The following is a 42,406-nucleotide window of genomic DNA, read 5'->3' as shown; positions in this document are numbered from 1 at the left end:
CGACCAGCCCGGCGGCCGAGGAGATGTTGACGATCGAGCCGCCGCCGGCCGCGCGCATCGGGGCGATGACGGCCTGGATGCCGTTGAAGACCCCGACCAGGTTGATCTCCAGCACGCTGCGGAAGTGGTCCACCGGCTCGTGTTCGAGCAGCTGCCCGGTGGACACTCCGGCGTTGTTGACCAGGCCGTCATCGCCCCGATGCGCGCGGCCGGCGGCGGCTCGATCGTCAACATCTCCTCGGCCGCCGGGCTGGTCGGGCTGGCGTTGACCGCCGGCTACGGCGCCTCGAAGTGGGGCGTGCGCGGGCTGTCCAAGATCGCCGCGGTGGAGCTGGCCGGTGAACGGATCCGGGTCAACTCGGTGCACCCGGGGATGACCTACACCCCGATGACCGCCGGCATCGGCATCGCGCCCGGGGAGGGCAACTACCCCAACATCCCGATGGGACGGGTCGGGGCGGCCGACGAGCTCGCCGGGGCGGTCAGCTATCTGCTCTCCGACGAGGCCGGCTATGTCACCGGCGCCGAGATCGCCGTCGACGGCGGCTGGACCGCCGGGCCCACCGTGAACCAGGTGCTGGGGCGGTAACCGCGGCCGGACGCGCCCGAACCGGCCACAATGGCCGGTATGAGGGCACCGGTATGACGGCCGGACAGTCGCCGGAGGCGACCTCGATGGTGGCGCGGGTGGCGCTGATCCTCGGGGTGTTCGACGAGCCGGGCCGGCGGCTGCGCCTCGACCAGGTGGCCGGCCGGACCGGGCTGCCCCGCTCCTCGGTGCACCGCATCCTGACCCAGCTGCTCGACGCCGGCCTGCTGCAGCACCGCAGCGACGGGTACGGCCTGGCCGGTGGGGCCGGATCGCCGCTGTCGGCGGCCGGGCTCGTCGACCACGCGCGGCTGCGGGCGGCGGCATCCCTGCTGCTGGACCGGCTGCACACCGACACCGGCCTGGTGGTGCAGCTGGGCGTGCTGGCCGGCGGCGACGTGGTCTACCTGGACAAGTTCTCCGGTGGGCGGGCGCTGGTGCCCACCGCCGTGGGTGGGCGCACCCCCGCGCATGCCAGCGCGCTGGGCAAGACGATGCTGGCGCAACTGCCCGCCGAAGAGGTCGACGCGGTGCTGCCGGTGCTGGCCAAGAAGACCAAGGCGACCATCGCCGACCCGGTCACCCTGCATCAGGAACTGGCCCGGATCCGGGCGCGGCACGGGCTGGCCTTCGACGTCGAGGAACTCGCGGTCGGGTTGTGCAGTGTGGCCGCGCCGATCCGCTCCGGTGCCGGTGAGATCGCCGGGCTCTCGCTGACCGGCGCGGTCTCCATCCACCGGCTGCACCGCACCGCGCCGTTCGTGATGCGGGCCGCCGCGCAGATCTCCCGGCAGCTCGGCGGGGCGGGACCGGCCGGCGACAGCGCCGACACCGAGAGCATGCTCTCCCGGGTGCTGCGCACCATCTCCTCCGACGCCTGGGTCTGAGCCGGTCACAGGATGTAGTCGTCGACCGGCAGGCCGACCATCGCCTCCCCGACCGTCGAGAGCACCCGGTCCACGTCGTTGGCGACGTGCAGTCGCGCGGTCAGGATGTCGCGCCAGACCCGGTGGGCGCGTTCGTCGTCGGGCCCGGTGAGCTCGTCACGCACCGCCGCGGTGGCGGTCATCGCCCGCTCGAACGCCAGCACCTGGTCGCGGCGGGTGCGCAGCATCAACTCGGGGGCCGGCGCGGGCTCGGCCCGGTCGGCCAGCGCGGCGATGTTGCGGCTCATCTGCCGCACCGCCAAGCGCAGCCCGGCTTCGGCCATGGCCAGCGGATGCAGCGGGTGCGGGCGGGCGGGGCCGCTGCCCAGCAGCCCCAGCGCCGCCCCGACCGCAGGCGCCGTCCCGGCATGGGTGTACAGCGTCGGCTGCGGAAGCCGGTACAGCCGGGCCAGGGTGGGCCGCTGGGCGCCGCTGACCCAGCCGAACGTCCGGTAGTCGGGGACGAACGCGCCGGTGACGACGACGTCCTCGGCGCCGATACCGCGCAATCCCAGCCCGTCCCAGGTTGTTTCGATGCGGTAGTCGGTGTGCGGCACCAGCGCCACGGTGAAGTCCTCCGCGGCGCCGTCGGCGCCCACCACCAGCGCCCCGGCCACCAGCCACCGGGCGTGGCGCACCCCGCTGCAGCGTGCCCAGCGCCCGGCGAGGATGAACCCGCCGGGCACGTGCTCGAGCCGGCCGGTGGGCGCATACGACGCGCACGCCAGCGCCCGCGGCGCATCACCCCACACGTCCTGCTGGGCCTGCGGGTCGAAGAGCGCGACGTGCCAGGCGTTGACCGCGAGCATCGCCGCCAGCCATCCGGTCGAGGTGCAAGCCGCCGCCACGTCGTAGACCGCGCCCAGGAAGTCGTCGGGGTCGGTCTGGGCGCCGCCGAACGCCGTCGGCTGCAAGGCGGTGAACATGCCCGCCTCGGCGAGCGCGGCGACCAGGTCGTCGGGCACCGCGGCGTCCCGGTCGATGTCGGCGGCGGCCGCGGCGATCGCCGGCAGCACCGGTTGCACCGCCGCGCGCACGCTCATCGGCCACCGCCCTTCCGGTTCATGGATACCATTCGGCCATGGCCCGAACCGGGGAACCGGACGCGGCGCGGCTGCCGCGACCGGCCCGTCACGGCGGTGCCGCCGACGCCGCGGAGTTCATCGCCGCCATCGGGGCCCTGGCCGCCACCGACGGCTCGGCGGGCTGGCGGGCGGCGTTGACCGGAGCGGGCGCCGCCGAGCTGCCCGAGCCCGCCGCTGAGATCGTCTGGGCCGCCGACCCGGACACGCTCGTCGCCGTCGGGCATCGCGGCCGCACCCGGTGGCGCGACGGCCGGCTCAGCGGTGAGTGGACCGCGGTGACCGGCGCGGACCGGGCGGCCTGGCTGCTGCTGTCGGTCGCCGACGACGCCGGTGCGGGCGGTCGGGTGCTGGTGGCGGCGGAGCGGGCCCGGATCGAGCCGATCGCCGGCGGCGGTGGGCTCGCCGGGGCGGGGATCGCCGACGTGCGCGTCGCGGAGCTCCCGGTCGGTGCGGACCACCGGTTCGCGGGCGCGCCGGTGCCGGCGCTGACCGGGGCCGCGGCCGCCGCCGCAGTCACCGGCGCGGCCCGCGGGGCGTGTCACGCCCACGTCGAGCAGGTGCGGCGGCGGCTGGCCGCGTCGTTCGGCAGTGCGGAGGCCCCCGGCGCCGCCTCGATCCGGCAGGTGGCGCGCGCCGCCGGTGACCTCGACGCCGCCGAGCTGCAGATCGCGGCGTCGCTGGAGGACCCGCAGCCGGCGACCGCCCAGCTGCAGGCCGCGCTGCGGGCGGGCCGGGCGGTCGACCGGCTGCTCGCGGTCACCCGCCGCCACGCCCTGGACGGCTCAGACCCGGTGACCGGCTGCTGGCTGGATGTTCAGCTCGGCTGCCGGTTGACCCGCGCGCTGCTCGGCCGCTGACTGGGCCGCGACCAGCCGGGCGAGTTCGGCGGGCAGCCCGTCGGCGATCTCCCACGGGTCGTCGATGTGGCGCCCGCAGGCCAGCACCCCGATCGTCAGCCGGTCGCCGTAGCTCCAGCCGGTGAAGTTCAACCCCATCGGGAAGACCAGCGGCCCGGTGGAGATCAGCCGTTCCACCGGGGCGCCGCCGAAGAACAGCGGGCGCGGGCCGCGCATGTTGGAGGCGATCAGGCTGAATGTGGGCCGGCGCGTGGTCTTCTCACCCAGCAGCGGCAGCGCGCGGGAGTAGAACCAGAACAGCGGCCAGTACTCCATCCAGTCGTGCTGCAGCCACAGGTCCCGTTCGGCCTGGACCTCCCGGGCGGTGCGGGTGGCCGCGGCGATGGCGCCCAGCCGCTGCACCGGGTCGGCGATCTCGGTGGCCAGCGCGACGTTCCAGCGGGCGACCTTGTTGCCCCACGGGTCGCCGTCGGCGGGCCGCATCGAGACCGGCACCACCGCGGTCAGCGGTTCGGCGGCCAGCTCCCCGCGCCGGTCGAGGTAATCGCGCAGTGCGCCGGCGCACACGGTCAGGAACACGTCGTTGACGGTGACCCCGAACCCCTTGGCCACCGCCTTGACCGTCGCCAGCTCGACACCGCGGAAGGCGAACCGGCGGTCGGGGGTCAGCGGGGCGTTGAACACCGCGCCCGGTGCGGCGAAGGCCTCGGCGTAGCCGGGTTTACCGGCCCGCCGGCGGGCCAGGATGGTGCGGGTGACCCGCCCGGTGCGCGCCAGCAGGCTCGGGAAGGCGGCGAGCGCGGCGCGCTGGTGGGCGGCCACCAGCGGCAGCCACTGCGGGGCGGGGGGCCGGGATCCGGCGGCGGGCGGCCGGGCCGGCGGACCGGGCAGCGGGGTACCGGCCGTGGTGTCGCAGAGGGTTTCCAGCAGCCGCACCGATGCGGTGCCGTCGGCCAGCGCGTGGTGGATCTTGAACACCAGCGCGACCCGGCCGTCGGCCAGCCCGTCGACGTAGCAGAGTTGCCAGGCCGGCCGGCGCCGGTCGAGGCGTTCGATGCAGAACGCGCTGATCGCGTCGCCCAGCGCCCGGTCGTCGCCGGGGGCGGCGGCGGTGGCGTGGTGCAGGTGGTAGTCCAGGTCGAGGTCCGGGCGACTCACCCACCACGGCCGGCCGAAACCCAGCCGCGGCAGCAGCAGCTGCCAGGTCAGCGGGGCGACCCGGTGGGCCAGGGCGGGCAGCGCGGCGCGGACCGCCGCGAAGGTGATCGGCTCGGTCCCGCGGCGTGGGTCGAGCACCAGCACCTTGATCGTGTGTTGCGGCTGGTCGATGCTCTCCCAGGCCAGGAAACTGTTGTCTTCGCCGGTCAATCGCCGCATGACGCCCACCCTTTCTGGTTGTGGTCTGCATCACTTGTAGCCGCCGGTTATGGCGGCAGCGACATCGTGTCTCGCCTAGCGAGACTTTCCGGCTGGGCGGCGGCGGCCGCGTCCTAGCGTGCTGGCCATGACACGGTTTATCGAGGCGGTGACGGTGACCGCGCGCAGCCTGCGGGTGCTGCGGCGGGCCGGGTTGTCGGCCGGACCCGTCGACAGCGTCCGGTCCCTCCGGGCCAGCCGCCGCTACGGCCCGTTCGCCGGGGTGATCGCCGCGGCCGCCGCCGCGACGGCGCCGCCATCGCGATCACCGACGACACCGGTGACCTCACCTTCACCGAACTGCACGACCGGGTGACCGCGCTGGCCCGGGCCTGGCGCCGCGACGGCATCGGCGCCGGCGACGTGATCGCGGTGCTCTGCCGCGACCACCGTGATCTGATCACCGTGCTGGCCGCGGCCGGGGCCAGCGGCGCGCAGTTGCTGCTGATGAACACCGGCTTCTCCGCGCCCCAACTCGCCGACGTGGCCCGCCCGGAACGGGTGACCGTGCTGGTCCACGACGCGGAGTTCACCGACCTGCTCGCCGGTCTCGACGCGGGGCTGCGCCGGTACGTCGCCCACGGCGGCAGTGGCGCCGGCTCCCTGGCGGCGCTGATCGCCGGCAGTGTCCCCGGACCGCTCGCCGTGCCGGCCCGCCCGGGCGGGCTGACCTTGCTGACCAGCGGCACCACCGGCACCCCGAAGGGGGCGCCGCGCACCAAGGCCTCCCCGCTGTTCTCCGCGCAGTTGCTGGACCGGGTGCCGCGGCGGCGGGGACACACCTGTGTGATGGCCGCGCCGATCTTCCACGGCACCGGTCTGGGGCAGGCGGTGCTGTCGCTGGCACTGGGCAACCGGCTGGTGTTGGCCCGCCGGTTCGACCCCGAGCAGACCCTGCGCGCGGTGCAGACCTACCGGGCGCAGGTGCTGGTGGTGGTGCCCACCATGCTGCAGCGGCTGCTGGCGTTGCCCGCCGAGACCCGCGCGCGCTACGACACCGCCTCGCTGGAGATCATCTTCGCCTCCGGTTCGGCGCTGCCGCCGTCGCTGGTGCAGCGCACTCTGGCCGAGTTCGGGCCGGTGCTCTACAACTTCTACGGCTCCACCGAACTGGCCGCGATGGCGGTGGCCACCCCGGCGGACCTGCAGCACGACCCGCGCACCGCCGGCCGCCCGCCGGTGGGCTGCACGGTGCGCCTCTACGACGCCGACGGCGCACCGGTGACCCAGCCCGGCCGGATCGGGCGGATCTTCGCCGGCAGCAACGTGAGCTTCGGCGGTTACACCGACGGCAGGCGCAAGGAGGCCATCGACGGGCTGCTGTCCAGCGGCGACGTCGGCCATTTCGACGAGACCGGGCGGCTCTACGTCGACGGCCGCGACGACGACATGGTGATCTCCGGCGGGGAGAACGTCTACCCGCTGGAGGTGGAGAACCTGATCTGCGGGCACCCGCAGGTCGCCGAGGCCGCGGTACTCGGCGTCGACGACGCGGAATTCGGCCAGCGGCTCAAGGCCTACGTGGTCACCGTCGGCGGGGCGGCGGTCACCACCGAGGAGATCCGCGACTACGTGCGGGCCAACCTGGCCCGCTACAAGGTGCCGCGCGACGTGGAATTCGTTGCGACGCTGCCCCGTAACGCCACCGGGAAGCTGGTTCGCACCGCGCTGGTCGGGGAGGCGGCACGTTGAGCGGCGTCGAGAACACCGTCGACTCCGCGGCGACCCGAGCGCACCAGCGCGAACTGGCCGAGCGGATGGGCGCCGCCTTCGCCGCCGTCCTGCGCGGTGACGGCGACGCCGCGGCGGTGCGCGCCAGCCTGACCGCCAGCCGCAGGCCCGCCAAACCCGTTGCGGTAGAGGAGATCATCGACCGGACCATCCCCGGCCCGGGCGGCGCGGCAGCTCTGCCGATACGTGTCTACCGGCCGCGGGGCGCCCAACCGGGCTCCGCCGGGCTGCCGGTGCTGGTCTACTACCACGGCGGCGGGTTCGTGCTGTGCGACCTCGACTCGCACGATTCGTGTTGCCGCAGGCTGGCCAACGGCGCCGGGGCGGTGGTGGTCTCGGTCGACTACCGGCTGGCGCCCGAAGCGCCGTTCCCGGCCGCGGTCGACGACGCCTGGGCCGCCCTGCAGTGGGTCGGCGGGCATCTCGACGAACTCGGCGGCGACCCGGAGCGGCTGGTGGTCGCCGGGGACAGCGCCGGCGGCAACCTGGCGGCGGTCACCGCTATGCTCGCCCGCGACCGGGGCGGGCCGCCGCTGGCCTTCCAGCTGTTGATCTATCCGGTCGTCGACCAGCGGCGCAAGACCTCGAAATCCAGCCCGCACACCGCCAGCGGCGTGCTCACCGGTGAACACATGGCCTGGTTCACCGAGCAGTACCTCGGCGTCGACGGCGACCGCTCCGACGTCCTGGTCTCACCGCTGCTCGGCGAGTTCGCCGGCCTGCCGCCGGCGCATGTGGTCACCGGGGCGCTGGACCCGCTCTGCGCCGAGGGGGAGGACTACGCCGAGCGGTTGCGCGCCGCCGGGGTGCCCGCCACCGTCACCCGCTACGCCGACGGTTTCCACGGCTTCTTCAACCTCGCCGATCACCTGCCGGTCGCCCGGGCGGCCAGCGACGACGTCTGCGCGGTGCTGCGCGCGGCACTGCGACCCGACCGGCCCCGTCCCGCGTCGCCGTCCCACCCGAATGCCTGAGGAGGCGTCATGCAACTGAGTCAGCGTCGAGCCCTGATCACCGGCGCGAGCCGCGGCCTGGGCCGAGCCATCGCCGAGGTGCTCGCCGAGCGCGGCTGCGACGTGGCGCTGGTGGCCCGCAACGCCGCCGACCTGGAGGTGCTGGCCAAGGAGCTCGACGGCAAGGCCTACCCGACCGATCTGGGCGATCCCGCGGCGGTGGAGGCGCTGATCGACCGGGTGGAGGCCGACGGCCCGATCGACCTGCTGGTCAACAACGCCGCACTCGACCGGGTGGGCCGTTTCACGGACACCAGCGCCCAGCACGTCCGGGACCTGTTGCAGGTCAACCTCGCCGCACCGATGGAGCTGTGCCGGCAGCTGATGCCGCGGCTGGTGCGGCGCGGCCGCGGGCACATCGTCAACGTGTCCTCGTTCGGGGCGATCTCGACCGGGCCCGGCGTCACCCTCTACGGCGCGTCCAAGGCGGGCCTGAGTCACTTCACCGCCGGGATCCGCTCGGAGCTGCGCGGAAAACCGGTGGGCACCACCCTCGTTCAACTCGGCGAGGTCAAAACCGACATGATCGACCAGATTCGGGCGTTCACCCCGGCCCGGCGCTCCATCGAGCGTGCCGAGCGGCTGCGGATGACCGCGCCCGCCCTGGAGCCGCGGGTGGTCGCCGAGGCCATCGCCGGCGCCGTCGAGCGCAACCGGCGCCATGTGGTGCTGCCGCGCAGCATCACCGTGATGGCCAAGTTCACCGAGTTCCCGCGCCGGGTGTCGGAGATCATGCTCACCGGCATCGACCAGGACGAGGACTAGCCGGCGATGCTGTGCGATCTGAGCGGCAAGGTCGCGATCATCACCGGAGCGGCCCGCGGGCAGGGCGCCGCCGAGGCCCGGCTGTTCGCCGCGCTGGGCGCGCAGGTGGTGCTGACCGACGTGCTGGCCGACGAGGGCAGGCGGGTGGCCGAGGAGATCGGCGCGGCGGCGCGGTTCGTCACCCACGACGTCGGCGTCGAAGCGGACTGGGCGGCGGTGGTGGACACCGCCCTGGTCGACTTCGGCCGCATCGACGTCCTGGTCAACAACGCGGCGATCTGCCGGTCGCAGCCGCTGACGGCGCAGGGCCGCGACGACTTCGACGCGATGCTGCGGGTCAACCTGATCGGGCCGTTCCTGGGCGTGCGGGCCGTCACCGGTCCGATGAGTTCGGTCGGCGGCGGCTCGATCGTCAACGTGTCCTCCCAGGCCGGGCTGCAGGGGCTGGCCGGCTACGGCGCCTACGGCGCCTCCAAGTGGGGGCTGCGTGGCATGTCCAAGGTCGCCGCGATCGAACTCGGCGCCCTCGGCATCCGGGTCAACACCGTCTACCCGGGCACCATCGACACCCCGATGGTGGCGCACCTCGACCTGGAGCGCGGCGCGGGCGGGCATCCCGGCGCACCGCTGACCCGCATCGGCACCCCGCAGGAGGTGGCCGACGTGGTCGCCTTCCTGGCCTCCGATGCCGCCTCCTACGTGACCGGCGCCGAGGTGGCCGTCGACGGCGGGGCCAGCGCCGGGCGGATGCCCACCCCGACCCGGTGAGCCGCTGCGGGTCGCCTTAGGGTCGATGCCGGAGACCAGGTGAGGAGACACATGGCGGCAGAACTGAGCTACCAGGACACCCAGCGCGAGGTCAGCACCGAGCAGGGGGTGCTGCGCTACCACGAGGCCGGGGACGGTCCGACGCTGCTGATGCTGCACGGCTCCGGGCCCGGGGTGAGCGGCTGGCGCAACTTCCGCGGCGTGCTGCCCGCCTTCGCCGAACACTTCCGCTGCCTGGTGCTGGAGTTCCCCGGCTTCGGGGTCAGCGACGACTTCGGCGGGCACCCGATGGTGACCGCGTTCGGCGCGGTCGGCCAGTTCGCCGACGCCCTGGACCTCGGCGAGGTCAGCATCGTCGGCAACTCGATGGGCGGCGGCGTCGGCATCAACTACGCGATCGGCAACCCGGACAAGGTGCGCCGGCTGGTGACCATCGGCGGGATCGGCACGAACCTGCTCAGCCCCGGCCCGGCCGAGGGCATCCGGCTGCTGCAGGAGTTCACCGACGACCCCAGCCGGGAGCGGCTGGTCCGCTGGCTGCACTCGATGGTCTACGACCCGGCGGTGGTGACCGAGGAACTCATCGAGGAACGCTGGCAGTTGGCGACCGACCCCGAGACGCTGGCCGGGGCGCGCCGGATGTACGGCAAAGAGGCCTTCGCCGCGATGACGAAGATGATGGCCCAGTCCAAGGGGCCGCTGCCGTGGGCGATGATGCACCGGGTCAAGGCGCCCACGCTGGTCACCTGGGGCCGCGACGACCGGGTCAGCCCGCTGGACATGGGGCTCATCCCGATGCGCACCATCCCCAACGCCGAGTTCCACGTGTTCCCCAACTGCGGGCACTGGACGATGATCGAGGCCAAGGACGCCTTCGAAGCGGTGGTGCTGGAGTTCCTGCGCCGGCCCTGACCGCTACCCGGAACCGACCATCAGTTCGCTGCGCGCCCAGGCGTTGTTGACGTAGCCGCCGGAATTCCACAGCGACACCGGCGATTCCGGCTGCGTCGCGCCGGTGTCATCCCAGGCGCGGGCCAGCACGCCCAGCGGGCCGGGCGCGGCGTCGACCGACAGCGACCAGTGCCGCCAGGCCCACCGGTGCTCGGCGGGCGCCAGCCGGGCGGGCTGCCAGCTCGCCGCACCGTCGGTGGAGACCTCCACCCGGGTGATGCGCCGGGTGTCCTCGGCGATCGCGTAGCCGCGCAACCGGACCGGCCCACCGTCGACCCGGGTGCCGTCGTCGGGGTCGAGGATGGCGCAGTTGAGCGGCAGGGCGGTCAGCGCGACGCCGTCGAGGCGGTAGTCGACCTGCTGAAAGTAGTTGTGGGAGGGGAAGGGCTGCACCACGATCCCGGTGACCCATTTGACGCTGCGCGCCCCGATGTAGCCGGGCACCACCACCCGCACCGGCCCGCCGTGCAGCCGCGGCAGCGCCGTCCCGTTCATCTCCCAGGCCAGCAGCACCTCCGCCGACAGCGCCTTGGCCAGCGGGATCGACGCGCCGAACGGCTGCGGGGGTGCGGCCTTGGGCGAGATGTCCGGGGCGGTGAACGCCACGTGCAGTTCGGCCTCGGGGTCGGGGTCGACGTCGGCGGCGCGCAGCACATCGGCGAGCCGGGCGCCGCGCCACACCGCGGTGGAGATCGCGCCCTGCTCCCACGGCTCCTTGTCGGGCAGGGGGCGCACCGCGGCCAGCTCGGCGCGCCGGTTGCCCGCGCACGCCAGCGTGGCCACCACCTCGTGGGCGGCGAACCGGGTGGTGAGCGCGGCGTGGTCCAGCGTGAGCGGTTCGGCGACCGCCCCGCCCACGCTCAGTTGCCACTGGTCGGCGCTGAAGTCGGGGATCGGGCCGTGGTTGCGGCAGTAGAACGCGCCGGTCGGGGTGAGCAGCGCGTCGGCGAGCACCGGGCCGGGCGGTTCGGCGTTGAACGGCGCGGTGTCGTGGACGATCAGGTCGTCGCGCTTGCCGTCCGGGATCCCCATGTCATGGGCCTACCACGGCCGTCGGGGCGGCAAACGCCGAATCGGCTCAGTTGACGCAGGGCACGCCGCTGTCCCCGCCGATCGGCTTGCCCTCGTCGGGGCTCGGTTCGCTGCTGTCGGCGTACCAGGAACTGCCGGTGGTGGTGGTCGTGGTCGTCGTGGTGGTGGTGGTGGTCATCGCCGGCGGGTAGTAGCCGGGGCCCAGGGCGACGCGGATGTGCCCGGGCGGCAGGTCGGGGTCGGGGTGGGCGGCGACGTCGATGTCGAGCAGGTCGGCCAGGGCGGCGGCGTCGGCGTCGGCGCCGGGACCGAAGTCGATCACGGTGTCGGTGGGCTCATCGTCCTCGCGGTCGCGCACCGCGGAGGTGGTGTAGCCGTGGTTGGCCAGGGCGGTGGCGACCCGGGAGGCCATGCCGGCGGTGTCCCCGGCGTTGATGACGTCGACGACGGTGTCGGGGTCGGGGCCGGTGCCGGTGGTCTCGGCGTCGTCGGTGGGCGGCGGGGCGGGGGGGATCGCGGCGGCGACCTCCGCCTTGATCGCCGCCGGGTCGACGATGTTGACGTCCTGGCCGTTGATGACGTCGTAGCGCACCACCGGCAGCGTGCGGTACTCGACGTTGCCGCCGGCGAGGGCCTCCATCCGGCGGAACTGTTCCTCACCCCACCCCGCCGACAGCACCACGTTCTTGCGGACCACCGCCATCAGCCGTTTGAGCTTGCCGAGGTCGCTGAACGTGCCGGTGTCGTTGAGCTGGTGCATCACCGAGACCAGGAAGGCCTGCTGGCGGTGGGTGCGGTCCAGGTCGCCGTTGTCCAGGCCGTGGCGTTGCCGGACGAACGCGAGCGCCTGCGCGGCGTCGAGCCGCTGGCGGCCGGCCGGGAAGTCGGCGCCGGAGTACTCGTCGTAGACGGCGTGGTTGAGACAGACCTCCACCCCGCCGAGGCTCTCGGTCAGGTCGTAGAAGCCGGCCAGGTTGACCTCGGCGAAGTAGTCGATCGGCACCCCGGTCAGGTTGCGCACCGCGCGCAGGGTGGCGGCGCGGCCGGCCTCGCGGCCCTGGGTCTCCAGCTCCTTCTGGTCGGTCACGCCCTCGTCGTAGAGCTTGTTGGCGGTGTAGGCCTTGGTCAGCCCGTAGGCCTCCTTGATCTTGATGTGGTCATAGCCCGGCACGCCGCTGAACGGGATGTAGTCGTCGCGCGGGATGGAGAACGCCACCACCCGGTCGTCGGCGCCGACGTGGACCAGGATCAAGGTGTTGGTGTTGTAGCCGCCGGCGTCGGAGTCCCCGGCGTGCAGCCGGTCGAGCACCTCGTCGGGCAGTTCGTTGCCGTCCTGGTCCTTGCGGGAGTCCAGCCCGATCAGCAGGATGTTCATCTCCCCGCCGGTCGAGTGCGGGTCGTCGGCGGTGAGCGCATCGGAGACGGTGATCCCGCTCAGCGTGCCGTGCGCCGCCCAGTACCCGGCCCCGGTCAGCGCCACCGCGCCCGCCGATACCAGCGCGGTCGCGGCGCGCAGCAGGCCCCGACCGATGCGCGACGGCTGTCGCGGCATCCGGTGACGGCCACCCGGCCGGGGCTTGGCTTGCATCAACCAAGTATGGGCCAGCGGGTCCGGCGGTTGGGTCTCGGTGCGGTCACGCCCGCACCGGTGTGACCACCTCAGTCGGCCTTCTTGCGGGGCTGGGCGCGGCGGCTCTTGTCCGGGCGGCCGGTGCGGCGCTTACGCACCCGCGAGCGCGCCAGCGACGACTTCGAGGAGCCCGGGCTCTGCCGCACACCGCGCAGCGCCAGCGGGGCCATCGACGCGGCCGCGAGCCCGGAGCCGCCGCTGGGCACGGCGATCCCGGGGTCGGGGACGGCGGGGCTGGCCGCGCTGGCCAACGTGACGGCGTCGACGTCCTCGGGGACCACCGCTCCCCAGCTCGGCGGCACCGACAGCCCGTCGACGGTGTAGGCCTCGCCCAGGGTGCCCGACGCCGGTGCCAGGTCGGCGGTCGCCGCCATCTCCGCGCTGCCTGGGGCGCCGGCCCAGGCGGGCGTGGTCGCCCCGCCGGCCGCGGCGGCGCCCGCCGGTGCAGCGCCGCCGGCGTCCGCCGCGTGCACGGCCGCCGAGATCCCGGCGAAGAGGTTCCACGCCAGGATGTTGCCGGCCGCGCCGGTGATGGTCTGCGTGCCGTTCCAGATGCCGATGTTCTGCGTCGAGTTGATGATGTCGCCGAGGAACCCGCTGACGGGGTCGGTGGCGGCCAGCGGCGTGGCCGACGGCGCGGTCAGGCCCGTCATCACCGCGGGCATGGTGCCGACCAGCTGGGAGAGCCCCGCCTGGCCGCCGCTGGCCGGGACCGCGGCCGCGGCGATCCCCGGCCCGCCGGCGGGGCCGTGCGGCGGGGTCAGCGGCTGCAGTCGGGCGGCGCCGGCCGAGGATACGGCGTAGCCGTACATCGCGCCGGCGTCTTGGGCCCACATCTCGGCGTAGAGCGCCTCGTTGGCCGCGATCGCGGCGCTGTTCTGGCCGAGCACGTTGGTCGCGACCAGGGTGGCCAGCTGTGCCCGGTTGGCGGCGATCACCGGTGGGGGCACCGTCGCCGCGTGCGCCGCTTCGAACGCGGCGGCCGAGGCCATCGCCTGCGCGGCGGCCACCTCGGCGGCCTCGGCGGTCTGGGTCATCCAGGCCAGGTAGGGGGCGAGCGCGGCGGCCATCGCCGCCGACGCCGGGCCCTGCCACTCCTCGGTGGTCAGCGCCGTGACGACCGCCTGGTAGGACGAGGCCGCGGTGCCCAGCTCGGCGCCCAGCCCGCTCCACGCGGTCGCGGCGGCCAGCATCGGTGCGGCGCCCGGGCCGGTGTAGATCGCCGTGGAGATGATCTCGGGCGGGATGGCCGCAAAGTCCATCGTGCGGTCCTTCCGCTAGATGCCCGGCGGGCGCGGGGTCAGGTTCGGCTTGACGGCGTAGCGGGACGGGCCCGCGCCGCCGCTGTCGTGTTCGGCGGCCGCGGCGGGCAGCCCGGCGGGCATGCCGGCCGCCGGGGTCTCCTCGGCGGCCACCGGGGCGGCTTCGGCGAGCGCGGCGGCCGGGTTCGGCTCCGTCGTGGGGGTCACGCCCCAACTGGGCGGCACCGATAACCGCGTCGCCGGGGCGGCCTGACCGCTGGTCGCGGCGACCTGGGTGACACCGGCGCCGCCGGTGGCGCCCAGCGGGGCTGTGGTGGCGTCCGGCTCCTGGTCGATGCCGCCGGCTTCCTGCTCCGATTCGGTGTCGGCGACCAGTTCGCTGGAGTCCAGCTGGATGAAGTCCGAGGCGGCCGAGCCGAAGTTGCTCAACTGCATGGCGCCGATAACCCCGCCGTTGCCGATGGCGGCGGCCACGATGCCGTACGGGCCGCCGTCGGCCCCGCTGAGCAGCCGCAGCGGATTCAGCGGGTTGCCCCCGGCGAGGGTGTTGCCCGCGGCGAGGGTGTTGACCGACTCGGTGGCGCCGTAGGACGCGGCGTTGGAGCCCAAGGTGTTGACCACCTGCTGGTGGATGGCCGCGGCCTGGGCGCTGACCTGCTGGTAGAGGGTGCCGTAGGCGTTGAACTGGGTGGCCTGCAACGCCGAGACGGGGTCGGCGGCCGCCGGCGCCACCCCGGTGGTCGGCCCGGCCGCGGCGGCGTTGTGGGCGGTGACCGCGGTGCCGAGACCTTCCAGGGCGCCGGCCGCCGCCAGCATCGCCTCGGGCCGGGTGGTCACGAACGACATGACTGCTCCTCACCGAAGTATCCCGGCGACGGCGCACCGGCGTTGCCTACCAGCTCAGGACACCTCCCATCGTTCCCGGGGCCGGGCTTGTCGACGGGTGGCGTTAACGGCTTCTTGACGCCGTCATACGAAATCTTGACGGTACGTTTTCACCCTGAATTGGAGCTGGACGGTTCCTGTGTGGCCGCCAGTCGGCTCGCGATCGTGACGACGCGGGTAGCCAGGTGGTCGAGCGCGTCGACGGTGGCCGCGGACGACTCGTTCCGGTTCTCCGGACCGGTCACATGCCCCACGCCGTAGGGGTTGCCGTCGCTGAACTTCACCTCGTCGGTGTAGCCCGGCGGCACCAGGATCCCGCCGAAGTGCATCAGCGAGATGTACAGCGCCAGCAGGGTGGACTCCTGGCCGCCGTGGACGGTTTGGCTGGAGGTGAACCCGGCGTAGACCTTGTCGGCCAGCCGGCCCTTGGCCCACAGCCCGCCCAGGGAGTCGATGAAGGTGCGGAACTGTGCGGTCGGTGAGCCGAAGCGGGTGGGGGAGCCGAAGATCACCGCGTCGGCCCAGACGATGTCGTCGCCGGTGGCGGCCGGCAGGTCCTTGGTGGCCTCGTAGTTGGCGGTCCAGGCCGGGTTGTGGGCGAACTCGGCCGGGTCGCGGGTCTCGGCGATGTGGCGCAGCCGGACCTCGGCGCCGGCCGCTTCGCCCGCGCGGGCGACCCGGTCGGCCATCGCGGTGCCGTGCCCGGTCGCGGAGTAGTAGATCACTGCCAGTTTGGTCATCGTGAACCTTTCGTCGGAGGGGATGGGGTCAGGTGTCGTCACCGAGGAGGCGTTGCATCTCGGTGAGGTTCTCGGTGAAGGTGTCGCGGCGGGTGCGGGGTCCGCAGGCCTGCAGCAGCCGGGTGAAGTCGCCGGCGGCCCGCTCGATCCGCTCGGCGAGCGCCGAGCCGGTCTGCCCGCCGCCGAAATCCCCGGTGGCGGCGTAGACCGTGGTGGGGGAGACGATCGCGTGCAGGTAGGAGAACATCGGGCGCAGCGCGTGTTCGAGCACCAGGGAGTGCCGCTCGGTGCCGCCGGTCGCCGCGATCAGCACCGGCATCTCCGCCAGGCTCTCCGCGGGCAGCACGTCGAAGAACGACTTGAACAGCCCGCTGAACGAGGCGTTGAACGCCGGGGTGACCGCGATCAGGCCGTCGGCCCCGGCGACCGTCTCGAACGCCGATTCCAGTTCGGCGGAGGCGAACCCGGTCAGCAGCATGTCCATGATCGCGCGGCCCAGCTCGCGCAGCTCGACCACCGTGACCTGCGCCGTCACCCCGTCGGCGGCCAGCGCCGAGCGGGCGGCGTCGCCGAGCCGGTCGGCCAGCAGCCGGGTCGACGACGGGTCCCGCAGCCCGCTGCTGATCACCGCGAGCCGGGTCATGCCGACCGCTCCACGGTGGCGGTGTGCGCGGCGCGCAGCAGCGACTCGTGGGTGGGGGCGTCGGGCACGTGCTCGGGGCGACCGACGGCGAACTCCTTGCGCAGCACCGGGATCACCTCCTCGCCGAGCAGGTCGAGCTGCTCGAGCACGGTCTTGAGCGGCAGCCCGGCATGGTCGACCAGGAACAGCTGGCGTTGGTAGTCGCCGACGTAGCCGCGGAAGCTCAGCGTCTTGTCGATCACCTGCTGCGGTGAGCCGACGGTCAGCGGGGTCTGCTCGGTGAACTCCTCCAGGCTCGGCCCGTGCCCGTAGACCGGGGCGTTGTCGAAGTAGGGCCGGAACTCGTTGACCGCGTCCTGGCTGTTGGGGCGCAGGAACACGTGCCCGCCCAGCCCGACGATGGCCTGGTCGGCCGCGCCGTGGCCGTGGTGTTCGAACCGTTGCCGGTAGAGCTGGACCATCCGCTTGGTGTGCGACGGCGGCCAGAAGATGTGGTTGGCGAAGAAGCCGTCGCCGTAGAACGCCGCCAGCTCGGCGACCTCCGGGGTGCGGATCGAGCCGTGCCAGACGAAGGGCGGCACCCCGTCGAGCGGGCGCGGCGCCAGGGTGAAGCCCTGCAGCGGGGTGCGGTACTTGCCGGTCCAGTCGACGACGTCTTCGCGCCACAGCCGGCGCAGCAGCCGGTAGTTCTCCACGGTGAGCGGCATCGCGGTGCGGATGTCCTGGCCGAACCACGGGTAGACCGGCCCGGTGTTGCCGCGGCCCAGCATCAGGTCGACGCGGCCGTCGGCCAAATGCTGTAGCACGGCGTAGTCCTCGGCGATCTTGACCGGGTCGTTGGTGGTGATCAGCGTGGTCGCGGTGGACAGCTGAATGTGTTCGGTCTGCCCGGCGATGTAGCCCAGCAGCGTCGTCGGGGAGGACGGCACGAACGGCGGGTTGTGGTGCTCGCCGGTGGCGAAGACGTCCAGGCCCACCTCCTCGGCCTTCTTGGCGATGGTGACGGTCGCTTTGATCCGTTCGGCCTCGGTGGGGGCGCGTCCGGTGGTGGGGTCGGGGGTGACATCCCCGATGGTGAAGATCCCGAATTGCATGCCCGGCATTGCTGCCTCCTATCGTCACACTAAGTAGTTGACTCAACAACTACAGTACGGCGGTCGGATATTCCCGGCAAGTGCCCGTTCGGCGATACCTCGCGGGGCACGGCGGTCGGGAAGTAGTATCGGAGGCAACAATCGCGGTGGTGGGAAGGAGGCCGGCGGAATGCCCTGGCTCAGCGATACCGAACAGCGCATGTGGCGCGGCTACCTCGACAGCACCCGACTGCTGTTCCGGGCACTGGACCGCCAGCTCGCCGAGGAGCACGACATCACCTTCGCCGACTACGAGGTGCTGGCGCTGCTCTCCGAACAGCCCGAGCGCCGCATGCGGCTGAGCGAGCTGGCCGACGCCACCGTGACCACCCGCAGCGGGGTCACCCGCGCGGTGAGCCGGCTGGCCGAGGCCGGCTGGGTGCGGCGGGTGAAATGCGAGGAGGACCGGCGGGGCTTTTTCGCCGAACTCACCGACGCGGGTGCGGCGAAGCTGGACTCGGCGAGCCCGGGGCATGCGGCCGCCGTGCGGGCCCACCTGTTCGACCTGCTCAGCGCCCGCGACGTCGAGCTGTTCGCCCACGCGTACGCCCAGATCCGCGAACACCTGATGGCGACCGCATGACCACCGGCGGCGGGGCGCCGCAGTTGCCCGGCACCGGCCGGGTGGAGGCGTTCAGCGACGGGGTGTTCGCGATCGCGGTCACCCTGCTGGTGCTCGATTTGAAGACCCCCGCCCACGAGCCGGGCGAGTTGCTGTCCGGGCTGGTGCGGCAATGGCCGGCCTATGCCGGCTACCTGGCGTCGTTCCTGGCGGTGGCAGTGATCTGGCTCAATCACCACCAGGCCTTCGTCGGAATTCGCCGGGTGGACTGGGGTGTGCACCTGGCCAACCTGGCGCTGCTGTGCACCACCGCGCTGCTGCCGTTTCCCACCGCGGTGATCTCCCAGGCCTTCATCGACGGGGTTGACACCCCCGACGCGCGGACCGCGGTGGCGCTGTATGCCGGGATCGCGACCGCGATGTGCGTCAGTTGGCTGCTGCTCTACGACCAGGTGCACCGCCGCAGCAACTGCCTGATGGAAGACGGCGACGACCCGGCCGCGTTCGGCGCCAGCCGCAAGCGGGCGCTGATCGGCATCGTCGCCTACCTCGGCGGCGGTCTGATCGGGGTGCTGTGGGCGCCGCTGGCCGCGCTGGTGGTGTTCGTCGTGATGCCGGTGTTCTACGGGCTGACGCTGAGCCGGGCGGGATCGCGGTGGCGGGTGGTCAAGGGCGAGTCGCGGCCGTAGTTAGGCAGACGGTCGCCGCGATCGACAGCGCCAGGTAGGCGGCCGGGAACGGCAAGCATCGGCGAAGTCGGCCGGGCGGCGTGGTTTGCCATGAAGTGTGCGTACTGCTCCTCGGCGACCCAGTACTCGATGTTCGAGAGCCTCCGTCGGATTGAACGGTTTCGAGAACCTGGTCAGACCCTGTAGTTCGCGTGAGTTATCTATGACTGTCGGCAGAATACGGGTATAGCATGGTCAACGGTCATGATCCAACCGCCCGAGCTGTGATCCAGGTCACTGTTTTCGATAAATTTCCCGGGCAAATCCTTGAATGTTCGGGCGACGTGCGAAGTTTCTTGTCATTGGGAAGTTTCTTGTCATTGGTCTGGCTCTCGACGGGCCAGGAGTCTGAGGAACTCGCGGTTGATGAACAGTCTGTCCCGGCCGATCTTGACATCCTGCAGCATCCCGGCCTCGGAAAGCGCTCCGAGCCAGGCGGTCGCCGTCGGGCGTGACACGCCGCAGCGACGCACCACGGTGTTGATTCGGCAGTACGGCTGCTCGAAGAGGACCGACTGAAACTCCGCGTCGGCGCCGCCCTTGGACACAGCCCTGGCTCGATGGCTGAAGTTTTCTTGCAACTCTCTGATGGCCTCGATCTTCCGGAGTGTGTACCGCGATGTCTGCTCGATGCCGGCTAGGACGTACAGCACCCATTCCTCCCACGCAGACTCGGCGGTAACGGCGAGGAGAAGTCGGTAATAGTCATTCTTGGTGTCGATGATGTAGCGAGACAAGTACAGGACCGGTAGCCGCAAAAGGCCTGCGTCAACCAGCATCAGCACGTTGAGAATCCGCCCTGTTCGCCCGTTGCCGTCAGAGAACGGGTGGATGGCTTCGAATTGATAGTGGGCTGCAGCCATGCAGACAAGCGGATCCATGTCATCGTCGGCATGGACGAACTGCTCCCACTCGGAGAGTTTCTGGAGGATCACCTCGCGGCCCTCGGGCGGGCTGTAGATGACCTCGTTGGTGGTTGGGTTTGCGATTCGTGTGCCGGGGAGCGCTCGAACCACCATTTCACGCCCCTTGATGATGCTGCATACCGCCGCCGCGGTTGCCGCGGTGAGGCGCCGCTGTACGACGAGGTCGAATCCCGCCCTGAGCGCGGTTCGGTATCGCAGCGTCTCCCTCGTGGCGGCATCGGCTCCGGCGTCGTCATCGAGGTGGCGAAATAGCTCGTCAGTAGTGGTGACGATGTTTTCGACCTCGGAGCTTGCTTGGGCCTCGAGCACGGGCAGCGAGTTGATCAGAACCGTGGGATTGGGGATTGATACAACGGCTTGGTCCAACTGGCCGAGGGCGGTGTTGGCGCCGATCGCAGCCTTGAGGACCCGCTTGGTCTCAAGCTCAGCTGCCTTCGGCGGCGCAGGAAGGTCGTTGTACGGGCGGTCGTACCGCCAGTTGGTCATGAGCCAAACAGTGCCAGCACCCGCATGATATGTAAAGAAATAGGGGAAATATTTACTCTTTCGAGCAACATGCAAAGTTGGTTCATATTCGGAAGTTGGCCGTAACTGCAGGTGAGGCGGTTCAGCGGGTGCCCGGGCACGCATCGACGGCTATGCTGCGCTGACCTGCGCGAACGCGGTCAGAAACTTTGAGCCCCCTGTCAGGATTGAACTGACGACCGCTCGCTTACAAGGCGAGTGCTCTACCGCTGAGCTAAGGAGGCGGGTCTAGCCGGCCTCAGTGTAATGGTGGCCCGGACACGGCCGGGGTCCGCTCAGGGCAGCTCGGTGCTCGGCCCCGCGCTGGTGGGGGCGCCGGTGTCCTCCTCGATGACCCGCGTCGAGCGCACCGACCGGCTCGAGGACCGCCGCGAGCCGGCCCGCCGCGGCAGCAGCGGGATGCGGTCGGCGATGTTGGACAGCGGGTTGACCACCATGGTCAGCGCGATCACCGCCTCCTGCAGGGTCTCGATCGCCGGTTCCAGCGCCTCCATACCCGGGGCCAGCCTGCCGAGGGTGTCGGCGACGTCAGCGAGCTGTTCCAGCGGGCCGTTGCGCGCGGTGAGCTTGTCGACCAGCCCGCCCTCGGCCAGCAGCCGGTCGGCGAGCCCGTCCTCGGCCAGCACCCGTTCGATCAACCCGTCCTCGTCGAGCAGCTGGTCGACCAGCCCGCCCGGTTGTAGGGCACGCTGCAGCCCGCCGCCCTCCTGGGTGAGCCGATCGATCACCCCGCCGGGGGCGGTGAGCTGGTCGACGATGCCGTCCTCGGCCAGGAGCCGGTCGATCGGCCCGCCGGCGGCCAGCGCCCGACCCAGCGGGGCATCGTCGTCGAGCAGCCGGGCCAGCCGGTTGGCCCGCCCGATCGCCTCCTCGAGGCCGAACATGCCGGTCATCGACGTCGCGGGCATCCCCTCGCTGTCGTCGCCGAGCGCCCGCTTGGTGAACCCGAGCGCGACGCCGGCCACCTCCAGGCCGGCTTCGGCGGCGGCAAGCCCGATGCGCGCCGGCGCCAGCATTGCCGAGGTGACGTTTTTGCCCAGGTCCATGCCCGCCAGTCTAGGGCCGGATAGCGGCGATTATCGCCGGATCCATCGACCGCTCCCCGGCCGCGAACTAGACTTCACAGCAGATGCACAGCTGTTGCCAAAGGTATGTTCACGCGCATACGAGCGAATAGACGTTATGACAGCACAAGTGGCAGAACACGTCGATCCGGAAGCCCGGATCCTGGTCGTCGACGATGAGGAGAACATCGTCGAACTGCTGTCGGTCAGCCTCAAGTTCCAGGGGTTCGAGGTGCATACCGCGGCCAACGGCCCGGCGGCCCTCGACCGCGCCCGCGAGGTGCGTCCCGACGCGGTGATCCTGGACGTGATGATGCCCGGCATGGACGGTTTCGGGGTCCTGCGCCGGCTGCGCGCCGACGGGATCGACGCCCCCGCGCTGTTCCTCACCGCCCGCGACGCGCTGGCCGACAAGATCACCGGGCTGACCCTCGGCGGCGACGACTACGTCACCAAGCCGTTCAGCCTGGAGGAGGTGGTGGCGCGGCTGCGGGTCATCCTGCGCCGCACCGGCAAGGGCACCGAGCAGCCGCGCAACAGCCGGCTGAAGTTCGCCGACATCGAACTCGACGAGGACACCCACGAGGCGTGGAAGGCCGGGGAGCCGGTGTCGCTGTCGCCGACCGAGTTCACCCTGCTGCGTTACTTCATGATCAACGCGGGCACCGTGCTCAGCAAACCGAAGATCCTCGACCACGTGTGGCGCTACGATTTCGGCGGCGAGGTCAATATCGTCGAGTCCTATGTCTCCTATCTGCGCCGCAAGATCGACACCGGGGAGAAGCGCCTGCTGCACACGCTGCGCGGCGTGGGATACGTGCTGCGCGAACCGCGTTAGCCGATGAACCCGGACCGGCACCGGGCACTGCCGCTGCGGGTCACCCTCGTCGCCGCCACCCTGGTCCTGGTCGCGCTGGGCCTGCTCGGTTCCGGGATCGCGGTCACCTCGATCCTGCGGCACAACCTGATCGCCCGCGCCGACCAGGCGTTGCTGACCGCCTCGCACAGTTGGGCGCAGATCCCGCGCCGGCTGCCGCCGCGCCCGCCGGAAGACCCCAACGCCGGCCGCCCACCCTCGAAGTTCTACGTGCGCGGGGTGGCGCCCGACGGTCGGGTCTGGCTGGCCGGCAACGACCATGTCGCCGAACCCAAACTGCCCGCCGACAACGACGTCGGCCCCGAACCGGTCACCGTCCGCTCGCTGGGCCGCTCGGATGTGACGTGGCGGGCGATGACCGTGCGCGCCTCCCGCGGTGAGGTGATCACGGTGGCCACCGACCTCGCCGACGTGCAGTCGACGGTCCAGGCGCTGGTCTGGTCCCAAGTCGGGATCGGCACGGCGGTGCTGCTGATCCTCGGTGTGGTCGGCTACGCGGTGGTCGCCCGCAGCCTGCGCCCGCTGGCCGAGGTGGAGCAGACCGCCGCGGCCATCGCCGCCGGGCAGGTGGACCTGCGGGTTCCCGAACGCGACACCCGCACCGAGGTGGGCCGGCTCTCCGCCGCGCTCAACGGGATGCTGGCCCGGCTGCAGCGCGCCGTCGCCGACTCGGAGTCCTCGGCCGAGCAGGCCCGCCACTCCGAGGACCGGCTGCGCCGGTTCATCACCGACGCCAGCCACGAGCTGCGCACCCCGCTGACCACGATCCGCGGCTTCGCCGAGCTGTACCGGCAGGGCGCGGCCGACGACGTGGAGACGCTGATGCACCGCATCGAAAGCGAGTCCCGCCGGATGGGCCTGCTGGTCGAGGACCTGCTGCTGCTGGCCCAGCTCGACGCGCACCGGCCGCTGGAGCAACGCCGGGTGGACCTGTTGTCGCTGGCCAGCGACGCGGTGCACGACGCCCAGGCGGTCGCCCCGCAGCGCACGATCACGCTGAACCTCGCCGACGGCCCGGGGCTTCCGGAGGTGCTCGGCGACGAGGCCCGGCTGCGCCAGGTGTTGGGCAACCTGGTCTCCAACGCGCTGCAACACACCCCGGAGGACGCTGCGATCGCGGTGCGGGTGGGCACCGACCGCGACCACGTGATCCTCGCCGTCGCCGACACCGGCCCCGGCATGAGCGAACAGGACGCCGCCCGGGTGTTCGAGCGGTTCTTCCGCGCCGACTCCTCGCGCACCCGCGCCAGCGGCGGCGCCGGGCTGGGCCTGCCGATCGTCGACTCGCTGGTGCGCGCCCACGGCGGCGAGGTCAGCGTGATCACCGTGCCCGGCCAGGGCTGCACCTTCCAGGTGCGGCTGCCGCGGGCGGGTTAGCCCAGCTCGGCCAGCGCGGCCTTGATCTTGGCCTGCGCCTCGTCGAGGGATTCCGGGGAGGGGTTGCGGTCGACGTTGGCGAAACCGAAGTCGGCGAGGTTGCGCGCCGGGAAGACGTGCACGTGCAGGTGCGGCACCTCCAGCCCGGCGATGATCACCCCGGCCCGCTCGGCGTCGAAGGCGGCGCAGACCGCCTTGCCGATGCGCTGGGCGACCGCCATGACCCGCCCGAACACGGCGGTGTCGATGTCCTGCCACTGGTCGATCTCGGCGCGCGGCACCACCAGCGTGTGCCCCTGGGTCATCGGCTCGATGGTCAGAAACCCCACCACCTCGTCGTCTTCGTAGACGAAGCGGCCCGGCAGTTCGCCGTTGATGATCTTGGTGAAAACGGTGGCCATGACCACCAGGGTAGGCGGGGTACTACCCGGCGGCGCGGACCGGCGCGGCGCGGCCCGCCCCGGCGCGCAGGAACTGCCCGGTGCGCTGCACCCCGAGCACCTCGGTGGGCGCCCCGGCGCGGAACACCGCCCGGCCCGCCACCAGCACCGCGTCGACGGCCGCGTCGTTGCGGTTGACCATCCGCGACAGGCCGCCGTACTGGGCGACCGGTGCTTCGGCATAGCCGTCGAGGGTCTCGTCGAGCGCGTCGGGGTTGATCACCACCAAGTCGGCGCGGTCGCCGACCCGCAGGTGCCCGGCGTCGATGCCGTACCAGTCGGCGAGCTCCCCGGTGAGCCGATGCACCGCCTGCTCCACCGTCAGGAACGGCTGCCCGGCGCGTTCGGCGTCGACGACGTGGCGCAGCAGCCGCAGCCCGAAGTTGTAGAAGGCCATGTTGCGCAGGTGCGCACCGGCGTCGGAGAACCCGAACTGGATCCCGGGATCGGCCGCGAGGGTGCGGAGCACCTCCGGGCGGTGGTTGGAGATCGTGGTGCGCCAGCGCACCGCGGTGCCGTACTCGACCACCAGGTCTAAGAACGCGTCCACCGGGTGCAGCCCGCGGTCGACGCCGACCTGCCCGAAGGTCTTGCCTAGCACGCCGGGGTCCGGGCAGGCCACGATCTCGGCGTCGAAGAAATCCCGGTGCCACACCCGGGTGCCGAACCTGGTGTCGTAGTCCTTGCGGAACCGGCGGCGGTAGCGTTCGTCGCGCAGCAGTTCGTTGCGGGCCACCTCCTCGCTGAGGTGCAGCGCGGCGGCGCCGGAGCCGAACTCCTCGAAGACCACCAGGTCGATGCCGTCGGCGTAGACCTCGAACGGCACCGGCAGGTGCTGCCAGCGGAAATCCCCGCCGAGGGCGTTGACCAGCCGCGCCAGCGGCCCGACCGTCCGGATCGCCAGCGGGTTGGCTTTGATGTCGGCGGCCGAGAGCAGGCTGGTCTTGAGCTTGGCGCGGAAGAACCCCAGCGACTGGGCGAGCTGGGAGAGCACGTTGAGCGGGTTGGAGATGTCCGGCCCGGACTGCAGCACCCGCCCGCTGCGGCGCAGTAGCGCTTTGAGCCGGCGCAGCTCACCGGGTTTGGCGTAGGTCGACGGCAGGGTCCGCGACCGGCAGGTCTCGCCGTCGATCTTGTCGAAGAGCAGCTGCTGGGAGGACATCCCGACGAACCCGGCGTCCAGCGCGTCGGCGACCATCGTCGTCATCCGGTCCAGCTCGGCGCGGGTGGGTCGCACGTCGGCGCGGGTGGCGCGGTCCAAACCCATTGTCGCCACCCGGATGTCGGAGTGGCCGATGAACGCGGCCAGGTTCGGCCCGAGTGCCAGTTGCTCCAGCGCGGCGATGTACTCGCCCGGGCCGGTCCAGGTCTTGTGCGCGTCCACCGCGCGCAGCACATGCCGGCGGGGGATGGCCTCGACCCGACCGAACAGGTCCCCGGCGTCGGAGCCGCCGACGTGCACCGTCGACAGTGAGCAGGAGCCGAGGAAGACGGTGGTCACCCCGTGGCGCAGCGACTCGGCCAGCGACGGGCCGTCGAGCACCTCGATGTCGTAGTGGGTGTGGATGTCGATCAGCCCGGGCAGCACCCAGCGCCCGGTGGCGTCGACCACGTCCGGGCAGCCGGTCTCGTCGAGGGGTTCGGGGCTGACGGTCGCCACCCGGCCGTCGCGGATGCCGAGGTGTCGCAGTTGTGACGGCGCCCCGGTGCCGTCGAACCAGCGACCGTTGCGGATAATTGTGTCGTACGTCACGTGGCCCATCACACCCGCGGAGTCGACGGGTGTCAAGGTAGGGGCGGGATACCCGAAGGATCAGGAGTGCCGTGGCCGACACCGTTCAAGAACTGCTCAACGACCGGGCCGCTGACGACAGCGTCGGCGTGAAATACGGTGACCGGCAATGGACGTGGCGTGAGCACCTGGGTGAGGCCGCCACCGTCGCGGCGGCGCTGCTAAAGCTGGCCGACCCGGCGCGGCCGATGCACGTCGGCGCGCTGCTGGGCAACACCCCGGCAATGCTGACCCAGATGGCCGCCGCCGGGCTGGGCGGCTACGTGCTGTGCGGCATCAACACCACCCGCCGCGGATCGGCGCTGCTGCACGACATCCGCCGCGCCGACTGCCAGATCCTGGTCACCGACGCCGAACACCGCCCGCTGCTCGACGGGCTGGACCTGTCCGGGATCACGGTGCTGGACACCGGCACCGAGCAGTGGGCCGAGTTGCTGGCCGCCGCCCCCGCGCTGACCCCGCACCGGCGCGCGGAGGCGATGGACACCTTCATGATGATCTTCACCTCCGGCACCAGCGGTGAGCCCAAGGCGGTGCAGGTCTCGCACTTCATGGTGCTGGTGGCCGGGCAGACCCTGGTGGAGCGGTTCGCGGTCACCGCCGCCGACACCTGCTATCTGGCGATGCCGCTGTTCCACTCCAATGCGCTGGTGGGCGGCTGGGCGGTCGCGTTGGCCTCCGGCGCGGCGATGGCCCCGGCCCGGTTCTCCGCCACCGGTTTCCTCGACGACATCCGCCGCTACGGCGCCACCTACATGAACTACGTCGGCAAGCCGCTGTCCTACATCCTGCGCACCCCTGAACGGCCCGATGACGCCGACAACCCGCTGCGGGTGGCGTTCGGCAACGAGGCCGGCGACCGCGACATCGCCGAGTTCGGCCGCCGGTTCGACCTGACGGTCTGGGATGCGTTCGGCTCCACCGAGAACGCGGTCATCGTCACCCGCGAACCGGGCACCCCGCCCGGCTCGATCGGTAAGGGCTTCGCCGGGGTGGCGATCTACGACAGCGCCACCGGAACCGAGTGTGCGGTCGCCCGATTCGACGCCGACGGCGCGCTGCTCAACGCCGACGAGGCGGTGGGTGAGCTCGTCAACACCGCCGGCGCCGGGTTCTTCACCGGCTACTACAACGACGCGGAGGCCACCGCGCAGCGCACCCGCGACGGCATCTACTGGTCGGGCGACCTGGCCTACCGCGACGCGGACGGCTGGATCTACCTGGCCGGGCGCACCGCCGATTGGATGCGGGTCGACGGGGAGAACCTCGCCGCCGCCCCGATCGAGCGGATCCTGTGCCGCTGCGAGCAGATCAACCAGGTCGCGGTGTATGCGGTGCCCGACGAGGCGGTCGGCGACCAGATCATGGCCGCGCTGGTGCCGGCCGGAGAGCTCACCCCCGCCGCGTTTGAGCAGTTCCTGGCCGCCCAGCCCGACCTGTCACCCAAAGCGTGGCCGCGCTATGTGCGGATCACCGCGGCGTTGCCGGCCACCGCCACCCACAAGGTGCTCAAACGCCAGCTGATCGCCGAGGGCGCCAGCGCCGGTGACGGCGAGTTATGGGTGCGCGAGGAGCGGGGGACCAGCTACCGGCGGGCCTGAATGCGGTCGAGGGTCTGGTCGAAGAGGGCATCGAACGTCTGCTGGTGACCGGCGCTGCCCGACCCGGCGAGGATCAGGTTCGCGGCGCGGGCGTAGGAATAATACTCGGTGGTGGGCGGGTCCTCGCCGGTGTCGGTGGTCACCGCGTACCGGAAGCGCCGCGGCCCGTCGGCGGGATCGGAGTCCTCGAGGATCTCCACGGTGTAACGCCAGTCGAACCGGGCGGTGGCCCACTCGGTGTGGCGGCAGCGCGTCACCAGCGCGACCATGTCCTCGAATCCCGCGGGTCGGTATTCACGTTCGAGGAAGAACCGGATGTCACTGCCGTCATGGGTTTTCGCCGGGTCGGTCAGGTCGCGGGCGGTGGATTTCGCCACCCGCGACCCGCCGGTGTGCACCATCGTGATGATGCGGTCGCAGCCCGGCGGGGTGAAGCCCCCGATCGATCCCGGGCCGGGTGAACTGCCGCGCCGGGAGTAGCCGAAGAAGGGCGGATCGTCGCTGGCATAGGCGGGAACATCCCGGCCGCTTCCGGTGAGCACCCAGTCCGGCGGCAGATCCTCCGCGCCGGGCAGCAACGCGGCGAGTTCGTCGTCGCTGAGCGCGGCGAGACCGGGCGCCAGCGGGTCCGGCCCGCGGTGGTGTTCCCGCCAGGAGTGCACCGTGGCGGGCACGGTCACGGCGATCGCGGCGGCGGCCAGGAGGCAGAGCATGGCCGCGGCCAGCCAGGCGCGGCTGCGGGCGCTCATAACGCCTGTAGCCGTTCGGCGGCTTGGTCGGCGAGCCGGGCGGTCAGCTCCCGGTCCTCGCCGGTCAGGGTGGTCGAGGTCTCCAGCAGCAGCCCGCGCACCGCGTAGTAGCGCACGGCGAAGGTCACCGCGGCGGCCTCCCCGGCGCCAACCGGGACGTACCTGCGGGTCACCACGAGACCTTCCGCGGCGGTCGGGTCCTCCTCGAGGACGGTGGTGACCTCCCGGTCATGGGTGGCGCCGCTCATCGGGTCGGTGGCGCGAACCCGGTAGGTGCCGCATTCCGCCAGCCAGACGCGGTACCCGGCGAGCAGGCTCGCCGGATCGGTCGGCGCGGTGAGCTGGAAGTAGGCGATCGGGCCCGGGTCGGGCTGCTCTCCGGTGGCGGCGGCATCGGGTGGTGCGACCAGGTCGGCGCGCAACATCGCCGAGGGCCGCTCGGCGCGGGCATAGCCGATGTAGCTGCCGGTCGCGGTGAAGAGCGCGGGCAACTCGCCGCATTGGGCCGGGGTGTAGACCGGCGCGGGATCGCGAGGCCAGCCGCCCGGTGCGGCGTCGGGTGGCTCAGCCCAGCCCAGCGGACCCGACACCGAGTAGTGCCAGTCGGCCGGGAAGTCGGCGGTCGACGGCAGCGCCCCGGCGAGCACCCAGTTCGACCGGCCGACCAGATCAGGCGCCGGTGCCGCGCTGACCAGCACGAACGCCCCGCAGATCCCGAGCACGGCCAGTGCGGCCGCTGCCAGAATCCGCGGTCCGCCGCGGCGTGCCGGTGTCACAAGTCATCACGGTAATGCAGACCGCCGGTGGCTCACCGCGGGAGAATGGCCGCGATAGTCCCTGAGATCGACAGCTTTTCGGGGAAAAACCCGGATATTTTGGCCTATAGCTCCGTCTGGACGTCGATTTCAGGGATGACTCGGCGACCCGGCCGGTTTTCGCGGGTGCAGCAGCGCGTCCAGCTCCTCGAGCGACCACGGCGGATTGTCGTGATGGTCCCGAAAACCGAGGATCGCCGGTGTGGGGCGGGGGAATTCACCGACGAAGCCGCCGGCGGCGATGAACACCCGGCCGGTGATGCCGGCGGCGCGGTCGCTGACCAGGTAGGCGTACAGCGCGGCCGCGTACTCCGGCGGGCCCGCGTCGAGGGCGCCCCGGGCGCTGAGGTCGTCGAGCAGGCCGCGCCGGTTCAGCTCCGCGATGTGGGCCTCGTACTCCGGTCCGGTCGACAGCCGGGTTTTCGCGCCCGGGCAGACCACGTTGGCCCGCACGTGGTGTTCGAGCAACTCGGCGGCGATCGCGGCGGTCAGCGCGTTGACCGCACCCTTGCCCGCCGGATATCCGGTGCCGCCGTAGTCGCCGAGGAACGCGAACGAGCCGGTGTTGACGATCGCCCCGCCACCGGCGGCCACCATCTTGGGGGCGGCGGCGCGGCAGGTCTGAAACACCGTGCCCAGGTGGGCATCGAGCAGTTCGGCGAACTGCGCACCGGTCACGGTGAGGATCGATGAGCCGGGCGGTTCGGCGATGCCGGCGCAGTTGACCAGGATGTCGATGCGCCCGAACTCGGTCACGCAGGTGTCGATCAGCCGGTCGGCCACCGTGGGATCGGCCGGGGAGCCGGCGACCCCGACGGCTTCGGGTAGGCCCGCCGCGGCGGCCGCCACCGCCGCCGGGTCTCGGCCGTTGACCACGACCTTGGCGCCCTGCTCGGCCAGCAGGGCGGCCACGGCGGCGCCGATGCCGCGGGAGCCGCCCACCACGACGGCGGCCCGGCCGTCCAGCGCCGGGCTCACTCCTCTTTACCGAAGGTCATCACGTCCATGTTCCAGTAGCCGCGCAGGTTGGTCAGCAGCCCGGCGTCGTCGACCCGGTAGGTGAACACGCCGCGCACGGTCGAGGTGAAGCCGCCCTCGAACTTGCTGTGCAGCTTGAGGATGTGGGCGACCTCGTTGGGTGAGCTGGACGGGAAGGTCTCCTCGCAGGTGATGGTGAGGTTGTTGGTGGCGATGTTGGTGTCGAAGAAGGTCGACACCGCGTCCTTGCCGCGCACCCCGGTGCCCTCGGGGTTGGTGATCGCCTTGCCGATCGGGTCCTCGATCGTGACGTCGTCGGCCATCAGCGCCAGCCAGCCGGCCTTGTCGCGGGCCTGCGCGCAGCGCCAGGAGGCCTGCGAGGCGGCCAGTGCGGGGGTGGGTTCGGTCATATCCGCTCCAATCGGTGAGTGGGTGCTACTCGACATGGGTTTTGCTCGGTTGATCACAGCGCGCACGCGGCGCGGGCGCCGTCCTCGGTGGCCTTCCGGATCAGCCCCAGCCCGGTGCAGTCCCCGGCGGTGTGCACCGGGGTGTCGGGCAGCCGGGCGGTCAGATCGTCGGCGAGGGTGGTGTCGGCCTCCAGCCCGCCGGCGAGCACGACGTCGTCGGCGGACAGGGTGCGCGGGGTGCCGCGCGCGGGGGTGAACACCACGCCGTCGGTGGTGATCTCGTCGACGGTGACGCGCACGTGCACGCTCACCCCGAGGCGGTCCAGCCGGTCGGTCTCCTCGGTCTTGCGTTTCTCGCCGATCTCCGGGGCCAGCACCTTGCCGGTCTCCAGGATCGTCACCAGCCGGTCGCGGGCGGCCAGGAACTGGGCGAGTTCGAGGGCCACCAGATCCCCGCCGATGATCACCACCCGCCGGCCCAGCGGCATCCACACCCGCGAGGCCGCCCGCAGCAGTCGCGGCGCGACCAGGTGTTGGCGCCGCCCAGCGAACCAGTCCCGCAGGTTGGCCCCGGTGCGCACGTGCGGCAGGCTGGCACCGGGCACCGGCGGCACCACCACCCGCCCGCCGGTGGCCACCACCACCGCCTCGGGCTCCAGCGCGGCGACCGCGGCGGCGGTGACGTCGCGATTGAGTTCCACCTGCACGTCGCTGCGGTGGATCTCGTCGCGCAGATAGGTCAAAAACGGCTGGTTGGCCGGGTGCAGCACCGACGCCCACTGCAGCGCCCCGCCGAGGCGGGCGTCGCGCTCGAAGAGGGTGACGCGGTGGCCGCGGGCGGCGGCCACCCGGGCGGCTTCCATCCCGGCCGGGCCACCGCCGACCACCACGACGCGTTTGGCCCGCACGGCGGGCCGGATCGCCAGCTCGGCCTCCTTGCCGGTGCGCGGGTTGACCGCGCAGTCCACCGAGAAGCGTTGCTCCATCGCGTCGATGCAGTTCTCACATGAGATGCAGCGGCGCACCCGCTCGGCGTGCCCGGCGGCGAGTTTGGCGGGCAGGTCGGGGTCGGCCAGCAGTGGGCGGCCCATCGCGATGAAGTCGGCGCGCCCGTCGGCGAGGATCTGTTCGGCGCGGTCGGGGTCGTGGATGCGCCCGACGGCGATCACCGGCACGTCGACGGCCTGCTTGACCGCCGTGGCCGCGCCGACGTTGAGGGCGTCGCCGTCGTCGGCGCCGTTGACCATGCCGGTCACCAGCCGGTCGATCACCCCGCCGCTGACGTGGAAGGCGTCCACCCCGGCGGCCACCAGTTGCGGTGCCACCATGGCGGTTTCGTGGATCGGCCGGCCGCCGGCGACCCGTTCGTAGCCGGAGATGCGCAGCGTGATCGGCAGAGCGTCGCCGACCTCGGCGCGGATCGCGGCCAGCGCCTCGAGGACCACTCGGATCCGGCCGCCGACGGAGTAGCCGGCGTAGTCGTCGGTGCGCCGGTTGCGCTGCGGGGCCAGAAACGAGCCGAGGAACATGTAGCCGTGCGCGGCGTGCAGTTCGATGCCGTCGTAGCCGGCCTCGGCGGCGCGTCGCGCGGCCGCTTTGAACAGGTCGAAGATCTCCACCAGCTGGGCGGGGGTCACCTCGGCCGACGGCCGGCCGGTCAGGTACGACGGGATCACCGACGGCCCCAGCGAGGTCACCTGGTGCAGTTCGGGGCCCAGCCCGTCGGGGCCGGCGTGGACGATCTGCGGCTGGATCTTCGCGCCGTGCTCGTGCACCACCTCCACCAGGGCGCGATGGGCGTCGACGGCGGCGTCGGTGCCCAGGTGCAGCCCGCCGGGGGTTTCCGGGTGGGCCGGGTCGATTCCGGTGGCGCCCACCGTGATCAGCCCGACACCGCCGCGGGCGCGGGCGGCGAAGTAGTCGCGGGTGCGTTCCGACGGCAGCCCGTCGGGGGTGCCGTACATCGTCTCCATCGGCGACATCACCAGCCGGTTGCGTACCGACATGGTGCCGATGCGCCCGGGAGACAGCAGCGCAGGAAAGCCGGTCATGCGCGCATCAGGGGGCGGGCTCCTCAGTGGTCGTCGTCGGTGTAGCGGATGACGCCACGGATGTTCTTGCCGTCCAGCATGTCCTGGTAGCCCTCGTTGATCTGCTCCAGCTTGTACTGGCGGGTGATCATGTCGTCGATGTTGAGCTTGCCCGCCTGGTAGTAGGACAGCAGCTGCGGGATGTCGTACTGCGGGTTGCCGCCGCCGAAGATGGTGCCCTGCAGGTTCTTCTGCAGCAGGGTCAGCATCGACAGGTTCAGCGTGACCTGGTTCTCCATCATCGATCCCATCGCGGTCAGCACGCAGGTGCCGGCCTTGGCGGTCAGGATCATGTAGTTGTCGATGTCGGCGCCGTGCACCTCGCCGACGGTGACGATGACCTTGCGGGCCATCAGCCCGTGGGTGACCTCCATGATCCCGCCCATGGCGGAGTGGATGTCCGGGTAGACGTGGGTGGCACCGAACTTCAGCGCCTGGTCGCGTTTCCACTCGATCGGCTCGATGACGAAGATGTGCCGCGCCCCGGCGGCAACCGCGCCCTGCAGCGCGGACATGCCGACCCCGCCGACCCCGACGATCGCCACGTCCTCGCCGGGGCGGATGTCGGCGGTGCGGGTGGCCGAGCCGAACCCGGTGGTCACCCCGCAGCCGACCAGGGAGGCCACCTCGAACGGGATCGCCGGGTCGATCTTCACCACCGAGCTCTTGTGCACCACCATCCACGGCGAGAAGGTGCCCAGCAGCGTCATCGGAAAGACGCCCTGCCCGCGGGCGTGCACCCGGTGGGTGCCGTCGCTGACCGCGACCCCGTTGAGCAGCATCGCGCCGATGTCGCACAGGTTGCGCAGCCCGGCCTGACAGGACGGGCAGGACCCGCAGGACGGGATGAACGAGAGCACGACGTGGTCGCCGGGGGCGATGTCCTCCACCCCGGGGCCGACCTCGGTGACCACCCCGGCACCCTCGTGGCCGCCGAGCACCGGGAAGCCGGCCATCGGGATGTCGCCGGTCATCAGGTGGTGGTCGGAGTGGCACATCCCGGCCGCTTCCATCCGGATCTTGACCTCGTCTTTGACCGGGTCCCCGATCTCGATCTCCTCGATCGACCACGGCTTGTTGAACTCCCAAAGCAGCGCGCCCTTGGTCTTCATGGTGGTTCTCCTCCGGGTTGGCCCCGTGCCGGGGCGATCGATGCGGTGAGCGTGGGGTGTCGAGTCCGACGTGCCGGCGGTCGACCGGTCCTAGCCGTCGTCAACCACCCGCTGCCGAAAGCCTATAGCGCGAAATGGTCGCGTGGACCGGAATCTGCGCTATCCCCACAGCGGCGCCGGGGCCTGCCCGATCGGGTAGTAGCCGGGCACCTTCTCCCCGGACATGCCCCGCTCGATGCGCTTCTGCATGCCCTCGGAGAGCCGGCCCGCCTTGATCAACTCCATGAACAGGTTGGAGACGTGGCCGAAGTCGAAGAAGTCCCGCTGCCAGTCGAATTTGCCGTTGCCGGCGTAGCGGAACCAGCTGCCGCCGATCCCGTAGACCTCGAAGTGCTCGGCGTCGGGGTTGTTCGGGTCGGTGGCGACCTGCTTCCACAGCCCGATGATCTCGCCCTGCTTGTCGTCGATGAGCACCCGCTGGTAGGGGTACTTCCAGCCCTCCAGACCCTCCATCTCCTGGCCGAGCGCGATGTCGCGGATCTCGTCGATGCCGACGCACATCACGTCTTCCTTCGGGCCGATGTTCCAGCCGTAGGTGGCGTCGTCGGTGAAGAACGCCGCGAGGATCGTCCAGTCGCCGAGGCGTTCGGCTTCCCGGTTGGCCTCCAGCCAGCGTTCGACGACCTCTTCGAGTTCGGCGCGCGGAAACGACGGCATATCAGTTCTCTTTCTCTTCGTTTTCGATGATCGACAGAGCTTGGGTGGGACAGGATTCGACGGCCCGCTCGATCTCGTCGCGAGCCTCTTCGGGAGGCGTGTCGTTGAGGATCTCCACCTGGCCGCGTTTGGGCACCCGGAAGAAGTCCGGTGCCTCCAGTTCGCAGAAGGCGTGACCCTGGCACAGGTCGTAGTCGGCCTTGACGCGGTAGCCCATGATGGCCTCCTCGGGTCGGATCAGCGGCGGCGGTAACGCACCCGGGCGGGCTGCTCGAGCTGCACCACCATCTTGGAATGATCGTTGCGGTAGCTCTCGGACGGCTGGCTCATCTCGAATTCGTATTCGCGCAACAGCACCGAGAAGATCGCCTTGATCTGCATGGTCGCGAACGCTGCGCCCACGCAGCGGTGCCGGCCGGCCCCGAACGGGATCCAGGTCCAGCGGTTGATCAGGTCCTCCTGACGCGGCTTCTGGTAGCGCTCCGGAAGGAAGCTCTCCGGGTCCGGGAAGTCCTCGGGAATCCGGTTGGAGATGGCCGGGGAGGCGGCCACCAGGTCACCGGCGCGGATCGGCAGGCCGCACACCTCGAAGTCGTCCTTGGCCACCCGCATCAGGATGATCAGCGGCGGGTGCAGCCGCAGCGTCTCCTTGAGCACGTTCTCCAGCAGTGGGATCTGGCGCAGCGCATGGAAACTCACCGACTCGCCGTCGGCGTAGAGCTCGTCGAGCTCGGCGACCGCCGCGACCATCAGATCGGGGTGGCGCAGCAGTTCGATCATCGTCCACGACGCGGTGCCCGAGCTGGTGTGGTGCCCGGCGAACATCATCGAGATGAACATGCCGGTGATCTCGTCGGCGGAGAACCGCAGGTTGCCGTCCTCGTCCTTGATCGTGATCAGGACGTCGAGCATGTCGCGCTCGCTCTTGTCGGCCGGCGGGTTGTCGATGCGGCTCTGCATGATCTCCTGGACCAGCTCGACCAGACCGGCCCGGGCGGCGTCGCGGCGCCGGAAGCTCTCGATGGGCAGGTAGGGGTCGACGTAGCACAGCGGGTCGGTGCCGCGCTCCAGGTCGTGGTAGAGCCGGGCGAACCGGTCGTCGAGCTGGTTGCGGAACTTGGTGCCGATCAGGCACGCCGAGGAGGTGTAGATGGTCAGCTCGGCGAAGAAGTCCAGCAGGTCGATCTCGCCTTCCTCACCCCAGTCGGCGATCATCGCGCGCACCTCGTTCTCGATGGTGGTCGCGTGGCCCTTCATCTGCTCACCGCGCAGTGCGGCGTTGTGCAGCATCTCCTTTCGACGTTCCGGGCTGGCGTCGAACACCACGCCCTTGCCGAAGATCGGGGTCATGAACGGGTAGGCCTCGGCCTGGTTGAGTTCGTCGTCGGAGGAGCGGAAGAAGAACTCGTTGGCCTCCGCGCCGGAGACCAGCACGACGTTCTTGCGGGCCAGCTGGAAGACGCCGACGTCGCCGCATTCGTCGCGGACCCGCTGCATCAGCCCGATCGGGTCGGTGCGGAACTCCTCGAGGTGTCCGTGCTCGGCCTCGCCGCCGGAGACCCGCGGGATCGTGGTGGCCGGTTGGGTGGTCATGTGGGCATCCCTTCTTCGCCGAGACGGAGTTCCTGGCGTTCTTGCGGAGCGTCGCCCAGCGGGGCCTCCGGCTGAACCTCCATGGTCACGATGTTGGTGCCGCGCGGGGTCTCGGCGACGAACGCGACCGCGCGGGCGATGTCGGAGGCGCGCAGAAAATAGCTGTGCCGGGCCTGGCCCCATTTCGCCCAGTCCTCGAGCATCGGGCCGACCTGGTCGGCGGAGAGCTGCCAGCCCATCTCGGTCAGCGTCGGGCCCGGATGCACGATCGAGGCGCGTACCCCGGTGCCCTCCAGCTCCATCTGCATGGTTTTGACCATCGACACCAGTCCGGCCTTGGCGGCGCCGTAGGCGCCCATGTGCGGCCGGGGCAGCAGCGCGGTGTCCGAACCGATGAAGATGACGTCGCCGCGCTGGCGGGCCACCATGTCCGGCAGCACCGCGGTGGCGAGCCGGTTGGCCCCGACCAGGTGCACCCGGACCTGGTCGAGGAAGGCCTCGGTGGAGATCTCGTGCAGCCGGCCGGGCACCATGTCACCGGCGCAGGAGACCAGCAATTCGATCTCGCCGAGGGCCTCGATCGTCTGGGCGACGAAGTTCTTCACCGAGTCGGCGTCGGTGACATCGAGGGGGAACGCGACCGCTTCGCCGCCGTCGGCGCGGATCTTGTCGACGAGTTCGGCCAGCTTCTCGGTGCGGCGCGCCCCCAACGCCACCGGGAAGCCGCGGTCGGCCAGCGCGGTCGCGGTGGCGGCACCGATGCCGGATGAGGCACCGCTGACGATGGCGGGGCGGCGGGCGGGGGGCGGGTCGAAACGAGCCATTACACGGTCTCCACGGTGATCGGGAGCGAGGCGAAGCCGCGCACGTTGGACGAGTGGACGCGGACGGCGTTGTCCTCGTCCACCTGGTAGCCGCGGGTGCGGCTGATCAATTGGTTCAGTGCCACTCGGGCCTCCATCCGGGCCAGGTGGGCGCCGAGGCAGAAGTGCGCTCCGCTGCCGAAACTGGCCAGCTTGGAACCGATGTCGCGGCCGATGCGGAATGCGTCGGGGTCGTCGAAGGCGCGTTCGTCGCGGTTGGCCGAACCGGGCAGCAGCAGCACCACGTCCCCGACCGCCAGGGTGGTGTCGTAGAGGGTGATGTCCTCGGCGACCGTGCGCGCCAGGATCTGGCTGGGGGTGTCGTAGCGCAGGCTCTCTTCCACCCACAGCGGGATGCGGTCGGGATCGGCGTAGACCCCGGCGAGCTGGTCGGGGTTGCGGTGCGCCCAATACAGCGCTGTCCCCAGCAGTTTGGTGGTGGTCTCGTTGCCGGCGACCACCATCAGGAACAGGAACGCCAGGATCTCCTCGTCGCTGAGTCGGTCGCCGCCGACCTCGGCCTGCAGCAGGGCGGAGGTCAGGTTCTCCGCCGGGGTCTTCTTGTATTCCTTGATCAGTTCGGCGTAGTAGACCATCAGGTCGGCGGAGGCCTGCATCGCCGACTGCGGCACGTCGGCCAGGCCGTCCTCGCGGTGCAGCACGCCGTCGGCGAGTTCGCGGATGCGGGCCCGGTCCGGCTGCGGCACCCCCATCAGTTCGGAGATCACGTCCATCGGCAGCTTGCCGGCGAACTCGGCGATGAAGTCGAAGCCGCCGTCGACGCTGTTCTCCAGCGCGGAGTCGAAGTGCGCCTGGGCGATCTCGGCGACGCGCGGCTCGAGTTCGCGGGTGCGCCGCGGGGTGAAACCCTTGGAGACCAGGGTGCGCAGCCGCAGGTGCTCGGGGTCGTCGAGCGCCAGGAACGACATCACCTTGTGGGCGTCCTTGGTCCGCGAGATCGGGTCGAGGGAGACCCCGTAGATGTTCGACAGGGCGGTGGAGTTGCGGAACCCGGCCATGACGTCGGCGTGCCGCGACAGCGCCCAGAACTTCAGCTCGTCGTTGCGGTACAGCGGAGCCTCGTCGCGCAGCCGCTGGTAGTAGGGGAACGGGTCCTCGTGGAAGTCGTAGTCGTAGGGGTCGAGCAGCAGCTCCACGATCGGGGTGCTCATCGGTTTCCTCCGTGGGGTTGTTCGGGCTCGAGGATCAGGCCCACCACGTAGGCGAGCCGGTCGGCGATCTCGTGGTAGCTCAGTGCGCCGGTGCCGGCGTGCACCAGGGCGCCCGAGTAGGTCATCTCCAGCGCGGCCACCGCCCGCGGGTCGGCGTCGGGCCCGATCGCCGAGCGGATCCGCCGGTGGATCTCCCGCCCGATCCGGTCGCGCACCTGCTGCACCCCGGCGTCGTTGCTCAGCAGCGCGGTGGTGCAGGCCGCCGCCACCTCGGGTTCGTCGGCGACCACCAGGGCCAGCTGGTGCAGGGTCTTGTTCACCCGGCTCAGCATCGTGTCGTTGACGTCGGTGAAGTAGGGCACCGCGCGCAGCAGGTCGAGGTAGACCTCGGCGATCAGATGGTTCTTCGAGGAGAAGTAGGTGTAGGCGGTCGCGGGCGCCACCTTGGCGCGGGCGGCGACCGCGCGGACTGTGAGATCGGTGTGCGAGGACTCCCGCAGCATCTCCACACCGGCGGCCAGGACCTTGCGGAAGGTCTCCTCCTGCCGCCGGTTGCGCCGCGGCGCCGCCCCGCGGGCGCCGTCCGGCCCGTGCGGTTCGGTGGCGACCGTCATCGCCGATTCACTGGACACGTGTCCAATGTATCGGATGGCCGTCGCGACCGGCAAGAGCGCCCTGAAACCGCCTGTTAAGCCGTTGTTTTCCGCCCAAGCGCGGGTGGATGCTTGCGACGCCGCGGATGCTGCGACTATGGTTCCATCGGATCACGATGGACACTTGTCCAATGGAATGGATCCACCAGAGGGGAGCGACGCGCAGATGGCACTATTGGCCGACCGGGCGAGCAGGCTGCTCATCGACGGCAAGCTCGTCGACGGCAGCGCCGGCGGGTTCGCGACGATCAACCCGGCCACCGAGGAGACCCTCGGCAGCGCCGCCGACGCCGACACCGCCGACATGGACCGCGCGATCGAGGCCGCCCGCCGCGCCTTCGACGACACCGACTGGTCGACCAACACCGAGTTCCGGGTGCGCTGCGTGCGCCAGCTGCGCGACGCGCTGCGCGAGCACGTCGAGGAACTGCGCGAGATCACCGTCGCCGAGGTCGGCGCACCGGTGATGCTCACCGCGGGCGCGCAACTGGAGGGCCCGATCGACGACCTGGGCTTCAGCGCCGACACCGCCGAGAACTACCCGTGGCACACCGACCTGGGCCAGGCCGCCCCGCAAGGCATTCCGACCCGGCGCACCATCGCCCGGGAGGCGATCGGCGTGGTCGGGGCGATCACCCCGTGGAACTTCCCGCACCAGATCAACCTCGCCAAGCTGGGTCCGGCGCTGGCCGCGGGCAACACGATCGTGCTCAAACCCGCCCCGGACACCCCGTGGTGCGCCGCGGTCGTCGGCGAGATCATCGCCGAGCACACCGACATTCCGCCCGGGGTGGTCAACGTGATCACCTCCAGCGACCACGCGGTCGGGGCGCTGCTGGCCAAGGACCCGCGGGTCGACATGGTCTCGTTCACCGGGTCCACCGCCACCGGCCGCGCGGTGATGATCGACGGCGCGGCCTCGATCAAGAAGGTCTTCCTCGAGCTCGGCGGCAAGTCGGCATTCGTGGTGCTCGACGACGCCGACCTCGGCGGCGCGTGCGCGATGGCCGGGTTCACCGCGGCGATGCACGCCGGGCAGGGCTGCGCGATCACCACCCGGCTGGTGGTGCCGCGCGCGAAGTACGACGACGCGGTCGCCGCGGTGGCGACCACCATGGGTTCCCTCAAGCCCGGCGACCCCACCAACAAGGGCACCATCTGCGGGCCGGTCATCTCGGCGCGGCAACGCGACCGGGTGCAGTCCTACCTCGACCTGGCGATCGAGGAGGGCGGCTCGTTCGCCTGCGGCGGCGGCCGGCCCGCCGACCGCGACACCGGGTTCTTCATCGAGCCGACCGTCATCGCCGGGCTGGACAACTCGGCGCGGGTGGCCCGCGAGGAGATCTTCGGCCCGGTGCTCACCGTGATCGCCCACGACGGCGACGACGACGCGGTCGCCATCGCCAACGACTCCCCCTACGGGCTGTCCGGCACGGTGTTCGGTAGTCCGGACCGGGCGGCGAGCGTGGCCGCCCGGCTGCGGGTGGGCACCGTCAACGTCAACGGCGGAGTCTGGTACTCCGCGGACGCGCCGTTCGGCGGCTACAAGCAGTCCGGTGTCGGCCGGGAGATGGGGCTGGCCGGCTTCGAGGAATATCTGGAGACGAAAGTCATTGCGACGGCAGTGAACTGAGGAAGGACAACAAACGCATGGCACAGTTCGACGACAAGGTCGCCATCGTCACCGGCGCCGGCGGCGGCATCGGGCAGGCCTACGCCGAGGCGCTGGCGAGCCAGGGCGCGGCCGTGGTGATCGCCGACATCAACGAGGAGGCCGCCGAGAAGGTGGCCGGCAAGATCGGCGCCGACGGCGGCAAGGCGCTGGCGGTGCGCGTCGACGTCTCCGACCCCGACTCGGCGGCGGCGATGAACGAGCGCGCCGTTGCCGAATACGGCGGGGTGGACTTCCTGATCAACAACGCCGCGATCTTCGGCGGCATGAAGCTCGACCAGCTGCTCACCGTGGACTGGGACTACTTCAAGAAGTTCATGAGCGTGAACCTCGACGGCGCGCTGGTGTGCACCCGGGCGGTGTACAAGAGCATGCAGTCCCGCGGCGGCGGCGCGATCATCAACCAGTCCTCCACCGCGGCCTGGATGTACGCCAACTTTTACGGCCTGGCCAAGGCCGGGGTGAACTCGCTGACCCAGCAGCTCTCCCGCGAGCTGGGCTGGATGAACATCCGGGTCAACGCGATCGCGCCCGGACCGATCGACACCGAGGCCAACCGCTCGGTGGTGCCCGAGTCGATGCAGGGCGAACTGGTCAAGACCATCCCGCTGTCCCGGATGGGCACCACCGACGACCTGCTCGGCATGTGCCTGTTCCTGCTGTCGGAGGAGGCCCGCTGGATCACCGGGCAGATCTTCAACGTCGACGGCGGACAGATCATCCGCTCATGACCGCCACCGAGGACCTCCGGCTCGGCTACATCGGGCTGGGCAACATGGGCGCCCCGATGGCGCAGCGGCTCGTCGACTGGCCCGGCGGGGTCACGGTGTTCGACGTTCGCACCGAGGCGATGACCCCGCTGGCCGAGGCCGGCGCCACCCTGGCCGACAGCGTCGCCGACGTGGCCGGCGCCGACGTCATCAGCGTCACCGTGCTCGACGACGCCCAAGTGCGCGAGGTGGTCGAAGCGCTCGCCGAGCACGCCAAGCCGGACACCATCATCGCGATCCACTCAACGATCAGCGCGACCACTGCCGAGGAACTCGCGAAGCGGTACGCCGAGCGCGACCTCCACGTGGTCGACGCCCCGGTCAGCGGTGGTGCCGGCGCGGCCCAGCAGGGTGAGCTGGCCACCATGGTCGGCGCCGAACGCGCTGTCTACGAGCGGCTCAAGCCGGTGTTCAAGTCCTGGGCGTCGCTGGTGATCCACGCCGGGCAGCCGGGTGCGGGCACCCGGATGAAGCTGGCGCGCAACATGTTGACGTTCACCTCCTACGCCGCGGCGTGCGAGGCGATGGCGCTGGCCGAGGCGGCCGGACTGAACCTGCAGGCGTTGGGCCGGGTGGTGCGCCACACCGACCAGCTCACCAGCGGTCCGGGCGCGATCATGCTGCGTGACACCACCAAACCGGTTGCGCCGGAGGACTTCCTGTATGAGCCGTTGAGTCACACCAGTGAGCTGGGGGAGAAGGACCTGGGCTTGGCGCTGGAGTTGGGCGCTGAGACCGGGGTGAACTTGCCGCTGGCGCAGATCGCGCTGCAGCGCTTGGCGATCGGCCTGGGCGTGGCCGGCACGAACCGATAGGAGAGACCGCGATGGATGAGCTGCGCCGCGCCGGGCTGGCGAAGATGAACGAGGTCTACGGCTGGGAGATGCCGGATATGCCCGGCGACTACTTCGCGCTGACCGTGGACCACCTGTTCGCCAAGATCTGGAGCCGCGAAGGCCTGTCGATGCGCGACAAGCGGCTGATCACCCTGTCGGTGGTGACCGCGCTCGGTCAGCACGACCTGGCCGACATCCAGGTCAACGCCGCGCTGGGCAACGCGGAGATGACCGAGGACGAACTACGCGAGATGGCGTTGTTCATCACCCACTACGTGGGGTTCCCGCTGGGCTCGGGGTTCAACTCGGTGGTCGAGCGGGTGATCGCCCGCCGCGCCAAGGAGGCCGGCAAAGCCGACGGCTGAGCGCCCAGCGCCGGAACTGTCCACCGGCGCAGGTAGTCGCGCAGCGCCGCGCCGCGCCGCGGCGGATCGCCCGGGTGACCTCACCGGTGGCGCTGGAGTTCGCCTGCTCACTGCTGCGCCGACTCGACGTCGACTGGGCCGCACACGGTTTCGGTGACGACGAGCTCCCCGAGCTGGCCGAGCACCTGCTGCGGACCATCCAGTCGTTCGTCGTCGACCCGGGCGATCCGCCGCGGCGCGGCGCGGCGCTGCGCGACTACCTGCGCCGGTGGACAGTTCCGGCGCTGGGCGCT

At 71.2% G+C, this 42,406-nt stretch carries 40 protein-coding genes, 1 tRNA gene and 4 pseudogenes; 18 read left to right on the top strand and 27 right to left on the bottom strand.

Going from position 1 to position 42,406, the window contains the following annotated elements:
* A pseudogene (locus tag A5643_RS18725) lies at positions 1-187 on the bottom strand (SDR family NAD(P)-dependent oxidoreductase); the annotation flags it as partial.
* Here A5643_RS18725 and A5643_RS11530 point away from each other — a divergent pair.
* Positions 182-589: pseudogene (locus tag A5643_RS11530) on the top strand (SDR family oxidoreductase); the annotation flags it as partial. The pseudogenes A5643_RS18725 and A5643_RS11530 overlap by 6 nt on opposite strands.
* Positions 590-642: 53 nt before the next feature.
* A complete protein-coding gene (locus A5643_RS11525; RefSeq protein WP_231995537.1) occupies positions 643-1,476 on the top strand; it encodes an IclR family transcriptional regulator in 834 nt (277 codons plus the stop codon).
* A 5-nt stretch (positions 1,477-1,481) separates the two neighbouring features.
* Here A5643_RS11525 and A5643_RS11520 read toward each other — a convergent pair whose 3' ends face one another.
* Positions 1,482-2,558, bottom strand: a complete 1,077-nt coding sequence (locus A5643_RS11520) for an acyl-CoA dehydrogenase family protein (RefSeq protein WP_066855217.1) — start codon at positions 2,556-2,558, stop codon at positions 1,482-1,484.
* Between the two features lie 38 nt (positions 2,559-2,596).
* On the opposite strand from A5643_RS11520, the gene A5643_RS11515 reads away from it, so the two are divergent.
* A complete protein-coding gene (locus A5643_RS11515; RefSeq protein WP_066855214.1) occupies positions 2,597-3,457 on the top strand; it encodes an acyl-CoA dehydrogenase family protein in 861 nt (286 codons plus the stop codon).
* Here A5643_RS11515 and A5643_RS11510 read toward each other — a convergent pair.
* Positions 3,383-4,834: a wax ester/triacylglycerol synthase family O-acyltransferase gene (locus A5643_RS11510; protein WP_082948906.1), complete on the bottom strand. Its 1,452-nt coding sequence runs from the start codon at positions 4,832-4,834 to the stop codon at positions 3,383-3,385. The two genes, A5643_RS11515 and A5643_RS11510, sit on opposite strands and share 75 nt — an antisense overlap.
* Before the next feature lie 127 nt (positions 4,835-4,961).
* Here A5643_RS11510 and A5643_RS11505 point away from each other — a divergent pair.
* From A5643_RS11505 to A5643_RS11485, 5 genes and pseudogenes are all read left to right on the top strand, one after another.
* Positions 4,962-6,565: pseudogene (locus tag A5643_RS11505) on the top strand (AMP-binding protein).
* The gene (locus tag A5643_RS11500; RefSeq protein ID WP_231995535.1) at positions 6,562-7,578 is read left to right on the top strand and encodes an alpha/beta hydrolase; all 1,017 of its coding nucleotides are present in this window, start codon (positions 6,562-6,564) and stop codon (positions 7,576-7,578) included. Before A5643_RS11505 ends, A5643_RS11500 begins: the two are co-directional and overlap by 4 nt.
* Before the next feature lie 9 nt (positions 7,579-7,587).
* On the top strand, positions 7,588-8,382 hold the full coding sequence (locus A5643_RS11495) for an SDR family NAD(P)-dependent oxidoreductase (RefSeq protein WP_066855208.1): 795 nt from the start codon (positions 7,588-7,590) through the stop codon (positions 8,380-8,382).
* A gap of 6 nt (positions 8,383-8,388) precedes the next feature.
* On the top strand, positions 8,389-9,150 hold the full coding sequence (locus A5643_RS11490; RefSeq protein ID WP_066855205.1) for a glucose 1-dehydrogenase: 762 nt from the start codon (positions 8,389-8,391) through the stop codon (positions 9,148-9,150).
* Positions 9,151-9,201: 51 nt separating this feature from the next.
* Positions 9,202-10,062 (top strand): alpha/beta fold hydrolase, encoded by an 861-nt coding sequence (locus A5643_RS11485; protein WP_066855202.1) that lies wholly within the window; start codon positions 9,202-9,204, stop codon positions 10,060-10,062.
* A gap of 3 nt (positions 10,063-10,065) precedes the next feature.
* Here A5643_RS11485 and A5643_RS11480 read toward each other — a convergent pair whose 3' ends face one another.
* From A5643_RS11480 to A5643_RS11450, 7 genes are all read right to left on the bottom strand, one after another.
* Positions 10,066-11,133, bottom strand: coding sequence for a sulfite oxidase (locus A5643_RS11480; RefSeq protein WP_066855199.1), 1,068 nt, complete (start codon positions 11,131-11,133; stop codon positions 10,066-10,068).
* A gap of 46 nt (positions 11,134-11,179) precedes the next feature.
* Positions 11,180-12,721 (bottom strand): LCP family protein, encoded by a 1,542-nt coding sequence (locus A5643_RS11475; RefSeq protein WP_066855196.1) that lies wholly within the window; start codon positions 12,719-12,721, stop codon positions 11,180-11,182.
* 71 nt (positions 12,722-12,792) lie between these two features.
* The gene (locus tag A5643_RS18870) at positions 12,793-14,025 is read right to left on the bottom strand and encodes a PPE family protein (RefSeq protein ID WP_066855192.1); all 1,233 of its coding nucleotides are present in this window, start codon (positions 14,023-14,025) and stop codon (positions 12,793-12,795) included.
* A 15-nt stretch (positions 14,026-14,040) separates the two neighbouring features.
* Entirely contained in the window at positions 14,041-14,871 is an 831-nt protein-coding gene (locus A5643_RS18865; protein WP_066855189.1) for a PE family protein, read from the bottom strand.
* A 149-nt stretch (positions 14,872-15,020) separates the two neighbouring features.
* The gene (wrbA, locus tag A5643_RS11460) at positions 15,021-15,650 is read right to left on the bottom strand and encodes an NAD(P)H:quinone oxidoreductase (RefSeq protein WP_066855186.1); all 630 of its coding nucleotides are present in this window, start codon (positions 15,648-15,650) and stop codon (positions 15,021-15,023) included.
* Positions 15,651-15,678: 28 nt separating this feature from the next.
* Positions 15,679-16,293 carry an FMN reductase gene (locus A5643_RS11455; protein ID WP_066855183.1) on the bottom strand — a complete coding sequence of 205 codons (615 nt, stop codon included), beginning with the start codon at positions 16,291-16,293 and terminating at the stop codon, positions 15,679-15,681.
* Positions 16,290-17,387: an LLM class flavin-dependent oxidoreductase gene (locus A5643_RS11450; protein ID WP_066855229.1), complete on the bottom strand. Its 1,098-nt coding sequence runs from the start codon at positions 17,385-17,387 to the stop codon at positions 16,290-16,292. Before A5643_RS11450 ends, A5643_RS11455 begins: the two co-directional genes overlap by 4 nt.
* A gap of 169 nt (positions 17,388-17,556) precedes the next feature.
* Here A5643_RS11450 and A5643_RS11445 point away from each other — a divergent pair, with 169 nt between their 5' ends.
* Together A5643_RS11445 and A5643_RS11440 are read left to right on the top strand one after the other, a co-directional pair.
* On the top strand, positions 17,557-18,009 hold the full coding sequence (locus tag A5643_RS11445) for a MarR family winged helix-turn-helix transcriptional regulator (RefSeq protein WP_066855180.1): 453 nt from the start codon (positions 17,557-17,559) through the stop codon (positions 18,007-18,009).
* Positions 18,006-18,677, top strand: a complete 672-nt coding sequence (locus tag A5643_RS11440; RefSeq protein ID WP_066855177.1) for a TMEM175 family protein — start codon at positions 18,006-18,008, stop codon at positions 18,675-18,677. The genes A5643_RS11445 and A5643_RS11440 overlap by 4 nt, the downstream gene beginning before the upstream one ends.
* Positions 18,678-19,033: 356 nt before the next feature.
* Here A5643_RS11440 and A5643_RS11435 read toward each other — a convergent pair whose 3' ends face one another.
* From A5643_RS11435 to A5643_RS11425, 3 genes are all read right to left on the bottom strand, one after another.
* Positions 19,034-20,128 carry a Fic family protein gene (locus A5643_RS11435; RefSeq protein ID WP_066855174.1) on the bottom strand — a complete coding sequence of 365 codons (1,095 nt, stop codon included), beginning with the start codon at positions 20,126-20,128 and terminating at the stop codon, positions 19,034-19,036.
* A 191-nt stretch (positions 20,129-20,319) separates the two neighbouring features.
* Positions 20,320-20,391 (bottom strand) — tRNA-Thr (locus A5643_RS11430).
* 51 nt (positions 20,392-20,442) lie between these two features.
* Positions 20,443-21,213, bottom strand: a complete 771-nt coding sequence (locus tag A5643_RS11425) for a hypothetical protein (RefSeq protein ID WP_066855171.1) — start codon at positions 21,211-21,213, stop codon at positions 20,443-20,445.
* A 136-nt stretch (positions 21,214-21,349) separates the two neighbouring features.
* On the opposite strand from A5643_RS11425, the gene A5643_RS11420 reads away from it, so the two are divergent.
* The gene (locus A5643_RS11420; RefSeq protein ID WP_066855168.1) at positions 21,350-22,069 is read left to right on the top strand and encodes a response regulator transcription factor; all 720 of its coding nucleotides are present in this window, start codon (positions 21,350-21,352) and stop codon (positions 22,067-22,069) included.
* Between the two features lie 3 nt (positions 22,070-22,072).
* On the top strand, positions 22,073-23,485 hold the full coding sequence (locus A5643_RS11415; RefSeq protein ID WP_066855165.1) for a sensor histidine kinase: 1,413 nt from the start codon (positions 22,073-22,075) through the stop codon (positions 23,483-23,485).
* Here A5643_RS11415 and A5643_RS11410 read toward each other — a convergent pair.
* Together A5643_RS11410 and A5643_RS11405 are read right to left on the bottom strand one after the other, a co-directional pair.
* Entirely contained in the window at positions 23,482-23,886 is a 405-nt protein-coding gene (locus A5643_RS11410) for an HIT family protein (RefSeq protein ID WP_066855223.1), read from the bottom strand. The genes A5643_RS11415 and A5643_RS11410 overlap by 4 nt on opposite strands.
* A gap of 22 nt (positions 23,887-23,908) precedes the next feature.
* On the bottom strand, positions 23,909-25,678 hold the full coding sequence (locus A5643_RS11405) for an N-acyl-D-amino-acid deacylase family protein (RefSeq protein ID WP_066855226.1): 1,770 nt from the start codon (positions 25,676-25,678) through the stop codon (positions 23,909-23,911).
* Positions 25,679-25,749: 71 nt separating this feature from the next.
* On the opposite strand from A5643_RS11405, the gene fadD1 reads away from it, so the two are divergent.
* On the top strand, positions 25,750-27,318 hold the full coding sequence (fadD1, locus tag A5643_RS11400; RefSeq protein ID WP_066855162.1) for a fatty-acid--CoA ligase FadD1: 1,569 nt from the start codon (positions 25,750-25,752) through the stop codon (positions 27,316-27,318).
* On the opposite strand, the gene A5643_RS11395 is transcribed toward fadD1, so the two are convergent.
* From A5643_RS11395 to A5643_RS11340, 12 genes are all read right to left on the bottom strand, one after another.
* Positions 27,303-28,067, bottom strand: a complete 765-nt coding sequence (locus A5643_RS11395) for a hypothetical protein (protein ID WP_066855159.1) — start codon at positions 28,065-28,067, stop codon at positions 27,303-27,305. The two genes, fadD1 and A5643_RS11395, sit on opposite strands and share 16 nt — an antisense overlap.
* The gene (locus A5643_RS11390) at positions 28,064-28,843 is read right to left on the bottom strand and encodes a hypothetical protein (protein WP_066855156.1); all 780 of its coding nucleotides are present in this window, start codon (positions 28,841-28,843) and stop codon (positions 28,064-28,066) included. The genes A5643_RS11395 and A5643_RS11390 overlap by 4 nt, the downstream gene beginning before the upstream one ends.
* Before the next feature lie 129 nt (positions 28,844-28,972).
* The gene (locus A5643_RS11385; RefSeq protein ID WP_082948905.1) at positions 28,973-29,860 is read right to left on the bottom strand and encodes an SDR family NAD(P)-dependent oxidoreductase; all 888 of its coding nucleotides are present in this window, start codon (positions 29,858-29,860) and stop codon (positions 28,973-28,975) included.
* Entirely contained in the window at positions 29,857-30,270 is a 414-nt protein-coding gene (locus A5643_RS11380; protein WP_066855153.1) for a ketosteroid isomerase family protein, read from the bottom strand. Before A5643_RS11380 ends, A5643_RS11385 begins: the two co-directional genes overlap by 4 nt.
* Positions 30,271-30,323: 53 nt before the next feature.
* Positions 30,324-32,321 carry an oxidoreductase gene (locus A5643_RS11375; RefSeq protein ID WP_066855150.1) on the bottom strand — a complete coding sequence of 666 codons (1,998 nt, stop codon included), beginning with the start codon at positions 32,319-32,321 and terminating at the stop codon, positions 30,324-30,326.
* 23 nt (positions 32,322-32,344) lie between these two features.
* Positions 32,345-33,472, bottom strand: a complete 1,128-nt coding sequence (locus A5643_RS11370; protein ID WP_066855147.1) for an NDMA-dependent alcohol dehydrogenase — start codon at positions 33,470-33,472, stop codon at positions 32,345-32,347.
* Positions 33,473-33,631: 159 nt separating this feature from the next.
* The gene (locus tag A5643_RS11365) at positions 33,632-34,189 is read right to left on the bottom strand and encodes a nuclear transport factor 2-like protein (protein WP_066855144.1); all 558 of its coding nucleotides are present in this window, start codon (positions 34,187-34,189) and stop codon (positions 33,632-33,634) included.
* 1 nt (position 34,190) lies between these two features.
* Positions 34,191-34,406: a ferredoxin Fdx gene (gene fdx / locus A5643_RS11360; RefSeq protein WP_066855141.1), complete on the bottom strand. Its 216-nt coding sequence runs from the start codon at positions 34,404-34,406 to the stop codon at positions 34,191-34,193.
* 20 nt (positions 34,407-34,426) lie between these two features.
* The gene (gene cyp51, locus A5643_RS11355; protein ID WP_066855137.1) at positions 34,427-35,782 is read right to left on the bottom strand and encodes a lanosterol 14-alpha demethylase; all 1,356 of its coding nucleotides are present in this window, start codon (positions 35,780-35,782) and stop codon (positions 34,427-34,429) included.
* The gene (locus A5643_RS11350) at positions 35,779-36,606 is read right to left on the bottom strand and encodes an SDR family oxidoreductase (RefSeq protein ID WP_066855134.1); all 828 of its coding nucleotides are present in this window, start codon (positions 36,604-36,606) and stop codon (positions 35,779-35,781) included. The genes cyp51 and A5643_RS11350 overlap by 4 nt, the downstream gene beginning before the upstream one ends.
* The gene (locus tag A5643_RS11345) at positions 36,606-37,817 is read right to left on the bottom strand and encodes a cytochrome P450 (protein WP_066855131.1); all 1,212 of its coding nucleotides are present in this window, start codon (positions 37,815-37,817) and stop codon (positions 36,606-36,608) included. Before A5643_RS11345 ends, A5643_RS11350 begins: the two co-directional genes overlap by 1 nt.
* The gene (locus A5643_RS11340) at positions 37,814-38,449 is read right to left on the bottom strand and encodes a TetR family transcriptional regulator (RefSeq protein WP_197497709.1); all 636 of its coding nucleotides are present in this window, start codon (positions 38,447-38,449) and stop codon (positions 37,814-37,816) included. Before A5643_RS11340 ends, A5643_RS11345 begins: the two co-directional genes overlap by 4 nt.
* A gap of 187 nt (positions 38,450-38,636) precedes the next feature.
* Here A5643_RS11340 and A5643_RS11335 point away from each other — a divergent pair, with 187 nt between their 5' ends.
* From A5643_RS11335 to A5643_RS11315, 5 genes and pseudogenes are all read left to right on the top strand, one after another.
* Positions 38,637-40,103 carry an aldehyde dehydrogenase gene (locus A5643_RS11335; RefSeq protein WP_066855125.1) on the top strand — a complete coding sequence of 489 codons (1,467 nt, stop codon included), beginning with the start codon at positions 38,637-38,639 and terminating at the stop codon, positions 40,101-40,103.
* A gap of 17 nt (positions 40,104-40,120) precedes the next feature.
* On the top strand, positions 40,121-40,873 hold the full coding sequence (locus A5643_RS11330; RefSeq protein ID WP_066855122.1) for an SDR family oxidoreductase: 753 nt from the start codon (positions 40,121-40,123) through the stop codon (positions 40,871-40,873).
* Positions 40,870-41,727 (top strand): NAD(P)-dependent oxidoreductase, encoded by an 858-nt coding sequence (locus A5643_RS11325; RefSeq protein WP_066855119.1) that lies wholly within the window; start codon positions 40,870-40,872, stop codon positions 41,725-41,727. Before A5643_RS11330 ends, A5643_RS11325 begins: the two co-directional genes overlap by 4 nt.
* Before the next feature lie 11 nt (positions 41,728-41,738).
* Positions 41,739-42,113, top strand: a complete 375-nt coding sequence (locus tag A5643_RS11320) for a carboxymuconolactone decarboxylase family protein (protein WP_066855116.1) — start codon at positions 41,739-41,741, stop codon at positions 42,111-42,113.
* Between the two features lie 74 nt (positions 42,114-42,187).
* Positions 42,188-42,406: pseudogene (locus A5643_RS11315) on the top strand (TetR family transcriptional regulator); the annotation flags it as partial.

The organism is Mycobacterium sp. 1274756.6, from assembly GCF_001668625.1.
Taxonomy (GTDB): domain Bacteria; phylum Actinomycetota; class Actinomycetes; order Mycobacteriales; family Mycobacteriaceae; genus Mycobacterium.
This window is presented reverse-complemented; position numbering and strand designations above follow the sequence as displayed.

What these genes read in the sequence shown, in the direction of transcription:
- A5643_RS11525 (WP_231995537.1), top strand. Translation starts at nt 643, where the DNA reads ATGACGGCCGGACAGTCGCCGGAGGCGACCTCGATGGTGGCGCGGGTG.
- A5643_RS11520 (WP_066855217.1), bottom strand. Translation starts at nt 2,558, where the DNA reads ATGAGCGTGCGCGCGGCGGTGCAACCGGTGCTGCCGGCGATCGCCGCG.
- A5643_RS11515 (WP_066855214.1), top strand. Translation starts at nt 2,597, where the DNA reads ATGGCCCGAACCGGGGAACCGGACGCGGCGCGGCTGCCGCGACCGGCC.
- A5643_RS11510 (WP_082948906.1), bottom strand. Translation starts at nt 4,834, where the DNA reads ATGCGGCGATTGACCGGCGAAGACAACAGTTTCCTGGCCTGGGAGAGC.
- A5643_RS11495 (WP_066855208.1), top strand. Translation starts at nt 7,588, where the DNA reads ATGCAACTGAGTCAGCGTCGAGCCCTGATCACCGGCGCGAGCCGCGGC.
- A5643_RS11490 (WP_066855205.1), top strand. Translation starts at nt 8,389, where the DNA reads ATGCTGTGCGATCTGAGCGGCAAGGTCGCGATCATCACCGGAGCGGCC.
- A5643_RS11485 (WP_066855202.1), top strand. Translation starts at nt 9,202, where the DNA reads ATGGCGGCAGAACTGAGCTACCAGGACACCCAGCGCGAGGTCAGCACC.
- A5643_RS11480 (WP_066855199.1), bottom strand. Translation starts at nt 11,133, where the DNA reads ATGGGGATCCCGGACGGCAAGCGCGACGACCTGATCGTCCACGACACC.
- A5643_RS11475 (WP_066855196.1), bottom strand. Translation starts at nt 12,721, where the DNA reads ATGCAAGCCAAGCCCCGGCCGGGTGGCCGTCACCGGATGCCGCGACAG.
- A5643_RS18870 (WP_066855192.1), bottom strand. Translation starts at nt 14,025, where the DNA reads ATGGACTTTGCGGCCATCCCGCCCGAGATCATCTCCACGGCGATCTAC.
- A5643_RS18865 (WP_066855189.1), bottom strand. Translation starts at nt 14,871, where the DNA reads ATGTCGTTCGTGACCACCCGGCCCGAGGCGATGCTGGCGGCGGCCGGC.
- wrbA (WP_066855186.1), bottom strand. Translation starts at nt 15,650, where the DNA reads ATGACCAAACTGGCAGTGATCTACTACTCCGCGACCGGGCACGGCACC.
- A5643_RS11455 (WP_066855183.1), bottom strand. Translation starts at nt 16,293, where the DNA reads ATGACCCGGCTCGCGGTGATCAGCAGCGGGCTGCGGGACCCGTCGTCG.
- A5643_RS11450 (WP_066855229.1), bottom strand. Translation starts at nt 17,387, where the DNA reads ATGCAATTCGGGATCTTCACCATCGGGGATGTCACCCCCGACCCCACC.
- A5643_RS11445 (WP_066855180.1), top strand. Translation starts at nt 17,557, where the DNA reads ATGCCCTGGCTCAGCGATACCGAACAGCGCATGTGGCGCGGCTACCTC.
- A5643_RS11440 (WP_066855177.1), top strand. Translation starts at nt 18,006, where the DNA reads ATGACCACCGGCGGCGGGGCGCCGCAGTTGCCCGGCACCGGCCGGGTG.
- A5643_RS11435 (WP_066855174.1), bottom strand. Translation starts at nt 20,128, where the DNA reads ATGACCAACTGGCGGTACGACCGCCCGTACAACGACCTTCCTGCGCCG.
- A5643_RS11425 (WP_066855171.1), bottom strand. Translation starts at nt 21,213, where the DNA reads ATGGACCTGGGCAAAAACGTCACCTCGGCAATGCTGGCGCCGGCGCGC.
- A5643_RS11420 (WP_066855168.1), top strand. Translation starts at nt 21,350, where the DNA reads ATGACAGCACAAGTGGCAGAACACGTCGATCCGGAAGCCCGGATCCTG.
- A5643_RS11415 (WP_066855165.1), top strand. Translation starts at nt 22,073, where the DNA reads ATGAACCCGGACCGGCACCGGGCACTGCCGCTGCGGGTCACCCTCGTC.
- A5643_RS11410 (WP_066855223.1), bottom strand. Translation starts at nt 23,886, where the DNA reads ATGGCCACCGTTTTCACCAAGATCATCAACGGCGAACTGCCGGGCCGC.
- A5643_RS11395 (WP_066855159.1), bottom strand. Translation starts at nt 28,067, where the DNA reads ATGAGCGCCCGCAGCCGCGCCTGGCTGGCCGCGGCCATGCTCTGCCTC.
- A5643_RS11380 (WP_066855153.1), bottom strand. Translation starts at nt 30,270, where the DNA reads ATGACCGAACCCACCCCCGCACTGGCCGCCTCGCAGGCCTCCTGGCGC.
- A5643_RS11375 (WP_066855150.1), bottom strand. Translation starts at nt 32,321, where the DNA reads ATGACCGGCTTTCCTGCGCTGCTGTCTCCCGGGCGCATCGGCACCATG.
- A5643_RS11370 (WP_066855147.1), bottom strand. Translation starts at nt 33,472, where the DNA reads ATGAAGACCAAGGGCGCGCTGCTTTGGGAGTTCAACAAGCCGTGGTCG.
- A5643_RS11365 (WP_066855144.1), bottom strand. Translation starts at nt 34,189, where the DNA reads ATGCCGTCGTTTCCGCGCGCCGAACTCGAAGAGGTCGTCGAACGCTGG.
- fdx (WP_066855141.1), bottom strand. Translation starts at nt 34,406, where the DNA reads ATGGGCTACCGCGTCAAGGCCGACTACGACCTGTGCCAGGGTCACGCC.
- cyp51 (WP_066855137.1), bottom strand. Translation starts at nt 35,782, where the DNA reads ATGACCACCCAACCGGCCACCACGATCCCGCGGGTCTCCGGCGGCGAG.
- A5643_RS11350 (WP_066855134.1), bottom strand. Translation starts at nt 36,606, where the DNA reads ATGGCTCGTTTCGACCCGCCCCCCGCCCGCCGCCCCGCCATCGTCAGC.
- A5643_RS11345 (WP_066855131.1), bottom strand. Translation starts at nt 37,817, where the DNA reads ATGAGCACCCCGATCGTGGAGCTGCTGCTCGACCCCTACGACTACGAC.
- A5643_RS11335 (WP_066855125.1), top strand. Translation starts at nt 38,637, where the DNA reads ATGGCACTATTGGCCGACCGGGCGAGCAGGCTGCTCATCGACGGCAAG.
- A5643_RS11330 (WP_066855122.1), top strand. Translation starts at nt 40,121, where the DNA reads ATGGCACAGTTCGACGACAAGGTCGCCATCGTCACCGGCGCCGGCGGC.
- A5643_RS11325 (WP_066855119.1), top strand. Translation starts at nt 40,870, where the DNA reads ATGACCGCCACCGAGGACCTCCGGCTCGGCTACATCGGGCTGGGCAAC.
- A5643_RS11320 (WP_066855116.1), top strand. Translation starts at nt 41,739, where the DNA reads ATGGATGAGCTGCGCCGCGCCGGGCTGGCGAAGATGAACGAGGTCTAC.